We start from the raw sequence: 56395 nt of genomic DNA on the forward strand, positions 1-56395 counted from the left end.
CGCCCGCCAGCCACGGCAGTACCGCGACCAGGCCCGCCGCGGTTCCGGCCAGCGCTCCCGCGCCGCGCGCCGCCCAGTCCGGCCCGTACTCCCGCGCGGCGACGACCTCCAGCTCGGCGCCGAAGACCGCCGCGTCACGCGGCCGCTCCTGCGGCCGCTTGGCCATGCCGTGCCGCACCAGCGGGCGCAGCGCCTCCGGGACCAGCTCCTCGGGGACGGGCGCGGTCCGGTGCCCGGCCTCCAGCGCGGCGAGGGTCTCGCCGCCGAACGGCCGCCGTCCGGCGACGCACTCCACGAACACGCAGGTCGCCGCGTACACGTCGGTGGCGGGCGAGGCGGCGCCGCCCGCCCACTGCTCGGGCGCCATGTAGGCCGGGGTGCCCGACCGGCCGCCGCCGCCGGCGAAGACCGCGATCCCGAAGTCGACCAGCTTGCTCTCGCCCTCGGCGGTGACCATCACGTTGGACGGCTTGTAGTCGCGGTGCACCACGCCGATGTCGTGCGCGGCGCAGAGTCCCAGCAGCGATCCCCTGAGCACGCTCAGCGCGGCCTCCGGCGGCAGCGCGCCGTGCCGGTCCAGCAGCTCCGACAGCGGGGCGCCCGGCACCGCCTCCATGATGATCGCCGCGCCGTCCGGCCGCTCCTCGAAGCCGAGGATCTCCACGACGTTCGGATGCCGCAGCCTGGCCATCATCCGGGCCTCCTCGCGGAAGGCGTCCGTGACCTCGCCGTAGGAGTACTTGACGGCCACCGTCCGGCCCTCGGCGTCGCGGGCGAGGGCGACCCTCCCCTGCGCGCCGGAGCCGAGCGTGCCGATCTCGATCAGCCCGTCCAGGTCCATGCCGCCTACCCGACGTCGCGGATCTCGAAGTCGTCGAACTCGGCGTAGGTCTTGCCGTCGTTGGAGTTCTGGACGAGCACCCCGCCGACGCCGGGTCCGACGAACGGCTGCTCGCGGTCGGACTGCTCCAGCGCGAGGGAGCCGTTCAGCCACGCCTTCAGCACGATCTTCCCCGGCTCGCGGCTGCACAGGATCGACAGCGTGTTGTCGCCGCTCTTCGTGAATCCGGCCGCCTGCTTCTTCGACGCGATGGTCTTGGAGATCTCCTTGCCGACGGTCTTGCGCAGGGTGATGCCCTCGCCGTCGCTGCGGACCGCGAACCGGTAGGCGTCGGTCTCCGACTTCGGCCCGAAGCAGAACATCCCGAACTCACCGTAGGCGGGGCCCTTGATGTTGCGGACCTTCACCGACAGCAGCGCGCGGTAGGGCAGATAGCCGTCGGGGCCGGTGTAGGCGCCGGAGTAGCCGGTGCTGTCGGTCTGCATCCGGCGGACGCCTCCGGTGTCGGCCTTGGTGCTGAAGTCGTACCAGGTGTCGGTGCCCTTCTGGAAGTCGGTGGTGTACACCAGGCGTCCCTTGGGCGGGCCGTCGTCGCCGCTCAGGAAGAACAGCCCGGCGCCCGCGACCAGCGCGAGCCCCGCGACGATCGCGCCCGCCAGCAGGTAGCGCCGGTTGCCCGGCATGCCCGGGCGCGGGCGCGGCGAGCCGGTCACGGTCGGCGGCGCGACGGGCGGGGAGGCGAACGCGGCGGGCTGCGGCGGCCCGTACCCCTGCTGCTGGGGCGGTGCGTACTGCGGCTGCCGGGGCGCGTACTGCGGCTGCGGTGCGGCCGGGGGCGGGGTCCAGTTCGCCGAGACGTTCTGCGCCAGGCGCTCGGAGTCCGGCCGGGTCTGCCCGGTCAGCGACTCCAGGAGCTGCTGGGTGGTGGGCCGGGCGGCCGGGTCGCGGGACAGGGCGGCCCGGACGAGCTTGCCGACCCCCTCGTCGAGGCCCTCGAGGTTGGGCTCGCCCTGCATGACCTGGTAGAGGATCGCCGGGACGTTCGCCGCGGAGAACGGCACGTTGCCGGTCCCGGCGTAGGCGACGACGCAGCCCCACGCCCAGACGTCGGCCGGCGGCCCCGCCTCCTGGCCCTGGATGACCTCGGGCGCCATGTAGGCGGGGGTGCCGACGAAGGCTCCACTGCGGGTCGCGGCGACCATCGTGTCGAGGGCGCGGGCGATGCCGAAGTCGATGACCCGGGGGCCGACCGGGGAGAGCAGCACGTTGGCCGGCTTCAGGTCGCGGTGCACGATCCCCGCGCCGTGGATCGCGGTCAGCGCGGTCGCGACCCCGACGGCCAGATGCTCCAGCGACGACCCGTGCATCGGGCCGTTCCGGCGGATGTGGACGTCGAGGTCGGGTCCGGCCACGTACTCGGTGACCACGTACAGCGGTTCCGTCTCCAGCTGGGCGTCCAGGACGCTCGCCGTGCAGAACCGCCGGACGCGCTGAGCCGCGGTCACCTCGCGCCGGAAGCGGTCGCGGAACGACTGCTCGTCGGCGAGCTCGGCGTTGATCACCTTCACCGCGACATCACGGCCCTGGGGATCCTTGGCCAGGTAGACCGTGCCCATTCCACCTCGGCCGATCTTGTTGACCAGCTGGTACGGGCCGATGCTCTCATCCATGAACGGGGGCTCCTCAAGTGAAGATCCCGACCATTCTGGCGCAAGTTACGGAATCAGGAGCAACTTACCCGTCGTCCGGCGGCCCTCGAGGTCCTCGTGGGCGGTCCGCGCGTCGGCCAGCGGGTAGGTCCTGCCGATGTGGAGCTTCAGCTCTCCGGAGGCGACCCAGCGCAGCACGTCGCCGGCCCGCTCGGCCAGTTCCTCGCGCGTCACGGTGTAGTGCGCCAGGCTGGGCCGGGTCAGGTAGACGCCGCCCGCGCCCGCGAGGCGCATCGGGTCGACCGGGTCGACCGGGCCGCTGGCCGCTCCGTAGAGGGCGAGCACGCCGCGGCGGCGCAGGGCGGCGAGGCTGCCGTCGAAGGTGGTGCGTCCCACGCCGTCGTAGACGGCGGCCACTCCCTCGCCTCCGGTCAGGTCGCGCACGGCCTCGGCAAAGCCGTCGTAGCCGAGCACCTCGTCGGCGCCGGCCTCGCGGGCGAGCCGCTCCTTCTCCGGCGTCGAGACGGTGCCGATGACCCGGCCGCCGCGCAGCTTCACGAGCTGGGTCAGCAGCAGGCCCATCCCGCCCGCGGCGGCGTGGACGAGCACGGTCTCGCCCGGGAGGACCGGGTGGGTGGAGTGCGTGAGGTAGTGCGCGGTCATGCCCTGGAGCAGCGCCGCGGCCGCCAGGCGCAGGTCGGCTCCCGCGGGGACGGCGATCGCCCGGTCGGCGTTCACCAGCGCCCGCTCGGCGTAGCCGCCGACGGCGTCGGCCGTGGCCACGAGGTCGCCGGCCGCGAAGCCGGTGACGCCGGGGCCGACCGCCACGACGGTGCCCGCGACCTCGACGCCCGGGGTGAACGGCGGCTTCGTCGGGTAACGCCCCGTCCGGTGGTAGGTGTCGATGTAGTTGACGCCCGCGGCCGCCACCTCGACGGCGAGCTGACCGGCGCCGGGCTCGGGAGCGGGCACCTCGGACGGGTGCAGGACCTCGGGTCCGCCGTGTTCGGTGACGACGATCGCGCGCATGTCGGGAAACCTCCGTGAAAGCCGAGAGAAGGGACGTCCCTGATCAACCGCGGGACGTCGCCCAGTCTTCCCTGAGCGCCCCCATCGCGAGGCTCACCGACTCCTCGACGCGGCTGACGACCTTGTAGGGATCGAACTCCTGCCGCGAGGCGCACTGCTCGAACCCGACCCGCGTGGCCCCCTGGAAGATCGCCACCAGCAGCGCCGGGCGCATGTCGGCCTCGGGGTCGACGCCCATCCGGCGGGCGATCTCATCGGTCAGGACGGCCAGCGAGGTGTTCTGCCGGGCCAGGTGGGCGGCGATCAGGGTGGGCGTGGTCTCGATGACCTCGCGGATCCTGCGCTGCCGCTCGTGCTCGACGGCGTCGCCGTCGCGGATGACGTCCAGGACGCCCCGCATGGCCTCGACCAGGGTCCTGGTCGGCGGCAGGGAGTCGGGGAGCTCGCGCAGCAGCTCGACCATCGACTGGTCGAAGGCGTCCATGACGCCGAGGACGACGTCCTCCTTGGTGGCGAAGTAGCGGAAGAAGGTCCGCTGGGAGACCTCGACCGCGGCGACGATCTCGTCGATCGTCGTCTGCTCGTAGCCGCGGCGCAGGAACAGGTCCAGGGCCGCGTCGATGAGCGCGAGCCGGGTGCGCTGCTTCTTCAGCTCACGCAGGCCGCTCGTGGTCATCGCCCACCTCCGCCTCTCACGATACCTCCCACGACAGGCAGTGACACATCACACAACATGCCAAGTGTCAGCCGCTGACATAATGATGCTTCAACTATCCGTATCCGAATGGGGGCAACTATGACGCAGGCGGCGACCGCCGTACAGGCGTCCGGGAAAGCCAAGGAGGCGAAACCGGGCGGCAGTCCCGCGCTGACGCTGCTCGCGGTCGCGCTAGGGGTCATCATGGTCACGCTCGACGGCACCGTCGTCGCCGTGGCCAACCCGTCGATCGGGGCGGATCTCAACGCCTCGCTCGCCGACCTCCAGTGGGTGACCAACGGCTACCTGCTGGCGCTGGCCGTGTTCCTGATCACCGCGGGCAAGCTCGGTGACCGGTTCGGCCATAAGACGATCTTCCTCACCGGCATCGCGGGGTTCGCGGTGACGTCGCTGGCGATCGGGCTGTCGAGCGGCATCACCATGCTGATCGCGATGCGCGTCCTCCAGGGCGTGTTCGGCGCGATGCTCCAGCCGACCGCGCTGGGGCTGCTGCGCTCGGCGTTCCCGGCCGAGAAGCTGAACATGGCGCTGGGCATCTGGGGCGCGGCCATCGCCTCCTCGACCGCGGCCGGGCCGATCGTCGGCGGCCTGCTGGTCGAGCACTACAGCTGGCAGTCGGTGTTCTACATCAACGTGCCCGTCGGCATCATCGCCTTCGCCATCGGGCTGAAGGTCCTGCGCAACCAGCGGGGCGAGAAGTCCGGGTTCGACGTGCCCGGCATCCTCCTGCTGTCCGGCGCGATGTTCGCCGTCGTCTACGGGATCATCAAGGCGCCGAGCTGGGGCTGGGGCGACACCCGGACCATCGGCCTGTTCGCCGCCGCCGTCGCGCTGTTCGCCGCGTTCGTCTGGTGGGAGAACCGGGCGGCCGAGCCGCTGCTGCCGCTGGGGCTGTTCCGCTCGGTCAGCATCTCGGTCGGCACGATCATGATGCTGCTGGTGGCGTTCGGCATGTTCGGGGCGCTGTTCTTCCTCACCTTCTACATGCAGAGCGTCCACGGGCTCTCGCCGGTCGACTCCGGCCTGCGGCTGCTGCCGATGATGCTGGCGATGATGGTCGGCTCGCCGATCGCGGGCATCATGATCACCAAGCTCGGGCCGAGGATCCCACTGATCGCGGGCCCGCTGCTGGCCGCCGGCGCGTTCCTCGGGCTGACCACGCTCGGCCTGACCGGCGGGTTCACCGACACGCTCCCCTGGTTCGTCATGCTGGGCCTGGGCCTGAGCCCGGTGTTCGTCGGCGCCACCGACATCATCGTCGGGAACGCTCCAGTTTCGATGGCGGGCGTCGCCTCCGGGCTCCAGAACTCCGCCATGCAGGTCGGTGGCGCCCTGGGCACCGCCGTGCTGGGCGCGCTGATGACCGCCCGGGTCGGTTCCAGCCTGTCCGGCCACTTCACCGAGGTCGGGCTGCCCGCGCCGGGGGACGCGGCGGTCGACCAGATGAAGGAGATCGTGGCGGCCGGGATCGCCCCGGTCCCGCCGGGCACCGAGCCCGCCGTGGCCGAGCTGATCTCCAAGGCCTCCCACCTCGCCTTCATCGACGGCATGCACCTGGCGTTCTACGTCGCCGCCGTGGTGTCGCTGGTCGCGGCCGGTCTCGGCCTGTTCGTCAAGGCCGGGCGCAAGGTCGAGGGCGCCGTCGTCCACGTCTAGCGGCTTGCTCCACCGGAGGCTCGTTCGATAATGTTTTCGAACGGGCCTCCGTTCGTTCTTCCCCCCGGACGGGCGTCTTCGACGTTCCACAGGAAGGGGGAGGCAGGTGAACCGCGTCTACGGGGATCCGGTGGAGGTGTGGCCGGGGCCGGACGGGCAGCCCGCGAGATTCGTCTGGCGCGACCGGCTGTTCGTGGTGCGGCGGGTGATGCGGCACTGGGTCTCGACCCGCGACTGGCGCGGCGACGAGCTCTCCGACGGGGTGGAGCGGGAGTTCTGGCAGGTCGAGGCGAGCCCGGGCCGCGAGATCGGGGTGTACGAGCTGCGCCTGGCCCCCGAGTCGGGAACCTGGCAGCTCTCCCGCTCCTGGAGCTGAGCGCGGCGGCCCGCCTTCAGGAGCGCAGCTGGAGGCGGGTGATCTGGAAGACGACCGCCATGCACAGGGTGGCGGCCAGGGCGAGCAGGCCGTTGGCGGCGACGCCGATCTGGACGGCCAGCAGGGCGTCGGCGCGGGTGCCCGTCCCGGCCGCGGGGAACAGGGCCATCAGCACGATCGAGCCGAGCAGGCTCCCCCACCAGGCGAGGACGACCAGGCCCACCGCGTGCCGCTCGGCCATCCGGTACCGGCCGCTGGAGGTCCACACGTCGTGCATGAGCCGGGGCGGGATCCACAGGTTGCCGAAGGGCAGGAACCAGGCGCCGACCGTCCAGGCGCGGCGGTGGCGCAGCGGCCCCTCGGCCTGCTCGTGCGCCCGCCACAGCCAGGCCAGGAACAGCGCGCCGGTCAGCGTGGACATCGCCCCGGCGATGATGAAGACGTCGTTGTAGGTGCCCAGCGTGGTGCCGGTGGCGGCCGCGTCGTAGGAGGTGTTGGTCCCGTGCCGCAGGCCGGGCAGCATCCGCATCAGGCTGACGGCCGAGCCCATCGACAGGAACGCGTTGAAGCCGAGGAGCATGAACAGCCCGACGGCCAGGGCGCGGAAGTCGCGGCGGCGCGACCAGGCGCCGCAGGCCGGACAGCGCGTGACCTCGGTGGGGATGATGTCCCCGCACAGTCCGCACGGCATGTCGCGCCTCCCCGGGGTCCTCGGCCACTCGACGATTTCCCCGAAGTGTACGTATTCCTGACCAGTACTTTAAGAACCGGGAGGAGCCGGTATACGCCTCAGGTCTGATCCGGAACCCGTCCTGCGCCCGATGCGTTCTGTCACCGCCGGAGCGCATGGTGGAGTCATGATGATTGTTCAGGTGGCGATCGCGGTGGTCTTCGTGGTCTTCCTGGTCGGCGGCGGCCTCGTGCTCCCGCTGCTGGGCATGGTCGAGGACGCCCGCGATCACAGGCCCGCGCTCACCCCGAAGCCGGACGACGGACGGCGGCTCGAAGCGGTCAGGGAGACCGGCGGCCCCGAACGGGAGAGGATCGCGGCGTGACGAAGATTCAAGGCAGCGGATCACCTTCCCAATGGCTCCGCCGGGGGCCGGTGTCGGGCGTGTCCGGGACGGCCGGTGCGGGCGATCCTGGGCCGCATGCCCCGCAACCAGACCGGTTACCTCCCTGAGCCGATGCCCGACACCCGGCGCACGCTCATCCTCGACGCCGCCCGCCGCTGCTTCATCCGCAACGGCTACCACGGCACGTCCATCCGGGACGTCACGACCGAGGCGAAGGTGCCCTTCACCGGCGTCAACCGCTACTTCCCGACCATGGAAGACGTGATCAGCGCCTTCGCCGACGACGCCGCGGAGGAGGTGGCGCGGGTCTTCGCCGCCGCGTTCGGCAGGATGCCCGAGCCCGCCGACGCCTTTCCGCACGTCGAGCAGGGCTTCCCGCTGCTGGCGGTGCGGGTGTGGAGCGCGGCGCTGCGCGCGACCGTGCTGGACGAGCAGGTCAACGAGACCTACGCCGAGTTCACCACGGCCCTGCTCTGGTACGTCGAGCTGTACCAGCGCACCGGGCTGATCACCCGCGAGGTGCCCTCGATCAGCATCGTCCGCACCCTCGTCGCGCTGATCCACGGGTTCATGGTCCAGCGCACGCTGTTCGGCGACGTCGACACCCGCGCCTTCCGCGACGGGCTGCGGCAGCTCCAGTGATAAGTCCGGGGGCGTCTCGGCCAGGCACTGCCTGAGCACCGATCTGCGGATCTTCCCGCTCGGGGCCCGGGGCAGGCCCGGCACCAGCACGATCTTCTCCACCAGGCCCTGGGCCCGGCCCAGGAGCTGGCCGGTGAGACCCGCCCCGGGATCGAGGCCTGCCAGCGGCACGACATAGGCGCACAGCCGGCGGCCGTCCCCCACCACGGCGACCTCGGCGACCGAGGGATGGCCGCCGAGATGGCGTTCCAGCGCCAGCGGGGTGACCGGGCGCCCGCCGACGGTCTCGACGTCCTCGGCCCTGCCGTGGTGGTGGACGAAGCCGTCGGCGTCGCGGTGGACGAGGTCGCCGGTGGCCAGCCAGCCGTCCCGGTCCAGGGCCCGAGCGGTGCGCTCGGGCAGGTTGAGATAGCCGGTCATGATCGACGGACCCCGGACATGGAGGCCGCCGGTCTCACCGGTGGCGGCCTCGCGTCCGCCGGGGGTGCGGATCGAGATCTCGTAGGGGTCGAGGACCACGCCGAGGGTGTCGGCGCGGCGCCGCCGGACGGTGTTGGCGATGAAGGTGTGACCGGCCTCGGTGGTGCCCAGGCCGTCCAGGAGCGGGCAGCCGAGGGCCCGCTCGACCCGCTCGCGCAGCGCGGGGAGCAGCGGTTCGCCCGCGGTGCAGGCCGCCCGCAGCGACCCGCCGAACGATCCGCCGGGGCCGCCGAGCATGCCGCCGCTGGAGGTGAGCGCCGCGTACATCGGCGGCGTGGTGAACAGCACGGTCGGCCGGTGCAGGCGCAGCTGGGCGGCGAGCCCAGGGCCTGTGGCGCGGTCCTCCCACAGCACCGCGGAGGCGCCGAAGTGGAGCGCGAAGACGATCGTGATGCCGAAGCCCCACGGATAGCAGGCCTTGGACGCCGAGAGCAGCACGTCGTCCCGGCCGATCTCCAGCACCCGCCCGGACGCCGCGCAGAAGGCCCGCGGATCACCGTGCCGGTGCACCACCCCCTTGGGCGGCCCCGTCGTGCCCGACGTGTACTGCACGTAGGCCGGGGTCTGCGCGCCGACCCGGGCGGGCGGGGGCGTCCCCGCGCCGGTGCCGGTGAGCAGATCCCTGGCGAGCAGGACGGGGCCGAAGCGGTCGGCCAGCCCCGGCTCGCAGACCACGAGCCAGGGGTCGGCGTCGCGCAGCACGTGCGCGTGCTCCTCCACCGGGGCGTGCGGGCTGACCGTGACGGCCAGCGCCCCCAGATGGAAGGCGCCCAGAACGGCCGCGACCAGGCCCGGCGAGTCGGGAAGCACGATGAGCACCCGGGTCCCGGCCCGCACGCCCCGCTCGTGGAGGACCGCGGCGGCCCGGCCCACGGCGTCGTGGACCTGGCCGTGCGTCAGCGTCCCCTCCCGCCACCGGAAGGCGGTCCGCTCCCGCCAGCCGTAGGTGATCGCCCGCTCGGCCAGCAGCACGGCGAGGTTCGCCGGAGGTTCCAGGGCGAGATCCTGCGGATCGGGCATCAACCGCGTCATCGACGGAGCTCCTCGTGCCGGGGGGTCACCAGGAGGTTACGACGGGTAACGGTTCCGCCACATCATGTTCACCGAGGAGAACATGGCGGCCCAGTGAAATACCGGGCGGTGTCCGTCTAGGGGTGCGGGAGCCAGGCTCCGTCGCGGCGGACCAGGAGCTCGCGGATCAGCAGGTGGTCGCCGCGGGCCCAGACGCGGTCGGCGACCCAGCGGAGCTTGGCCAGTCCCTGCTCGTCGTCGGAGCCGGTCGCGGTGAAGACGTCGCGGGCGGGGACGCCGACCACGAGCTCGCCGTCGACCTCCTGGGCGAGCTTGTCGAGGAACGGCTCGTCGAGCAGGAGCCCGGCCTCGAGGTCGCCGCCGACCGTCACGGTGACGGCGCGGACGTCGGGGAACCAGTTGAGGGCCAGGTCCGGGCGGCGGACCCGGAGGTTGCCCGCCGCCCTGGGGCGCAGGGCGTCCTGCCGGAGCCCCAGCTCGGCCAGGCGGCGCGGCGTGACGGGCTCGAACCTGGGCCTGCCGTCGTCGCCGGGCGTCTGGTCGATCCCGTAGGACAGGTGCAGATCCCCGGCGAACGGCTCCCTGATCGGGACGTCCTGGGCGGACAGCGGGAAGTCCAGCCGGACCTCGACCGGGACCCGTGCCCCGAGGATCGGGACGATCAGGTCGTACGGTTCGGTCACGGCATCCTCCACAGGCACATCCGCCCCGCGGCTCTCGGGCGGGTCACTCCGGGCGCTCACGATAGCGGCTGGTGGGGGCCGCCGCCCCGGTTAGGCCCCCGGAGGCAGGAGCGGGAGGCCCGCGGGGGCTCCCTCGTCGATGAGGCGGCGGAGGGCGTCGAGGTCCAGATGGGCGGTGACCAGGTCGGCGAGCAGGTCGAGCTGGGCCTCGCGGAGGGCGGCGAATCCCGTGCCGGGCGCCGGGACGAACCGCCGGGACGTGCGGGCGGCGATCTCGGTCAGGAAGGCCCGGCGGAAGGCGTCGTTCTCGAAGGCCCCGTGCCAGGTGGTGCCGTAGACGCCGGCCTGCTCGCAGCCGTCGAGGAAGGGTTCGCCGCCCTCGGCCAGGGCCTGCCCGTGATGGATCTCATAGGCGTGGACGGGATGGCCGTAGTGGGCGCCGGAGGGGCGGCGGAGGGTCTTCTCCCGGGCGAAGGTCACCGACACCGGCAGCAGCCCGAGGCCCTCGACCGTTCCGGCCTTCGACTCGACCTGGTCGGTGATCGTCCGGGCGAGCATCTGGTAGCCGCCGCAGATGCCGAGGACGGGTGTCCTGCGCTCGGCGAGGAGACGGTCGAAGCCGCGCTCGCGCAGCCAGCCGAGGTCGTCGACGGTGGCCCGGGAGCCGGGCAGGACGACCAGATCGACGTCGGCGAGCTCTCCCGGCGCGGTGACGAAGCGAACGGAGACGCCGGGCTCGCAGCTCAGGGCGTCGAGGTCGGTGAAGTTGGAGATGCGGGGGAAGCGCAGCACGCCGATCCGCAGGGTCTCCTCCCCCGCGGGCGGTCCGGTGTCGGGACGGGCGGCGTCCAGGCCGAGGGAGTCCTCGACGTCGAGCCAGATGCCCGGCGCCCACGGCAGGACGCCGAGAACGGGCCGTCCGGTGAGGCGCTCGATCTGGTCGAGGCCCGGTTGCAGCAGCTCGACCGCCCCCCGGAACTTGTTGATCACGAATCCGGAGACGAGCCGCTGGTCGTCGGCGTCGAGCAGGCCGACCGTCCCGTAGAGGGCGGCGAAGACCCCGCCCCTGTCGATGTCCCCGACCACGATCACCGGCAGCCCGGCGGCGCGGGCCAGGCCCATGTTCGCGATGTCGCCGCGGCGCAGGTTGATCTCGGCGGGGCTGCCCGCGCCTTCGCAGACCACGACGTCGTACTCGGCGCGCAGGGCCCGGTAGCTGTCGAGGGCGACCTCGCGGAGCCGGTCCTTCAGCTCGCGGTACTCCAGGGCGTCGACGTCGGCGATCGGGCGTCCGCGGACCACGACCTGGCTGCGGCGGTCGCTGCCGGGCTTCAGCAGGATCGGGTTCATGTGCGCGGTCGGCTCGATCCCGGCCGCCTGCGCCTGCATGACCTGCGCCCGGCCGATCTCCGCGCCGTCGGCCGTCACCATCGAGTTCAGGGACATGTTCTGCGCCTTGAACGGCGCGACCCGCACCCCCTCGCGCGCCAGCCACCGGCAGATCCCCGCCGTGACCACGCTCTTCCCCGCGTCGGACGTCGTCCCGGCTACGAGCAGCCCACCCCGCACATGTCCTCCCTCACTCCCCCACAGCATCGCGCACGATCAGCGCGGCCCCCGCGGCGGCCACCGCCGCCAGCGCCGTGACCGTCGCGCTGAGGCGGGCGGCGCGGCGAAGGTCGGGGACGCCCGGCGCGGGACCGTCGCCGAGAGCGGGACGGTGCTCGGTGGCCCCGTGGTAGGTGTTCGCGCCGCCCAGCCGCACGCCCAGGGCCCCGGCCGCGGCGGCCTCGCAGTGCCCGGCGTTGGGGCTGGGATGACGGGCGGCGTCGCGGCGCATCACCCGGTAGGCGGCCGCGGCCGTGGAGCCGAGCGTGCCGGGGGCGGCCACGGAGAAGGCGGCCGCGACGGTGAGATGGCCGGTCAGCCGGGCGGGCAGGAGGTTCACGGCGTCGTCGAGGCGGGCGCTCGCCCAGCCGAACCGCAGGTGGCGCGGGGACCGGTAGCCGACCATCGCGTCGAGGGTGTTGATCGCGCGGTAGCCGAGCAGTCCCGGCACCCCGGCGACCGCGCCCCAGAACAGCGGGGCGACGGCGGCGTCGCTGGTGTTCTCCGCGACGGACTCGACCGTGGCGCGGGCCAGGCCTGCGGCGTCGAGGCCCGCGGGGTCACGGGCGCACAGGTGCGACAGGCGGGCGCGGGCCTCGCGCAGGTCGCCCGACTCCAGATGGCCGGCCATCCGGGCGGCCTCGCGGAGCAGGGACGTGCCGCCGAGGACCGTCCAGGTGGCCGCGGCGGTGGCGAGGGTGTGGGCCACCGGGTGGCGGCGGGACAGGCGCTCGATCCCGATCCCGGTGGCCACGGCCGTGCCCACCGCGATCCCGGTGAACAGGGCTCCCCTGCCGCGGCCGTCGGCGTACAGGCGCCGCTCCAGGGCCGAGGCGGCGCGGCCGAAGCCCGCCACGGGATGGAAGCGCCGGGGGTCGGCGAAGACCGCGTCGGCGGCGGCGCCGAGGGCGAGCCCGGCCGACCTGGTCCTTGAGGTGGGGATCCGCACCGCACGACCGTAACGCAGGGGAGGATGGGGGCGTGCTCGAGGAACGCTTGGCGAAGGTGACCAGGGTCGTGTCCGACCCGTCGGTGGTGGCGTCCTACACGCGGGACTACACCGGACGGTGGGAGGGGCGGGCCCGGCTGGTCGTGCGTCCCCGGGACACCGGCGAGGTCGCCGAGGCCGTGCGGATCTGCGCCGAGGAGGGCGCGCGGATCGTCAGCCAGGGCGGCAACACGGGCCTGGGCGGCGGCGGGATCCCCATGGACGGCGAGGTGGTCCTCTCGCTGCGCGGGCTCGACCGGATCGGGCCGGTGGACGTCGCGGCGGGCCAGGTGAGCACCGGCGCGGGGGTGGTCCTGTCCGATCTCCAGCGGGAGGCGCGGCGGACCGGCCTGGACTTCGGGGTGGACCTGGCCTCGCGCGGCTCCGCGACGATCGGCGGGATGATCGCCACCAACGCGGGCGGCGAACGGGTCCTGCGGTACGGGATGACGCGGGCGAACGTCGTCGGGGTGGAGGCGGTGCTGGCCGACGGGAGCCTGTGGTCGCGTCTCGGCGGGCTGCCCAAGGACAACGCCGGCTTCGAGCCGCCCTTCGCGGGCAGCGAGGGGATCCTCGGGATCATCACGGCCGCCCGGCTGCGGCTGGTGCCGCTGCTGGACGACCGCGCGACCGCGATGATCGGGTTCGCCTCGGCCGCGGACGCCGTCGCCGCCCTGGTGCGGCTGCGGGGGCTCGGCTCGCTGGAGATGGCCGAGTTCCTGCTCCCCGACGGGCTGCGCCTGGTCTGCGGGCACACCGGCCTGCCGCATCCGATGCGCGGCCACCACGCCTTCTACGTGATCGTCGAGTGCGCGGACCGGCGGGACCCGTCCGAGGAGCTGTACGCGGTGCTGGAGGAGCTCGACCCGCCGGAGGTCGTCGTCGCGGCCGACGCCGCCGACCAGCACCGGCTGTGGACCTACCGGGAGTCCCACGCCGAGGCGATCAACACCCAGGGGGTGCCGCTGAAGCTCGACGTGGCCGTCCCGCTGGGCGACCTGCCCGCCTTCCTCGACGACCTGCCCGCGCTCGCCGGGAAGGCGACCCCTTACCTGTTCGGCCATCTCGCCGAGGCCAACGTGCACGTCAACCTCATCGGCGCCGACGACGTCGCGGCGGTCACCGAGGCCGTCCTGGAGCGGGTGGCCGCGGCGGGCGGCAGCATCAGCGCGGAGCACGGCGTCGGCCGGGCCAAGACCGGGCATCTGCGCCTCAGCCGGTCCGCGGCCGAGATCGCCGTGCTCCGCGCCGTGAAGGACGCCCTCGATCCCGGCGGCCTGTTCAATCCGGGAGTGCTGCTCCCCTGATCACCGGCATCCCTCGAGGGTGAGCAGGAGCTCCTTGGCGGGCAGGCCCGCGGCGAAGCCCGTCAGGGAGCCGTCGGCGCCGACCACCCGGTGGCAGGGGCGGACGATCAGCAGCGGGTTCGCGCCGATCGCGGCGCCGATCGCGCGGGCCCTGGCGGGCGAGCCGCCGAGGGAGGCGTTGAGCTCGCCGTAGGTGGTGGTCGCGCCGTAGGGCAGCGCGTCGAGGGCGGCCCAGACCTCCCGCTGGAACGCCGTGCCCGCGGTGGCGGAGAAGGCCAGGTCGAACTCCTTCAGGTCACCGGCGAAGTAGGCGTCGAGCTGGGCGGTGACGGACGCGAAGGCCTCGTCGTCGCGGGTCCAGGAGTCCTGGGGCTCACGGGCGCCGCGCTGGCCGGGGGCCGTCACCGAGGCCAGCAGGAGGCCGTCCGCGGAACGCTCGCCGGTCAGCAGGAGGTCGCCGAGCGGGCTCGGGTGGATGGTGTAGATCATGATCGGCTCCTCAGAGTGAGTTCCACAGATGATGGGTGGCATAGGAGCCCCACGGGCTCCAGCCGTCCGGCCGCGCGCCGGGATGGCGGGCGAGCGCCTGGTTCAGCGCGACGTCGCCCGAGAGCAGGACGTCGGGGTCGCCGAGGGAGCGCATCCGGATGTAGCCGGCCGTCCAGGGGCCGATGCCGCGCAGGGCGAGCAGGTCGCGTTCGGCCTTCTCGCGGTCGGCGCCGGGGTCGAGGACCACCGCGCCGGAGTCCAGCGCGGCGGCCAGGGTGATGATCGTCGCGCGGCGGCTGCGCGGCATCCCCAGTTCCTCCAGGTCCGCCCCGGCCAGCACGGAGGTGGCGGGGAAGAGCGTGGTGAGGGAGCCGCACGAGGACGGCAGCCTCTCGCCGTAGGCCTCGACGAGCGTCCCGCCGAGCCGCCGGGCCGCCTCGACCGTGATCTGCTGGCCGAGCACGGCCTTGACCGCGGCCTCGTGCGGGTCGGCCGCGCCGGGCGCGCGCAGCCCCGGACGGGCCGCGGCGAGCGGTCCGAGCACCGGGTCGTCCGCGAAGTGGGCGGCCACGGCGGCCGGGTCGGCGTCCAGGTCGAACAGCCGCCGGATCCGCTGGGTCGCGGCCGTGAGGTCGCGCAGCTCCGAGAGCTGCAGGACGCAGTCCAGCCAGCCCCGGTCGCCGTGCTCCTCGTGGACGGCCGCGAATCCGGGCCCGTGCGGCAGCCGCAGCGTCCGCCGGTAGATCCGCGCCCCGCGCTCACCGGTGATCTCCTCGACGCCCGGCAGCGCCCTGCGGCCCAGGAAGTCGAAGATCTCCCCGGCCGCGTAGGGCCGCCGGTAGGGCAGCCGCAGCGGCACCCCCGCCGCGGCCGTCACGGCAGGCCCGGGCCCCGTGCCGCGGACCTCGCGCGGTGTCAGCGCGTAGATCTCCTTGATCGTGTCGTTGAACTGGCGGACGCTCGCGAATCCCGAGGCGAAGGCGATCTCGGTGACCGGCAGCTCCGTCGTCTGGAGCAGCACCCGCGCGCTCTGGGCGCGCTGGGCCCTGGCCAGGGCGACGGGACCGGCCCCGACCTCGGCGGTGAGCTGCCGCCGCACCTGCCGGGAGCTGTAGCCCAGCCGGTCCGCGAGCCCGCCGACCCCCTCCCTGTCGATCACCCCGTCGCCGATCAGCCGCATCGCCCGGGCGACCACGTCGCCCCGGAAGTGCCAGTCGGCCGAACCGGGCGCCGAGTCCGGACGGCACCGCTTGCAGGCGCGGAAGCCCTCCCCCTGCGCCGCCGCCGCGCTCGGATAGAACGCGACGTTCTCCCGCTTGGGCGTCGTCGCCGGGCAGGACGGCCTGCAGTAGATCCCGGTCGTCCGCACCCCGACGAAGAAGGCACCGTCGAACCGCCCGTCGCGGCTCTTCACGGCCTGGTAGCAGCTCTCGTCGTCTCTCACGCCTTCAGTCTGCGCGACCCCGCCACCCGCTACTAGCGGTTTTCGGACACGAAGAACCCCCATGACGTTAACGCTGTCACAGGGGCCTCAAAGCGGCGCGCCCAGAGGGATTCGAACCCCCGGCCGTCGGATTAGAAGTCCGATGCTCTATCCAGCTGAGCTATGGGCGCATCATTCGCGCCCCGAGTGTAGGGCACAACCCGCGCCGCGCACAGCAGGAAATACGCCCGGTTCATGCCCGACACGCAGCGGTCGCGCCGCTCCGGGGGCTCCGCATGGGAGGGTGGGTGCCGCTGGGCTTCCCCAGGGCTGGGCAACCGGTATTTTGGGGACGATTTCACTCCCGTCTTAGGGGTGGGGTGGAAGAGTGTCAGTCCATCCCCTTGCCTGATGATGCCGTCGAGCCGGAAATATGAGGACCATGTCGGAGAATGACAAGACCCCCAGCGTGAAGCTGCCGAGCGCACGGGACATCAGCCGGACGGACTTCACTCCGCATGGCATCAACCGGGGCAAGGGCTCGCTCAAGCGCCCGGCCAACAAGGCCGACCAGCGCAAGAAGCGGCTCATCAACACGGGCATCACGGTGATCGTCGTCGCCGTGCTCGGCGGTGTCGCCGGCGGCGCGTACGCGCTGACCCGCCCGGAGAAGGACTTCAAGGTCTCCGGCGCGTTCAACGCCGCCCCCAAGGTCAAGTTCCCCGAGATCGCGCCGTTCAAGAAGTCGACCACCAAGGTCGTCATCCCCGGCTCCGGCGACGTCCTGAAGAAGGGCGACACCGCCTTCCTGGCGTTCGCGTCCTACAAGTGGACCGGCGCCAAGAAGTCCGAGCCGCAGGGCACCTACAAGGACTCCTCGCAGGGCTCCCCCATCACCGGGATCAAGGTCGGCGACTCGACCGGCCTCAAGCCGCTGGACAACGCGCTGAACACCGTCAAGGTCGGCGAGCGGCTTCTGGTCACGATGACGGCCAAGGACCTCGGCGAGCAGGCCACCAACGTCGGCCTCAAGGCCACGGACAGCCTCGTCTTCGTCCTCGACGTCCTCAGCAGCCCGAAGGCGCTGACCGGCGCGCAGACCGACGTCGGCGACGCCAAGCTGCCGAAGATCACCGCGCCGAAGACCCCGGACGCCGCTCCCGGCTTCGAGATCCCCAAGGGCGACGCGCCCAAGGAACTCGTGGTCAAGACCCTGATCCAGGGCACCGGCAAGCCGGTCGCCAAGGGCCAGGCGCTGATCGGCAACTACGAGGGCCACATCTGGCGCGACAACAAGAAGTTCGACTCGAGCTGGGACCGCAAGGCCCCGACCGCCTTCGAGATCGGCACCGGCAAGGTCGTCAAGGGCTGGGACGAGGCGCTCGTGGGCGTCAAGGCCGGCTCGCGCGTCATGATCGTCATCCCGCCGGACCTCGGTTACGGCAAGGAAGGCAACTCCCAGGCCGGGATCAAGGGCACCGACACGCTCGTCTTCGTCGTGGACGTCCTCGACTCGATCTGATTCACCCAAGGCGCTCCGCCGCCGGCGGCCGATCTCTAGTGTGAGGTCGGCCGCTTTCGGCTTACGGGGCAACTTTCACGCGTTCTCGAACGTCTTTCAAGGGTGCACTCTTGCGCGCTCCAAAGCCCCGCCAAGCCTGGCCGGAGAGCGTCGGCCCTCAGGTAGGGTCAAGTGTCACGGAAAGGTAACGGGGGCACTTTGAGCGAGAATAAAGAGGCGGAGGCCAAACCGGTGGGCGGGAAGAAGAACCGCATCCTCCGCCGAGCGGCCTACACGGTCCTCGGACTGCTCGGGGTCGGCGTGATCGGCTTCGCCATCGCCTACGTGCTCACACCGGTGCCGGACGGCGCCCAGCTCGACGCGCGCAAGCAGCTGAACACCTACTACTACGCCGACGAGAAGACCGTCATCGCCGAGGTCGGCACCAACCGCACCGCCGTGCCCATCTCCAAGGTCTCCAAGGCGATGCAGCAGGCCGTGATCTCGGCCGAGAACCGCAGTTTCTACTCCGACCCCGGTGTCTCCTTCTCCGGCACCGCCCGCGCCTTCTGGTCGACCGTCTCCGGCGGCCAGGTGCAGGGCGGCTCCACGATCACCCAGCAGATGGTCCGGAACTACTACCGCGGCCTCAGCCAGGAACGCTCCGTGACGCGCAAGCTCAAGGAGGTCATGGTCTCGCTGAAGGTGGGCCAGTCCAAGGACAAGGACTGGATCATGGAGCAGTACCTCAACACCATCTTCTTCGGCCGCGACTCCTACGGCGTGCAGGCGGCCGCCCAGGCGTACTTCACCAAGGACGCCAAGGACCTGACCCCCGCCGAGAGCGCCTACCTCGCCGCCGCGATCCAGCAGCCGACCGTGTACTCGAACGTGACCAAGGCCAACAGGGCCGCCGCCGAGCAGCGCTGGAGGTACGTCCTGGACGGCATGGTCGCCGCCGGGAACGTCACCGCCGACGACGTGGCGAAGATGAAGTTCCCCAAGCTCGCGAAGCAGAACCTCACGAACATCTACGCCGGCCAGAACGGCTACATGATCGTCGCCGCGAACAACGAGCTCCGCAGGCGCGGGTACAGCGACGAGCAGATCGCGCTCGGCGGGATGAAGGTCGTCACGACCTACCAGAAGGACAAGATGGACGCCGCCCAGGCGGCGGTGAAGCGCGTCACCGGCGGCATGGCCAAGGAGCAGGAGGTCGGTCTCGTCTCGGTCGACACCTCCAACGGCGAGGTCGTCGGCTTCTACGGCGGCCGCAACTACCTCGACAAGCAGCTCAGCAACTCCTTCAGCTCCTACCGCCAGGCCGGCTCCGGCTTCAAGCCGTACGTGCTCGCCGCGGCGCTCGACCAGGGCATGAAGCTGACCGACACCGTCAGCGGCAACCAGCCCTTCCGCTGCAACCCCGGCGAAGCGGGCATCAACAACGACGGCAACGAGGGCTCGCTCGGCGAGATCAACCTGGTGCGCGCGACGGCCAAGTCGTCGAACACCGCGTTCGCGCGGCTCAACCAGGACATCGGGGCCGACAAGGTCACGGCCATGGCCGAGAAGTTCGGCATCCCCGACGATCAGCTCACCGCCAAGACCGACAAGGTGGGCACCAGGCTCAACCAGACGTGCTCGTTCGCGATCGGCACCGCCTCGCTCAGCCCGGTGCAGCAGGCCGCCGGATACGCCACCTTCGCCAACGGCGGCACCTACTACAAGCCGCACGTCGTCAAGGCGGTCACCCCGGCCGGCGGCAAGACCAAGAAGATCGTCGAGAAGGGCGTGCGCGCGGTCAGCACCGAGGTCGCCGGCGACGCCACCTACGCGATGAGCAAGGTCGTCGAGAGCGGCACCGGCGCGGGCGCCCAGCTCGACGACCGCGAGGCCGCGGGCAAGACCGGCACCACCGACGACGGCGCCAGCGTCTGGTTCAACGGCTACGTCCCGCAGATCTCCACCTCGGTGATGATCTTCCACGGGTCGACGAAGAAGCAGTTCAAGCCGCTGGTCATTCCCGGCTACTCCGCCTACGGCGGCGCGGCCCCCGCCGCGATCTGGCGGGACTACATGACCGAGGCCACCAGGAACCTCGAGGTCAAGGACTTCCCCGAGCCGTCGACCTACGCCTCGAACGGCTACGACCGCGACGACGACGAACAGGACACCCGGCCGACGCAGGAGCCGAGCGACCGCCCGTCGGAGGAGCCCTCCGACGACCCGTCGACGGAGCCCACCGAGCCGACGAAGCCGACCGACCCGCCCTCGACCGACCCCAAGCCCAGCCAGTCGGCCGACCCCGACCCCGAGCCCGACCCGGGTGACGGAGCGGAGCCGGATCCGGGCGTCGACGAGGAACAGAACAAGCCGGCGCGCGGCCAGCAGACCCCGCTCCGGGCCACCCCGGCCCGGCACGGGTTGCTCGGCGGCTGATCAGCCGCAGGCGGTCCCGAGCTTGCCGGGCTGCTCCCGCAGGAGGGCCGTCATCTGGGTGACGTCGCCCTTCTCGGCGATCTGGGGCCCGGCGGTCCGCCAGGACGCCGCCAGCGCCGTGATGGCCTTCTTGAGGTCGCCGTCATCGGCCTTGGCGGCGAGGGCGTCGAGCTGGGCGGAGAAGTCCGTGGTGGCCTTGCCCCAGGCGGCGTTGTCGGTCGGCGGGAGGGTCTCGAGCCGCTTGCCGAAGTCGGTGAAGGCGTCCCTGGTCTGGTCGCACACCTCGGCCTTGTTGCCGGTCATGCCCGCGATGGCGCCGCATCCGGACACCGACGCCGCCAGAATCACGATCAAGACCCGCGCCGTCCAACCCGCGTGCATGCGACCCTCCTGGGAAGTAACTTCCAGAAGGATCCCATGCTTCACGCCCTCAGATGGACGCATGTAACTGACACTTCCGACATGTAGCGTAGACAGGTCCGTAGCTCGTCCTAGGAGTGCTGAACGTGGCCGAGGAATGGCAGCCCGTGACCGATCTCGAGCGACGGTTGACCGACGCGCTGAGAGCAGGTGACCCCGAAGGGTACTTCCGCGCGCTCGCCGCGGCCGAGCTGGTCGTGCCGCTCGCGCCGGAGACCGCGGAGCAGGTCCTGGCCAACACCACGCAGCCGAGCTGGCCCACCCGCGAGATCGACCAGCGCACCCACGTGCTCGTCTACACCTCGCCGGACACCATGCGGGCGTGCCTCGGCCCCGCCTACCGGCACTCGCTGCGGCTGAAGTTCTCCGATCTGGCCGCCGCCTGGCCGGAGGAGAACTGGTGGCTCGCGATCGACTTCGACCACCCCCTCCAGGCGCTGCTGCCCTCCTGGTTCCTGCACCAGCTGCGCGGCGGCGGCGATCCCCGGCCCGTCCTGCTCGGGCTGCCGGCCCGGGTGCCCGCGCCGCGGCCCCTCGAGACGGCCGTCCCCGCGCCGTCCGCGCTGGAGACCCAGCCCTTCGCCTCACCCGCTCACGGTGATCTGGGCGGCCCCGCGCCCGTCCAGGAGGCTCCGGACCCGGCTCCGGCCGTCTCAGGGCCCGGGACGCCCTTCCCGCCCGTCCCGGAGGCGCCCGCCGCGGCCCCGCATCCCGCCCTCGGCGCGGACGCGGAGGAGCCCGGCCCCGTCGTGCCGCCGCACCCCGCGCTCGCCGAGCAGGAACCGGCGCCGTCCCTCCATCCGGCGCTCAGCGACGGAATCCTCCCGCCCGAGAAGCCCGGGACCGGGACTCCCCCGGCGTCCGGTGCTCCCGGGACCGGTCTCGGCACTCCGGTGCCGCCGGGCGCGGGCCACGTCCCCGACGCCCCGCAGGCCGAGGAGCCCGCCGCCGCGCAGGAGCAGGCCGCCCCCGCCGCCGAGACCCAGCCGGTCCGGGCGATGCCGCCACAGGTTCCCGCGCCACCCGCCGAGACGCAGCCCGTCCAGGCCCGGCCCGCCGAGACACCGATCGCAGAAACCCCGATCGCCGAGACGCAGCCCGTCCAGGCGGCCGGGACCGGCCACGGCGAGGCCGAGCCGCCCGTCCTGCCGCCGTACGCGGAGGTCGAGCCGGTGGTGCCCGTCGCGCCGCCGGTCGAGGAGTCGCTCGGGGTCGAGGTCGCGCGGGCCCGGCCGGTCGAGGAGCCGTCGCTCGCCGAGCAGACCCTCGTGGACTTCGCGCCGGTCGAGCGGTCCAGGTTCGTGCCCGCGAACCCGGTCGAGACCGATCTGATCAGGGCCGCCGACGAGGAGGCGCTGGTCGGCGCTCTCGCCTCGGCCGAGCTGCTGCTCCCGGTGCCCGCGGGGACCGATCCCACGGCGCGTCCGAGCCGGGCCGGGTTCCCCTGGCAGCCGGGCGAGATCGACGGCACCCCCGCCGTCCCCGCCTTCACCTCGCCCGAACGCCTCCAGGACGTCATCGGGCAGGTCGACTACGTGCGGGTGCCGTTCCCGCTCGTCGTCCGGCACTGGCCGGACACCGCGTGGACCCTGGCGATCAACCCGGGCACCCCCGCCTCCGCGACCCTGACCGGCGAGCAGCTCCCCCTGGTGGCCGCGTGGACCGACCAGGTCAACGGCCGCCGCCCCGAGGCCTTCATCCCGCAGAACGAGCTCGAGCAGAAGCTCCACGACGCCGTCCAGCGCCGCGACACCGAGGGGTTCTCCGCGGTCCTGGCCGCCGCCCAGGTGATGATCCCCGCCGATCCCGACACGCCGTGGGGGGCGCGTCCGGCCGACGCCGACTTCCCGTGGCGGCCCGTGCACGTGCGGGGGGAGGCCGCGATCCTGGCGTTCACCTCGCCGCGCTGGATGCACGAGTCGGTCGGGCAGTCCCGGTTCGTCATGCCGGACTTCCGCGAGCTGGCCGCGGCCTGGCCGGAGGAGGGCTGGAAGCTCGTCCTCGACCCCGGCACCCCGATCGAGACGACGATCCCCGGACCGCAGCTCAGGGCCGCGACGGACGGCCGTCCGACGGGCGACTTCGAGGCGGGCAACCGGGTCGACCAGGATCTCGACGAGGCCGTCCGGGCGGGTGACACCGACGACTTCCTGCGGATCGCGCTGACCTCCTCGGTGCTGGTGCCCGTCCCCGAGGCCGCGGACGAGGCCCTCGGCCCCGACCAGCCGGGCTTCGACTGGTCGGCGGCGCTGGCCGAGCGCACCGACGTCCGGGTCTACACCTCGCTGGTGCGGCTGCTGGAGTCGGTCGGCGAGGTCAGGTACGCCACGCTCGGCTTCACCGACCTCATCGCGAACTGGCCGCGCGAGGAGTGGTCGCTGCACCTGAATCCGGGCAGCCGGATCGGAGCGTCCCTCACCGGGCCGCAGGTCGCGGAGCTGAGCGCGTGGGCCGAGCGGGTCGGGCTGCCGCAGCGGCAGGGGCAGCGCGAGAGCGCCCAGCCCTACGCGGCGCCGGTCGCCGCGCCCGAACGCGAGCCGGAACCGGAGACCGCCGAGGCCGAGACCGACGGTCCGCAGCTCACGCTGATGCAGAAGGTGCTGCCGCACGGGCATGTCGGCTGGTATCTGGAGCAGGGCTACGACCGGGTCGGCGGGTTCGTGCATCCGCTGGGCGACGTCGCGGAGCTGCGGACACCCGTCCAGCTGTATGAGTCGCTCGGGCTGCTCTACCCCGACTCGCCCTTCTCGGCCGACGACGCCGCGGTGCACGTCCTGCGCTGGCCGGCCTACTGCGAGGACCTCTACCGGGTGCCGTTCGGCGGCCGCACCGAGGAGGAGCTGCAGGGCTGGGGCGACGCGGGCTGGGTGGTCGAGCACGCGCCGTTCGAGGGCACCGGGTTCGCGCCGGGCTCCGCCGGGACGATCCGCGAGTACAAGACCGACAGCACCCGGCTGCCGTCCGGGGCCGAGCTGTACCTCGTCGGCAGGGACCGGAGCGAGACCTTCGTCGCGGTGTACGACGCCGACACGCTCTCGTGGTCGACGACCGCGCGCACGCCCGCCGAGAAGGAGGTCACCCAGTGATCAGGGACGGCTACGTCGCGATGTGGCGCGGTGCCGAGTACGAGGCCAGCCCGCACGCCGACGGCGAGATCAGGCTCTACACCACCCAGCCCGCCGACGGCTTCGTCGAGATCAGGCAGGGGCGGCACCGCAGGGTCGTGCCCCCGGCCGAGCTGGAGCAGCTCCGGTACGTGCGGACGGCCTGCCGCTGGCGCGGGGAGCGCTTCGTCGTGGTCGGCGAGCACGAGACCTGGCTGCGCGTGGAGTACACCGGGGGCCGCGGGCCCGTCGCGGAGCGTCTCGGGCTCGACCGGATCGACCACGGAGTGTGGCAGACCTGGGCGCCCCGAGCGGAGGTGGAGGATCTCCACGAGGAGTTCATCTGACGACCAGCCGACCTTAACCACCGCATCCGGTTGATTCGATCCCCTGTTCCGTGTTGGCATGGGATCTGTCACAAAGGGCAGGGAAGCCTGCACTACTTTGTACGGAATCGATGGAGAGGTACGGGGGCGTGCTTGTGAGAGTCGGCTCGGCACTGGCGGCGGCCACACTCGTGACGGGAATCGCGGCTTCGGCGCCGGCACACGCCGATCCCACCCCGACGGACGGCACGACGACCCCGGCGGCGGATCCGACGTCCAAGGCGCCGACGGAGACCCCTACCGCGGTCGACACGCCGAGCCCGTCCCCGGCCGCGACGCCGACCCCGACGGACACCCCCACCACTCCCCCGCCCAGCACCACCCCGGCGCCGACGGACACCCCGGCGCCCACTCCGACGAAGACCACGCCCGCTCCGGTGCCGCCCGACCTCTACGTGGTGCTCAGCGTGCCGCAGCCGGGCGTCAAGGCGGGGGAGACGGTGAACGCGACCGTCCACGTGTACGCGACCAAGGCCAGTGCCAGGAACGCGAAGCTGACGGTCTCCGCCGACCAGAGCGTGACGACCTCGCCGACCTGCACCCGCGCGGGTGCGGCGTGCAGCCTGGGCGACGTCTCGGCGAAGGGCGACTTCGTCCCGGTGAAGCTGAAGATCCCGGCGAACGCCTCCTCGGGTTCCATCCGCATCACGACGACCGTCACGGCGACCGCGGCGACGACCAAGTCGGTCGTTCATCTGCTGACGGTCGCGGCGGCGGGCACTCCGACGCCCACGACCAGCACCACCCCGACGACGGTGCCGACCGTCCCGTCCGTGCCGAACGCGGTGACCCCCCAGTCGGTCACCCCGACGGTCCCCGGCACCGTCCCGACGCCCGGCAGCGTGCTCCCGTCGATCGACGTGAACTCCCAGGTCCCGGTGACGGCCGACCAGCAGTCACAGACCCCCCTGGCCCTCCAGAACGTCGCCGCGATCCGCCCCGCCGACGCCACCGGCCCCGGCTTCTCCAACCTGGCCCGCATCCAGGCCGCGTGGCTCGCCGCCCTCTTCGCCCTCTTCGGCTTCCTCTTCCACCAGGCCCGCAAGCCCGCCGCTCACCGAGGCGGCCACCGCCGCACCGGCAAGGGCCGCTTCGAGGCCTGACCGCTCTCCCTCACCCGGCCCGGCATGCCACCCGAGCCACCGGACCCGTCAGATCTCGCCCCCGAGGCGGCGCCTGCGCCGGTAGGAGCGGAGCCGGGGTGGATCGGTGCGCATGCGCTCGGCGTAGGCGGCCTGCTGGAGAGCCGAGATCTTCACGACGAGCACCGCGCCGAGCAGCGCCGCCACCCCCCGCAACAGCCCGGCACCGGCGACCAGGAGGGGTTCGAGGGAGAAGGCCACGCCCAGCGCCGCGTTCCCGAGGACGAAGGACACCCACCAGCTCCAGATCAGCGTGGTGTCGCTGTGCTCACTGGGAGTGCTGGCCTCCCAGAGATCATCGACGATCTCCGCCGGTATCCACAGATTCGCGATCGGGATGTACCACCCGTAAAGGTTGTGATCGGCCCCGTGCCGGTACGCGTAGCGCGTGATGGTCTCACCGTTCCACCGCATCCGGTACATCCACGCGACGAACGCGATCCCGCACGGAACCGTCGCCCCCAGCTCGGCGAGCGTCACGACCGCCAGCACGTCCTCGGCCCTGTCGCGGCCGAAGGCCCCACCCGCCGCGAGCAGCCCCGCGACCACCATCCCCAGGGCCCCCAGCCCCGCCACCCCGAACCCCGCCAGCCCCGCGTTCCGGTGCCCGGCCACCGCCCTGATCTCCCCGTGCGCCATCCGTCCTTCCTAGAGCAACCGCCCCTTTCCCCCAAGACCCAAAATTCACGGACATGTGCGACGACCGGCTCGCCCGAGCGGGGCTCGCCCGGCTCAGCGGCTGACGAGGCTGTGACAGGCGATCGCGGCCGCGGCGACCACGTTGAGGGAATCCACGCCCGCCTCCATCGCACCGGGGCTCATCGGGATCATCACCGCCTGGTCCGACTCGTCGATCCACTGAGACGAGAGGCCGTCTCCCTCAGAACCCAGGAGAAGCGCCACCCTCTCCCCCATCGTCGCCTCGTCGAGGGAGACCGCGTCCTGGGCGGGCGTCAGCGCCAGCAGCCGGAACCCGGCATCGCGGAGCACCTTGAGCCCGGTGTGCCAGTCGTCCATACGGGCGTACGGGACCGCGAACACCGCGCCCATCGAAACTTTCACCGACCTTCTATAGAGGGGGTCGGCGCAGCCAGGCGACAGCACGATCGCCTCGATGCCCAGAGCCGCGGCGCATCTGAAAATCGCACCGACGTTCGTGACGTTCGTCAGGTCTTCGAGGACGAGGAGGCGGTGGGGGGCGGGGGTCAGGAGAGCGGGGAGGGTGGGGAGGGGTTTGCGGGTCATGGAGGCGAGGGCGCCTCGGTGGACGGCGAAGCCGGTGAGGTGTTCGGCGAGGGTGTCGGTGACCAGGTAGACGGGGGCGTCCAGGGACGGGAGGAGGTCGGAGAGGGAGGGGAGCCATTTGGGGGTCATCATCAGGGAGCGGGTGGGGTGGCCCGTTTCCACGGCACGGCGGATGACCTTGGCGCCCTCGGCGATGAAGAGGCCCTCTTCGGCTTCGAGGCTGCGGCGGAGCTGGCCGTCGGTGAGGCTGGTGTAGTCGGCCAGGCGGGGGTCGGCCGGGTCGGTGATCTCGATGAGGTGCGCCATGGCGTCCAAGGTAGCGGGAGGTCAGGGCAGGGTGAGGGCGGTGATGACCGGGCGGTGGTCGGTGCCCTCCAGGGGGGTGACGCGGTAGGAGCGGACGGCGACGTTCTCCGGGACGAGGATGTGGTCGAGGGTCAGCGGAGGGCCGAACATCGTGACGCCCCAGCTCGGGGTGAGGCCCTTGCCTCGGGTGTCGGCGGCGTCGCGGTAGCCGGAGTGCAGGAGGGAGCGGAGGCGGGCGTGGTCGAGGGTGGCGTTGAAGTCGCCCGCGAGGATGCTCGTGACGCCCTTGGACGGTCTCGGCAGCGTCCTCAGGACGTGGTCCCAGTCGGCGCGCTGGGGACCGTTGATCGGCGGCAGCGGATGGACCGCGGTGATCTCCACGGTGCGGCCGTCGAGGGTGAGGGAGGCCCGGGGCAGGGCCATGACGGTGCCCGGGAGGGGCGGGAGGGCCGTCAGGGGGTGGCGGGAGTAGACGCCGGAGCCCTCGGCTCCCCAGCGGGCGTCGACGACCTCGTAGGGCAGCAGGGCGTGCAGCCCGGCCTCGGCCAGTCCATTACGGGCGTCCGGTGTGAACTCCTGGACGCTCAGCACGTCGACCCGCTCGGCGCGGACCAGCTCGACGACCTCCGGGTAGGACGCCCGCCCGAACATCAGGTTCGCCGACATCACCTTGAGCGCGGGGCCATGCGCCGGGGGCTGGTCGTCGGCGATGGCCCGGGGCAGGACCGCGAACCCGAAGGCGATCACGACGGCGCCGGCGGTGAGGGCGGCGCGGCGGTTGCGGGAGACCAGCGCGGCGGCCACCGGGACGGGCGAGAACGCCGCCATGTAGGGCGTCAGGGAGACCAGGGGGATGGTCAGGGCGTCGAGGAAGGGGATACGGTCGGCGCCCGTCAGCCGGCCGAGCGCCCAGGCGCCCCAGAGGGCCGTCGCCCCCCACACCAGACCCCGGACGAGCCGTCGCTCACGCAACGGTTCGGTTACGGCTTCGATGCTCACGCAAGTGAGGACGATCGGGGGCCCTCCGGAGTTGCGACCGTTGCGCCAACGGTACTTCCGGGCCATAAGTTACCCACCGGTAATGCAAATAAATCAGGACACAGCACCTTCTGGGGATAGATCACCGGTTTGAACGTCTTTGTAACACCGAGGTGATGCGGCTAAAGTGCCTCCGACCACCGCCCGGCGCCCCGACGTCCGTGCACGGCCCTCAGAGCAGAAACCCGGAGAGCACCATGACTCGTCCCCCCGGCGACCATCCGGGCGAGGGTGGATTCGGCTCCTCCTCGGACTTCCCGACCGCGGACAGCACCGACTGGTTCAGCCCGCGATCCGCCGCTTCCTCGAGCTCGCACGAAGTTCCGCAGGCCGAGCCGGCCCAGCCCGAGTGGCTGAACCGCGCGTCCGGCCAGCCGTACGGCTCGGGCGGCTTCACCGGAGCGTCCGACCCGGGCGGCCACTCCTACGGAGGCAACGGCCTCGCCTCGTCCCCGCCGAGCGACTCCCAGCCCTACCTCAGCGCGCCGGTCCCCGGCGGCGGTGGCGGTTCGTCGGCCGGATTCGACCGTCCCTTCCCGACCGGCCCCGGCGAGAGCGTCGGCGGCGGCCACGGCCCGGGCGGCGGCAGCGACGAGTACGTCTACGGCTCCGGCGGCTACGGCTCCCGCAAGAAGCGCAAGCGCGGCGCCCTGATCGGCCCCATGGCGGGCGCGGTCGGCCTGGCCCTGCTGCTCGGCGTCGCGGTGTACGCCTTCACCGAGAAGAGCGGCGGCTGCTCCGGCGACGCGGTGACGCTGAACCTCGCCGTCGCCAAGGAGATCGCCCCCGCGGTCAAGAACATCGCCGACGGCTTCTCCGACGACGACAAGAACTGCGCCAAGGCGATCGTGACGGCCACCGAGCCGAGCGCCGTCCGCACCCTGCTGACCGGCGAGGGCGTGACGTCCACGACGGCCACCAAGCCGGACGTGTGGATCCCCGACAGCTCCCTGTGGACCGGCATGGTCGAGATGCGGGCCAAGGGCGCCGCCACCCCGACCAAGACGAAGCTGGCGACCTCCCCGGTCGTCGTCATCGTGCCGAAGACCCTCTACAGCGTCCTCAAGTCCAAGGGCTTCCTCGACCAGCCGTCGTGGGACAACCTGCTGAAGGCCGCCGGCGGCCTCGAGGGCGGCGCGGTCACCAAGAACGACCTGATCAACCCCAAGCTGCTCGACATGCGCGTGCTCGACCCGAACTCCACGGGCTCCGGCATGGCGTCGATCTCCATGCTCAAGACGCTCCTCGCCGGTGACGCCGCCGCCGCGCCGATCTTCGCGGGCATCACGCAGAAGATCCGCAAGACGACCCGGCCGACCATCGAGAAGATGTACGCCCGCTTCGGCCAGGACACCCGCGGACGCTTCCCGCTGCTCATCGCGCCGGAGCAGAGCGTCATGCGGTTCAACAACACCAAGCCCAAGGAGCCGGCCGCCGCGATCTACCCGACCGAGGGCGAGGTCAGCATGGACTACCCCGTGGTCCTGACGACCTCCGACAAGAAGAAGGTCGAGGCGACGCACAAGCTCGAGGCCGCGCTCACCACCCCGGACGCGGTGAAGAAGTACCAGGCCCTGGGCTTCCGCACCAACGACTTCAAGGCGCCCGCGACCTTCACCGAGGCCAACGGCCTGTCGGCCAAGCGCATCTCGCCGCTGCCCGTCGTGTCCGCCGAGGAGATCTACAAGATCACCCAGGACTGGGCGAAGCTCTCCCTCGGCATCCGGATGCTGGCGGTCCTCGACATCTCCGGCACGATGGCGCAGCCGATCGTCCCGGGCGGCAAGAGCCGGATGCAGACGATCCTCGACATCGCCGGCAAGGGCCTCGCGAACTTCTCGCCGGACAGCGAGATCGGCGTGTGGGCGTTCTCCACCAACCTCGTCGGCAAGCAGGACTGGAAGGAAGCCGTCCCGGTCGCCCAGCTCGACAAGAAGTTCGGCTCGATCAGCCAGGTCGACCGGATCAAGCAGGCGCTGGTGAGCGTCCAGGCGCTGCCGACCGGCGACACCGGCCTGTACGACACGATCCTCGGGTCCTACGCCTACATGCGGAAGACCTACGCGCAGGACCGCATCAACTCGATCGTGCTGTTCACCGACGGCATCGGCAACGATGACAAGAACGGCATCAGCCACGGCCAGCTGCTGCAGAAGATGCAGAAGCTGATCTCGAAGGACCAGCCGGTCCAGCTGATCGTCATCAGCATCGGATCGGACAAGAAGGTCCTGAAGCTGCTGACCTCGATCACCGGCCCGACCGGTGGCGCCGCCTACATCCCGACCAAGCCGGAAGAGATCTCCAAGATCTTCCTCGAGGCCCTGTCGAAGCGGATGTGCGACCCGCAGAAGGCCGCCAACGCGCAGAAGTGCTGATCCGGCCATCTGAGCCGACGAAGTGGGGTGTGGCCGTTCCGGGCCACACCCCACTCGTTCGTAGGAACTACGACAAGATCCTCGTACGTCCAGATACTCAGACGTACTAGTGTCAACCGCAACGATGCGCGCGGCGTCTAGCTAAGACGGATCACGTTTGGAATCACCGATACAGGGGGAGGCCGGGGTGGCCGGTTGGCCGAGTCTGGAGGACTCACGCACGCACGAGGATGAGGCGCTCGTCCGTGCCCTTCGGGCGCACTCGACCGACGCCCTCACCCTCGTCTACGACCGTTACGGTCCCCAGCTGTTCGACTACTGCCACGCCCTGCTGCGCGACGAGGGCACCGCGGTCAACGTCTTCCACGACGTGATGCTCTCCGCCGAGGCCCACGCCGACCGGCTGCGCGAGCCCGAGCTCCTGCGCGGCTGGCTGTACGCGCTGGCGCGCCGCGAGTGCCGCCGCCGGATGCGCGAACGGCCGGCGCAGCGCGTCCCGGCTCCCGAGGCCCCGGACGAGTTCTCCACCGAGGAGGAGCGCCGCAAGCACCAGGACGCCCGCGCGCTCGCCCACGCGGCCCTGAGCAAGCTGAACGGCCGCCAGCGCGAGGTCATCGACCTGACCGTCCGGCACGGGCTCTCGGACATCGAGCTGGCCGGGGTGCTCGGGCTCGCCCCCGACGACGCCGCCGCCCTGTCCCGGGGCGCCCGCGCCGAGCTCTCGGCCTCCATCGAGGAGAAGGTCGGGCACAACCGGATCCAGATCAGCCGGCTGCTGAGCGTCCTGCCGATCGCGATGGCCCCCGCCGACCTCGAGGGGATGGTGCTGGCCAGCGCCTTCGACCCGGCCTTCGACCAGGAGCGGGCCGCGATCGGCCGCCGCGCCGAACCGTTCCACCCGAGCGGCTGGCCGGCCGACGGCGACCCCAGGGCCGCCGCTCGTCCCGACACCCTCGTCTCCAACGGCATGCCCCTGCCCGGCGACCCCAGGACGACCGGCGGCCGCCGGGCGCCCAAGGTGCCCGTGCCGGGGCCCGCCGCGACCGTCACGATGACCGACGAGGAGTTCTTCCGGTCCGGCGGGCGCAGCAAGGCCCGGCGGGCGGCGTCGATCCCCGACACCGAGGAGCCGAAGCGGCTGCCCGCGTTCGTTATCCCGGTCGTCGCGATCTTCTGTGTCGTGCTGCTGGTGTTCGCCCTGTTCAAGCTGCTTCCCGGCGGGGGCAGCGACAAGCCCACCAGCCAGGAGACGGTCTCACCCGTCCAGACCTCCGAGGACGAGTCCGCCGACGGCTCCAAGCCCGTCGCCGGGACCAAGACCAAGGACACGAAGAAAAAGAAGAAGGAGTCCCAGCTCCCGACTCCCACCACCGAGCCCACGGCGAGCACGGCGACGACCCCGACCAAGACGCCCTCGACCACGCCGACCACCAAGCCGACGACCACGAAGCCCAAGCCGGGCACGCTGACCGTCGCGGGGTGCGACACCCTGATCGAGGCCGCCGAGACCACCTGCGCGGTGACCATCACGGCCAAGGGCGGCGACGTCACCTGGACGGCCTCCCCGGGCGTCCACCTGGCCGTCAGCAAGCGCACGGGCAAGCTGAAGGCCGGCCAGAGCGCCGCGGTGACGATCACCGTCACCCGTGTGGCCTGCGAGGAGGAGGCGACCTCCGCGGTGGTCTTCACCCCGGGCGCCGCCATCACCGTCCGGTGGGAGTGCGCCGTGCCCGACCCGGGCGACGGCGATGGGGACGGCGGAGCCTGACCCGCCCCCGGCCGGGGATCGCTCCCCGGCCGGATCCGGTGCTCAGCCCAGGACGGTGTGGGCCCGGTCGACCAGCACGGGGACCGCGGCACCGATGCCGTCGAAGCCCTCCCCGACCGTGGCGTTCTGCAGGAAGCGGGCGTGGATGCCCTCCAGGATGATGGCGAGCTTGAAGCAGCCGAAAGCCACGTAGTAGTCGAGATCCGACACGTCGAAGCCTGTCAGGTTCGCGTAGTGCTCGGTGAATCCGGCGCGCGTGGGGAAGCCCGGGGCGGCCGTGACGGTCGATCCGACCGGCAGGGGCTCGTCTTCCGGCTCGGTCCAATAGACCAGGGTGAGGCCGAGATCGGCCAGCGGGTCGCCGAGCGTCGACATCTCCCAGTCGACGACAGCGGCGATCTCCGGCGCGGGCTCCAGCCGGACCAGCGCGTTGTCCAGACGGAAATCTCCGTGGACGAGGGTGGTGCGGGAACTTTCCGGCAGGCCGTCGGCGAGGCGCTTGACGAGTTGGTCGTAGGCGGGCAGCTCGCGGGTCTTCGAGCGCTCCCACTGCTGACCCCAGCGCTTGAGCTGGCGGGCCATGTAGCCGTCGGGACGGCCGAAGTCTGTGAGCCCGGCCGCGTCGACGTCCAGGAGGTGGATGGCGGCGAGGGCCTCGGCGAGCCGCTCGGACAGGCCCGCAGCCTGTTCCGGGGCGATGTCCGAGGCGTCCTCGAGGGTGCGGACGATCCGGCCGTCGACCCAGTCCATGACGTAGAACGTGGCGCCCAGCACCTGGTCGTCGGTGCAGAGGGCCAGCGGCGCGGGCACCGGGACGTTGCCGTGCCGGGCGAGCGCGGACAGCACGCGGTGCTCGCGGACCATGTCGTGGGCGGTCGGCAGGACGTGCCCGAGCGGCGGCCTGCGCAGGGCGACCGAGCCGCCCTCCAGGTCGATCCGGTAGGTCAGGTTGGAGCGGCCGCCCGCCACAAGCGTCGCACCTGTCACAGCGCCCAGGGACGGGAGTGACGTGGCGAACCAGCGGGACAGTCGTGGGTGGTCGAGGCCGGGGACGGGTTCGAGGCTCATGGGCCAACATTAGAACGTCACTCGGTTTGTGACCGCCACCCAACCCCCGTGTAAGGAAGTTTCATCTCGGGTAGGCATAGCTGGACTAATCCCGACAAGTGGGTTACGAACTAAGGACTAGACCAATCCAGGGCGATCATTCGCCCGATTGGGGGGAACCGACCGTGGCCGATGCCTGGCTCCCGGGGGCAGGACGACTACTGGCGAACAGCGATGGAGGGAGCATGAAGGGCGGCGCCCCGCGCGCCGTCTGGTGCACCAGCGAGAACGACCCGCACGTGGTCTCCGCGAGATCGGTGGCCCAGACGCTGGACGGCCAGGGGAAGCCCGTCCACGTGGTCTGGAACCCCGTCCGCGGGGAGCTCGTGCAGCTCCTGCCGGTCACCCGGGCCGGGTCGCTGATAGGTCCCGAGATCGGGCGTGAGGGGCGGGTCTGCGTCCAGATCATGGTGGTGGGGGCGGCGCGGCTCCCGTTCACGCACGGGCATCTGAAGGACCTCGAGACGGTGATGGCCTGGCTGGACTCCTGGGGCGTGGCGCATCGCTGGCCGTCGGGGCCGCCGCTGGACGTCCCGCAGGCCTACCAGGCCTCGCAGGACCGCAAGCAGTGGTCCCGCGGAGGGCATTTCGGACAGTCCCAGGTGCCGGGGTCGACCACCCCGGGGCCCGGCGGCATTGACATCCGCAAGCTCACGGGGCCGGAAACCCCGCTGGCGGAGATCCCCCGGCCCAGGGCGAGCTCGGAGTCCAACGGAGTGGCCTCGAGGATATTGACTCATTTGTAATTGTTGTCCCTTAGGGTTTCGGGTCATGACAGGGCAGACTCCCCCCGGCTGGTATCCCGATCCTCATGGGACGCCAGGACTGCAGCGTTGGTGGGACGGCGGGCAGTGGACGTCCAGCACACAGCCCGCCGCCGGCGGCGCGCGGACCCCGGAACCATGGCAGCCCCCCTCCTCGACGCCCCAGCCCTGGGCGCCGCAGCAGGGCGGGCCCGTCGGCTTCGGCGGGAACCCCCTGCCGCCCCAGCGCAGGAACCAGAACCTGGTGTTCGGGCTGATCGGCGGCGTGCTCGTCGTCGTGGTGCTGGCGGCCGTCGCGATCATCTTCGTCGTGCGCGGCGGGGATGATCCCGATCCGATCGTCAAGCCGACGACCCCGATCACCGGCAGCTCGTCGCTGGACACCTCCGGCCGCTCCCCCGTCGTCGGCACCCAGACCGACGACAAGAGCGGGCTCAACTGGGCCCAGCTCGGCGGCGGATGGACCGTCCAGGCGACCGTCACCGGCAGCTACGCCAAGCTCGGGCTGATCAAGGGCGAGCAGGCCGTCGTCCAGAAGGACTACAAGGGGCCCGGCAGCGACTACGTCGCGACGGTCTTCGCCGCGGTGCTGCCCGACGGGGTCTTCTACTCCAACGGCGACCTCGAAGGCGCCGCCAAGAGCTGGTTCGGCTCGGTCCGTCCGGGGTTCTACCCCGAGCACACGGTCGAGGACGTCTCCTCGCGCGCCTACAGCGTCAGCGGGAAGAAGGCCTGGTACTACGAGGTCAAGGTCAGCTTCCCGCAGGCCGAGTCGCAGGGCTGGAACTTCCGGACCGAGCGGGCGATCATCGTGCTCGTCGACCGTCCGGGCGAGCAGCCGGCCGGGCTCTACCTCTCGATCCCCGACAGCCACAAGAACCAGGGCGACGTCCAGGTCGTCCTCGACTCGTTGAAGGCACCGTAGCCGCCTGTTCCCATAAGGTGATGAACATGAACGACAGGCTGGTATGGGTCGACTGCGAGATGACCGGGCTGTCCCTCGAGAGGGACGCCCTGATCGAGATCGCGGTCCTGATCACCGATCCGGAGCTGAACATCCTCGACGAGGGGCTCGATGTGGTGATCAAGCCTCCGGAGGAGGCGCTCGCCCAGATGAACAAGGTGGTGCGCACCATGCACACCACCTCCGGCCTGCTCAAGGAGCTCCCCGACGGCGTCGCCCTCGCCGACGCGGAGACGATGGTCCTGGACTACATCAAGACGCACGTCCCGGACGCCAACAAGGCCCCCCTGTGCGGCAACAGCATCGCCACCGACCGGGGCTTCATCGCCAGGGACATGCCGGCCCTCGACGGCCACCTGCACTACCGCATGGTCGACGTCAGCTCCATCAAGGAGCTCTCCCGCCGCTGGTACCCCCGCGTCTACTTCGCCAGCCCCGACAAGAACGGCGGCCACCGCGCCCTCGCGGACATCACCGAGTCCATCCGCGAACTCCGCTACTACCGCGCCGCCGTCTTCGTCCCCCAGCCCGGCCCCGACACCGAGACCTCCCGAGCCCTCGCCGCCAAGATCGTCGCAGAGGCCGAAACCGAGTAACAACCACCCCCCAACACCCGCTACACTAATTCTCGCCGCCAGGAACAAATCCCAGGCGACATGGTGGGTGTAGCTCAGTTGGCAGAGCACCAGGTTGTGATCCTGGGTGTCGCCGGTTCAAGCCCGGTCACTCACCCCAAGCAGAAGCCCTGCTCATCGGACTGATGGGCAGGGCTTCTGGCGTTACCGGTCACTTTAGATCGGTGAATATGTCCGCCTCTGGGAGGGGGCCCGCTCCCAGAGGTAGGGACTCAGGGTCGTCAGCCAGCACGACAGCCGGATAGTCGTCGAACTCCCAGTCGTGCGGGCCCTCATGACCGACGAACAGCACGCACGCGTCGTCAGGGTCATCCAGTGCCTCGGCATGGCAGGAAGCGAGGATCGCTAGTTCGGAGGAAGCATCAGTCCATCGGACCCAATGGTGCCCGTCAGCCGCCGACTGAGCGAGGCTGTGATGAGCTCCCGAATGCCCGGCAATCAGCGTCTCAGAGGACGCAGGCGATCTCATGTCTTCACAAAGTCAGAGTTCTGCATTAGTTCAGATATAGTGGGGTCATGGCTACGACGACCGTGAACTACAGCGACTTTCTCAGGAAGCCCACCTCGGTGCTGCCTGCGCTCGGAGACGGTGACGTCATCCTTGAGCGTCGGGGCGACGAGGAGGACCTCTCGCTGACCCGCCGCGCTTCCCGGCAGGCCGAGCTCGACGCGCTCCGGTTCGCCGCTCGCTCGCTGCGTCTCCTCGCGCGGGCCAACCGCGCACTCGCGGAGGAAGCCTTCGCCGAAGAACTGCCCTGGCTCACCTGGCTGCCTGCCGAGGAACGCCCGCAGGCCATCACCGAACTCCTCGATGACCTGCTCGCCGGAGCCGACACCGGACGGTTCACCCCCTTCGCGGCCAACCTCGTCGCCTGGAAGCACACCGCCGAGGTCCACACCGATCCGTCCCTCGCCAAGCACCTGGCAGGACCCTTCGAAGAGGACGAGTTCACCGAGATCGGACGGCCTGGCGCATGAAGCTGCGTCGAGGAGACGAAGCCCCGCGTCCGGATCCATGGCGGGTCGTCCTCCACAATTCCGACGCCGCGCGAGGATGGCCCGATCTCCTTCGTCACGCGCGCACCGGGCTCGACCGCGCCTGGTGCGATATCACCGCCGACCCGCGATCCATGGCCAACCCCAGCCGCCGGCACCGTCTCAAAGGCGGACTCTCCTCTGTCAAGATCGGCGCGGCCGACCTCGAACAATGGCAGTACGAGATCACCGCCGGCGGGCGGCTCTGGTACGCCATTGACGACGAAGAACGCACCCTCTACATCACGAAAGCCTCCATCGGCCACCCCGGCGTCACCGACAAGTCCGGCGGCCGCCGAAAACGTTGACCGCGCCGACCGCTCTCCCACGTGGTGCTCCGCCAGCCCGCTTCGATTCGGGCGAAGTAGGTTTCCGGCCCCAGAGCCCCGGCTCATCGATCTGGACTAGACCGCGTTCGAAAGCGAGGGGGACGTCCGCCCGGATGAAGAAAGATCCGCCGAACGAAGGGCCGTCTTCCGGCAATCGCCGGTCGAGCGGGGGAGACTAGTGCGTCATGAGCCGCCGACACCGCGGTATCCGGGGGCGTCGGGCGGCAGGCCCATCGATCTTTTGATACGGGACCGACCCTGGAGCTCGGGGCGGCCGAACAACGTGTCGGCGTCCAGGGCATCGAGCACTTGGTCCCGACAGGCGATGCTGAACCAGGCCAGGGCATCGTCCAGACGATCGTGGTGTTCGAAGAACTCCGCCACCATCGCGGCGGGTCCAGGCAACGGGCGGCGCACGGGCAGAGCCTCCGCATCCACTTCGACCTCGTCCCAGTGGCCCAGCCCTGCCATGACATCGATGCGACCGGCCAACGCTCACTTTGCGTCTTCCGAAGATCCCGATCCGAGGAGATCGCCGTGGATCGCCAGAGCACGCTCAGACTCGCCCGCCGGTGCCCACTGCCCCGCGGCCTCCAGCAGAATCTCGCCCCGCTCCTCAGGGAACTCCAGAGCGCTCTTCTCCAGCCGCTCGGCTTGCCTTCCCGCGCCCGCCACCGTCCGCTCACGCGCCCGACCCTAAAGTGGAAGGCGTTCAGAGGGGCATCGAACAACCACGACGACCGGCTCTCCGGCCAGATCCCGAGGACGCGTCAGAGCCGCGGTTCCAGAGGACCCGGCCTGCCCGTTCCCGCCCGAGCCCTTCCGTCGGCCGGTGCTTGTATTCTTCTGGTGCCCAGTCACAGCGTGTGGAGGCCACGATGACCGAAGCGCCCTGGTACGAGAACATGCCCACCCAGATCACCTCCGCCGACTACGAGGCCCTGCCTGAGGACTTCTGTAGAACGATCGAGGTCATCGACGGGCACATCGTCAAGTGCGAGAGTCCGTCGCGACTCCACAATCGAGTCGCACGGCGGCTGGCCACTGCTCTCGAGCAAGCACGCAAACCCGAACCCTGCCTGATGGTCGAGACCGACATCGACGTCCGATTCAGCGACGTCCCACTGAGTCTGCGCAAGCCCGATGTGGTCGTCTACCGCTGCCTGTCTCCCGGAGAACGGCTCTATGCCGCCGGTGCCGTCATGGTCATCGAAGTCGTCTCCCCGAACTCCTCCCTGCGGACCGACACCGTGGAAAAGAAGGCCGCCTACGCTGCAGCAGGCATCCCCGTTTACCTCATCGTCTTCCTCGGCGAGAGCCAGGATGCCGTCGAGAAGATCGAGGAGTACTGGCTTGAGCCGAACGGGTCCTACCGCCTCGTCCAGCTCCACACCCGCCGACTGGAACTGAAGACGCCGCTCCAGGTAGATGTCCACTTCGACGAGCTCGCCGCTCCATGATCCGCCGGCAACACCACTCGCCGAAGAAGCGATCCTGGGAGCGGGCTGGGAGCGATCTCGCTCCCGCGGACTTCGGTGAGAAGCGGCCGGTCACCGACGTAGCGACAATCCAGCTGGGGTTCAGCGCCTGACTGCAGCTCGGCGAACAGCGACGTTCTCAGAAGCGGTGTCACGGGTCATGTGGTGGCGGGGGAACCGCAGAACTTCTTGTGCTTGCGGGTGGAGCCCCACCAGCAGGGCTGGTTGAGGTCGGGTGGCCAAGAGATGGTCAGGGCTCCTTCTGCGAGCCTGTTCCGGAGGTGGTCGAGTCACGTCTGCTCCGCCGACGGGACGGCATCGTGAGTCTCGGCGGAGCCCAGAAGATCCGCGACGGTGATCGGAATACCTTGATGGCCGTGACGCCGGTCCGAGGACCGGCCAATTCCGGCGGGACGGGTTCTCCGTGGCCGGGGTCTCCCGGCCACGGCTGAACCGGGACTGCCAGGCCGTCGAGCCGAGGCGTCGACCGGCACCGGGTGGGGCGGCCTTTCTTCTCGCGCCGATCGGCCTCAGGAGATTCGCGAGGGTTCGGGGTGGCGAAGTCGCCGTGGGGGGGTACAGCACCCCGCCACCCCTTGCGGACCGCTGCTGAAGCGCTTCGTGCGGTCCGCCGGGTACCGGCCGTGAAGCGCATCGGCTGCGCGCATTGGTACCCGCCCTCGTTTCTCACCCGCCGGCCCGCACCAGGGCATCGCCGGGCGGAGTCGTGGGCACCGCCGTCTCGGTCAGGCACAGTGCCGCCGAGACGCGGATCCAGGACACACCGTCCCGCGCGGGCGCGGGGGCCGGGTCGGCTGCGCTGAGGTCCAGGCGCGCTCGCCACAGCACGATGGTCAGCGCGAAGTCGTGCATGCCGACGCCGCTCAGGGCGGCGGCCGCCGCGATCAGCTCGTGCTCATCGGCGGTCAGCCCCACCGCGAACACGACGTGCTCCGGCCCGGCCGGTGGTGCGGCGAGCGGGCGGGACAGCATCGTAGGCGGCGCCGTCACCGCCTCAGCCCCGCTTCTCATGTTCGCCGTGCTGGACGGCCCGGCCGTCCAGACGGGCGGAGCAGGCGAGGGGACTCGCTGTGACGTGGGTGCGTCTGATCACGGGGTACCGGCCTCTCGTTGCCCGAAGACGGGTCGAGGAGTCGCCGGGGTCCGGAGCGACCGAATGCCGTCATGTCCCCGCCCGGGCGGACGGGTGCGGCGATTCGTAACTTTCATTCTAGCCCGGTACGGACCGTAGCGATGTGGCTGCAAGTGGCCAGGCCCGGCGACGTCGGGGCCGATCCCGGTGATGCCGGCCCGGGCCGGTGGCCCGCGATGTGAAAGGCTGGGGGCTTGGGGCGGACGATCGGTGCCCTGGCGGAGGCGAGTGATGACAGGTCGGTCGTCCACGGCAAGCGGGCGCGGTGACTGAGGCCCGGATGCAGCGGGCCTGGGCACGGATCGGTGAGTACGCCCGACGCGAGGGCCGAGCGGTGTCGGTCGAGCACGCGTGCCTCGCATGCGCTCAGGCGGTGGACGCCGCGGGTGCCGGGTTGTCGATGCGTCACGGGGCCGGGCTTCGGGAGCCGGTGTACGCCACCGACGCGCGCAGTGCGGAGGTGGCCGACCTGCAGTTCACGCTGGGCGAGGGGCCGTGCATGGACGCCTTGGCCGGTGACGGGCCTGTTCTGGTCCAGGACCTGGAGTCGGCGGACAGCCGGCGGCGCTGGCCGGCGTTCGCTCCCGCCGCGGTGGTCCTGGGGGTGCGGGGGGTGTTCTCGATCCCGGTGCGCGCGGGCGCCGTCCGGTTCGGCGTGATCGACCTTTACCGTGATCTGGCCGGCCCGCTGTCGGGTGAGCAGCTGCTGGACGTGCTGGCCTATGCGGACGCGCTCATGGTGCTGGTGCTCGATCACCGTGGCGGTATCAGCTCCAGGCTGGACAGATTCCTGGACGACGAGTTCGTCGAACGCCGGGCCGGCGTTCACCAGGCGGCGGGGATGGTGAGTGTGCAACTCGATATCGACGTGGCGGACGCGCTGGCCCGGTTGCGGGCCTACGCCTACGCTCATGATCGGCGTCTGGACGAGGTGTCGGCGTCGGTCGTCGCCCGGCGGATGTGGTTCGACCCCATCAGCGGAGAAGCCCACCAGGCGATGCCACCGCGGGAGATCCCCCGAGAGGGTTTGGGGGGCGGACCGAACGTGCACGAGGGTGAGACCACGCAGGAGGACGGGCCCTTGCCTAGGACAGACGGTACGGGCATGGAGGAAGCGGAATGAATGCGGTTCAGAATCGGCGAGCCCGGCAGACGTTCGTGGAGCTGGCCGACACGCTGGTCGACGACTACGACGTGTTCGACTTCCTCGACCTGCTCACCCAGCGGATCGTGGAACTGCTCGACGTCACCGCCTGTGGAGTCATGGTCGCCGACCATCACGGTACCTTGAGCCTGCTGGCCGCCTCGAGTGAGCAGACCCGGCTGCTCGAGCTGTTCCAGCTCCAGAACTCCCAAGGACCCTGCCTGGAGACCTACCGGACCGGGAGAAGCGTCCGATGCGACGACCTCACCGAGGCCGGGACGCGGTGGCCGCTGTTCGCACCGGCGGCGATCGGCCTCGGCTACACGGCCGTGCACGCCCTGCCCATGCGGCTGCGCGATACGGCGATCGGAGCACTCAACCTGTTCAGCGCCGCACCGGGCCACCTGGACCCCGAGGACGTCGAGCTCGGCCAGGCCCTGGCCGACATCGCCACCATCGGCATCCTCCACGAGCGCATGATCCGGCGCAGCGCGGAGGTGAACTCCCAGCTCCAGAACGCACTGAACAGCCGCATCACCATCGAACAGGCCAAGGGCGCCATCGCCCAGCGCCTCGGCATCACCGTCGACGAGGCCTTCACCCTGCTGCGCGGCCACGCCCGGAGCCACAACATCAAGATCACCGAAGCTGCCCGGAAGGTCATGGACAAACAGCTTCATATCGGCCGGGCGCCGGTCACACCCGAACCGCCTGGCCGTCCATGATCACGGGTGACGATCCAGGGTGTCCTCCGGCGCTCGCCCTGACCCGGCTAGGCTGAGCGCCCTATGAGGGGATGAGCCGATGCGGCTTGCCATGCTCGCTCCGATCGCGTGGCGCACTCCGCCGCTGCACTACGGTCCCTGGGAATCGGTGACCAGCCTCCTCACCGAGGGCCTGGTGGCGCGCGGCGTCGAGGTGACCCTGTTCGCCACCCTCGACTCGGTGACCACCGCGACCCTCGACGGCGTCAGCCCGCACGGCTACGCCGAGGACCCGAGCATGGACGGCCGGGTGTGGGAGGCACTGCACGTCGCGCACGCCCTGGAGCGCTCGGGCGGCTTCGACCTCGTGCACAACCAGCTCGACTGGCTTCCCCTGGCGTTCGACCGGTTCGCCGGGTGCCCCATGGTCACCACGGTCCACGGCTTCTCGGGCGCGGGCATCCTGCCGGCCTACGGAAGGTCGCGCTCGGCGTTCGTGGCGATCTCCGAGTCCGACCGCAGCACCGAACTCGACTACGCGGCGACCATCCACCACGGCGTGGACCCGGCCGCGCTCGCGTTCCGCGCCACGCCGGGCGAGTATCTCGTGTCGTTCGGACGGATCCACCCGGACAAGGGCACCGCCGACGCCATCGCGATCGCCCGTGCCTGCCGGCGCCGCCTGGTGATCTGCGGGATCATCCAGGACGAGCGGTACTTCGCCGAGCGGGTGCGGCCGCACGTCGACGGCGACCGGGTGGTCTATCTCGGCTCGGTGGGCCGTGACCGGGCGGCCGAGGTGCTCGGCGGCGCCGCGGCGCTGCTGCATCCCATCCATTTCGACGAGCCGTTCGGCCTGTCGGTCGTCGAGTCGATGATGTGCGGGACCCCGGTGGTGGCCTATCGGCGCGGCTCGATGCCGGAGGTGGTCGACGAGGGTGTCACCGGGTTCCTCGTGGACGGCCCCGAGGCCGCGGTGCTCGCCGTCGGGGCCGCCGCGGGCCTGGACCGGCGTGCCGTGGCCGACCGGTCCCGGGCCCGTTTCGGCGCCGGCCGGATGGTCGACGCCTACCTGCGGCTGTACGAGAAGCTGCTCTCCTGATCAGGGGACCATCGCGTCCAGGGTCTCGTCGATCGACAGCCAGGCGACGCCGATGCGGGTGTCCGCGATCCCGAACGGCAGCCAGAGACGGCCCTCATAAGGGAACGCTCCACAGGAGTACACGACATTGGGCACGTACCCGTTCCGGTCGGCGGGGACGGGAGCGAGCAGCGGCCGTTCGAGCCGGGCCAGCAGCCGGGTCGGATCGTCCAGATCGAGCAGGATCGCCCCCATCCGGTAGACGCGCATCGGCCCGACCCCGTGGGTGAGCACGAGCCAGCCCCGCTCGGTCTCGATCGGCGGCCCGCAGTTCCCGATCTGCATCAGCTCCCAGGACTCCCGGGGACCCTGCACGATGACCGGTTCGTTCCACACCATGCCGTCCGCCGAACTGGACACGCCGGTGTTCTCGCCATCCGAGCGGCAGAGCGCCAGATGGCGCCCGCCGACGAGGCGGGGGAACAGCGCCATGCCCTTGTTGCGGGCGGCGTCCCCGGCCAGCCGGTGGGTGCGGAAGGTCCGGAGATCGGCGCTGATCAGCAGCCGGGGCGCGATCCGGCGCCCGTCGTAGGCCGTGTAGGTCGCCCGGTACTCGATCCTTCCGGCCGCGTCGGTGAACCGGGTGAACCGCGCGTCCTCCATCCCGTGCGCCTCCTCGGTCGCGGACGGCATGAGCACCCGCTGGGTCAGGCCCGTCTCGTCCCCGAACTCGACCATGTAGGCCGACGACACCAGCAGGCGCAGCAGGACGACGGTCGGCGCGGACCGGTCGAGGACGGACGGCCCGATCTCCGCCAGGGCACGTTCCAGATCGGCGCCGCCGAACAGGTCCGGCAGGCCTCCCAGGATCGTCTCGCCCAGCTCGTCGATGATCCCCTGGTCGTCCAGGAGCGAGCGCAGATGCTCCCGCCGCCACCGGGCCGGCGCCGCGACCCCGGCCGACAGCGGCAGGCCGCGCGGTTCGAAGGACCAGGACGGGCCCGGGCCGATCACCGCGGAGACGAACCCGATCGAGGAGATGTGCCCCTCGCCGATGCCGCGCACGCTGACGGCCACCCGTACCTGGCCGGGCGCGAGACCGCTCTGGTCCGGGTGCGTCATCGCGCTCGGATTGCACAGGGCGGCCGCCTCGGTCGCGTACTCGGCGGTGAAGGCCGCCCCCAGGACCAGGCGGCGGGCGGGCGTCAGGCCGGCGCGCGCGCCGATCTGGGCCAGGACCGCTTCCGCGTGACGGCCGAGGAGCCGCTCGTAGTCCGGATGCCGGTTCCCGAACTCGGCCGTCAGCTCCGTCGCCAGCCGCTCCACCTCGGCTTCGGCGAGGCCGAGGACGCGGTCGAGGATCTGCGCGACCCGTGACTCGCCGGCGGGCAGGAACAGGCGCGCGATCACCCGTGCCGGATCGGGGTCGAGCCGGTCCGGCAGCAGCCGGGTCGGTCCGGCCGTCAGGGCAGCCGGCGGACCTGCTGGGCCGTCGACAGCAGGGCCAGGGTGGACTCCGCCCCCTGGTTGAGATTGCATCCGTAGCGCTCCAGGCCGTCATATCCGCCGCCGGTGTCCGGATCGAACATCGGGGTCGAGCTGTCGTTCTCGCCGGTGAACCAGCGCCACGCGAGGTGGACTCCGTCCAGCCAGGCGGGGTCGTCGGTCGCCTCGTAGGCGGTGGCGCACGCGTCGGCGAGGGCCGCCGCCTCGATCGGCTGCTGGTCGAAGCCCGGGCCGCTCTCGTCCCGCCCGCGCCCGCCGACCGGTGTCAGCGACAGATGGCCGGGACGCGATTCGAGCCGCAGCAGGAAATCGAGGAGTTCCAGGCCCCGATCGAGCGCGTGCGCGTCGGGCAGGGCGATTCCGGCGAGGATCAGGGCCTCGGCGATGCTCGCGTTGCCGTAGGTGAGGCGCTCCTCCGGCCACGGCCAGGACCGGACCGGGCCGGCCGGTCCGACCATGCGCACCGTGTCGCGCAGCAGCGACCGCGCGCACGGCTCGTCGGGGCGTACCTCCAGCACCTCGGCCGCGCCGAGCGAGGCGTACACCATCGAGCGCAGATGCGGTGACCGCTGCCCGGCGGCGGTGCGGAAACCGATGATCGCGCGTGCCCGCATGCCGGGAGAGGGCGCGTACGCGGTCGCGGTGCCCAGCGCCCAGAGCGCACGGCCCCACCAGTCGCCGAGCCCCGGCTCGTCGCGCCAGCCGCCCGCGACGTCCATCCGGTTGCGGCAGGTCCCCTCGGGGGCGATCGCGGACAGGACGAACTCCAGATACCGGGGGATCAGCCCGGTGACGGCCGCGGGCCGGTCCGGCTCACGGCAGGCGACGACGAGCCCGCGGGCGACGTCGTCCACGCAGTAGCCGTGCTCCGGGCGGGGCGTGCTCAGCAGGGCGTGCTCGAAGATCCCGAGGCCGTCGCTGAGCCGCAGCAGATGGTCGAAGACGGGTGCGGCCATCATCCGCGCGCTCAAGCCGTGACCTCCGCGTTCATCAGCCTGCCCGCGAGCCTGCGGTACTGCTCGGCGACGACCGGCCAGGCCAGCATCGCCGAGGAGGCGGCGGCGACGTCGGCCATGCGCGCGGCGAGGCCGGGCCGGGTGATGACGGTGCGCAGGGCCTCGGCGAGCGCCACGGGATCGCGGTGCCCGACGAGCAGACCGGCCCCGTCGGCGAGCGCCTCCGCCGCGTGGGGGAAGCGGGTCGCCACGACGGGCTTGCCCGCCGCCAGAGCCTCGATCAGCACTCCCGAGGTGATCTGGTCGGTCGAGTCATAAGGGAGCAGCACGATGTCGGCGGAGTCCACCAGCGCGGAAAGCTCCGCCGGATCACGGTAACGGCTGTCGAAGGTGACGGTGTCGGCCACGCCGAGCCGGCGCGCCCGGTCACGGAGGCCGGACAGATAGGACTCGCCCTGGTGGAGCAGGACCTTGGGATGGGTCCGCCCGGCCACGAGGTAGAGCGGCATCGGGCGGAGATCGCGCAGCAGCGCCATCGCCTCGACGGCCCATTCGATCCCCTTGCCGGGACCGAACAGGCCCCAGGTGAGGATCGTCGCCTGCTCGCTGCGGAACGTGGGCGGCGACCCGGTCGGCGACCCCGGCCGCTCCGGTGCGCCGTGCGGGATGACGGTGACCTTCCGCGGGTCGACGGAGTAGCCGTCGACCAGCCGCCGGTGCGCGGTCGCGGTCATGACCACGATGGCGGTGGCCCGGACGGCGACCGCCTCCAGCACCTCGCGCTGGCGGGCCGTCGGCGCCGAGAGCACGGTGTGCAGGACCACCACGGCGGGGACCTTGAGGCCGTCCAGCAGATGCAGCACCTCGTCGCCGTCGCGCCCTCCGAACACTCCGTACTCGTGCTGGACGATGACGAGATCGCACTCGTGGAGCCGGTCGAGCGCCGCCCCCAGCCCCGCCCGGTCGCCCGCGATCCACTGGCTGACGACATGCGGTGAGTCCTGCGGTTCCCATCGTTCGAGGAGCCGGACCACACCGGCCTCGTCCGCGCCCGACCGGGTGAGCGCGCCGCGCAGCGAGTCGGTGAAGGTCGCCAGCCCACACTGGGTGGGCGGGAACGTGCTGACGAAACCGAACCGTGTACTCACGGCGGTGCCTTCCGATGGAAGCGGGTGAAGCCCGACAGTCACGGGGGCACCGGCGTCCAGCCAGAACCAGAACAGACGTCGTAACCGACGAGATACCGAGACGCACGCCGCCGGTGGGCGGACGCGGTACCTCCGAGGGTACGCCCTTCCCGGTCCGGTCGGCTCAGAGGAGACGGCGGACGGCCTGGAGGAGGCGGCGGGCCAGCGAGGGGGCGGGCGGGGTGGAGGGTTCGGGGACATGAAGGGGCGGGGACGCGGGTGGGGTGGCGGGCTTGGGGAGGGTGGGGGCGGGGGTGAAGGAGACCGGGAGGGAGGTGAGGGCTCGGTGGAAGGGGCCCGGGTGCCAGGTGAGGGAGGCCGGGGGGACGGAGAGGTGGAGGTCGGGGAGGCGGTCGAGGAGTTTCTCGATGGCGCTGGAGGCCATGACGCGGGCGTGGTTGCGGGCGGGGCAGGTGTGGGGGCCCGCGCCGAAGGCCAGGTGGGAGCGGTTGCCCACGCGGTGGTCGGTCTGTTTGGCGGGGTCGGTGTTGGCGGCCGCGAAGGAGATGACGACGGGCTGGTCGGGTGGGATCAGGTGGCCTTCGCGTTCGACCTCGTGGTCGGTGTAGGTCACGCCCATGTTGGGGATCGGGGGGTCGGTCCAGAGGACCTCGTCCAGGGCGTCCTCGACGGGGAGGCTGCCGTTGGACAGGTCGTCGGCGAAGCGGGCGTCCGAGAGCAGGAGGCGGAGGGCGTTGCCGATCAGGTAGCAGACCGGGGACGCGCCCTTGCCGATCAGCAGGCCGATCTGCTCGGTCAGCTCCTCGTCGGTGAGGCCGGCCGGGTGCGCGATCAGCCAGGAGGTGATGTCCGCGCCGGGCTGGGAGCGCTTGAGGGCGATCAGGTCGCGGCTGGCGCCGGTGAACATCGAGGCGGCCTGCTCGGCGTCGGAGAGGTCGCCCATGAGGATCATGGAGCGGAGGAAGCGGTCGCCGATCTCGGGCGGGCAGCCGAAGAGCTGGGTGAACACCATGAGGGGAAGCCGGGCGCCGTACTGGGCGGACAGGTCGGCCTCGCCGTCGGCGCAGAAGCGGTCGATGAGCTCGTCGGCGCTGCGCTCGACCCGGTCGCGCAGGGCGAAGACGTCGACCCGGTCGAAGCTGTCGGTGATGGTCTTGCGCAGGCGTGAGTGCACCGGGCCGTCGCTGAACAGGGCGCTGGCACGGTAGCCGAGGGCGGGCAGCATCGGGCAGCCGGGGGCGGCGGTCTTCTGCCAGCCGCGGGGGTCCTTGCGGAAGGTGAGGGGGTCCTTCAGCACGTCCAGGGCGGCGTCGTAGCCGAGCACGACGGTCGCGGGGACCCCCGGCGCCAGCTCGGCCGGGGCGTAACCGCCGTGGCGGGCGCGCAATTCCTCGTACACCGCCCGCGGGTCTGCGGCGAACCGGGCGTCGTACAGCTTGACGGGCGTGTCGTCGGTCATTCCGGGTCCTGTTCCAGGGAGATCAAGTGGTCGACCAGCGCGATCAGCGCCAGCACGGACGATTCGTGGTCACGCGCGTCGCACGCGACGAGCGGGGTCCGCGGCAGGAGGGCGAGCGCTTCGCGGACCTCGTCGAGCGGATAGGCGGGGGCGTCGTCGAACTGGTTGACCGCCACCGCGTAGGGCAGGCCGCGCTGTTCGAGCAGGTTCACCACGTCGAACGCCAGCTCCAGCCGCTCGGTGTCGACCAGCACGAGGGCGCCGAGCGCGCCGAGGGACAGGTCGTGCCAGAGCTGGGTGAACCGCCGCTGGCCGGGGGCGCCGAACAGGTAGAGGACGAGCTGGTCGCTGAGGGTCAGACGGCCGAAGTCCATCGCCACGGTCGTCGTGGTCTTGTCCTTGATGCCGGCGAGGTCGTCGATGAGCTCGCCGGCCTTCGTCATGTGCTCCTCGGTGCTCAGCGGCCGGATCTCCGAGAGCGTCCCGACGAGCGTCGTCTTGCCGACCGCGAAGTGCCCGACGATGAGGATCTTGACGGCGGTCTGCACCGACGCGTTGAGATAGAGCCCGTCAGAGGCGAGCGCGGAGCCCATTGAGCACCTCCTGGAGAAGAGCGGACGAGGGCCGCTGGGACGACGGGGCGCCGGAACGGGCGGCCAGATGCCCGCTGTCGATGAGGTCGGACAGGAGCACCTTGGTGACGCTGACCGGCAGCGCGAGATGGCCCGCGACCTCGGCGACCGACAGAGCGCCGCCCCGGCACAGCTCCATCACCCGCCGCTGCTCCGGTGTGAGCCCTGCCAGGGAGTGGCGGACGGCGCTGAGCAGGGTGACGAGACCGAGCACGTTGCGGCTCGGGTGGGCGCGTCCGCCGGTGACCACGTGCAGGCGCACGAGGGGGCGCTTGGGAGGGTTCATGGGGAGGCGTCGGTGGCCTGGCGCACCGGGCTCATCAGCTCCTTGCCCAGCCGCTGCACGACCTCCTGCAGCCGGTAGGAGACGTCCTCCATGTCGACCTGCGGGCTGGCCGACATCGCCAGGTAGGCGTTGGCGCCCGCGGCGACGAGGAAGACGTAACCGTCCTCGAACTCGGTGATGGTCTGGTGCCAGACCGTCTCGGGGTTCCCGCAGAACTCGGCCGTGCTCCGGGCGAGGGACTGCAGCCCCGACATCCCCGCGGCCTGACGTTCGGCGTCGTCGCGCGAGATGCCGTCGGAGTGCGCGATGAGGAGCCCGTCGGCCGACAGGAGGATCGCGTACCGGGTGTCCGGCATGCGCAGCGCGTCGTCCAGCATCCAGCCGAGCTTGTTGTTCGTGACCTCTGTCAACGCTGGTCCTTCTCTTCGGTTTCCGTCGGGGTGAGGGTCCGGCCCGATCGGGTGCCGCGCTGCCAGGCGCCCAGCCCCGCGGCCTTCCGCCGGGAGGGCGCCGCCGGCGCCGCGGACGAGGCGGGCTGCTCCCGGACGGCCTCGTCCGGGTCCTGCCGCTGCCGTCTGGGCAGGCCGCCCGTGGTCTGCGCCGGGGTCCGGACGGCCGGTTCCGCCCGCGGCGGACGCTCCTGCCGGACGACCGTGGTGAGCAGTTCCGACGGCAGGAACACCACCGCGCGGACGCCCCCGTAGGGCGAACGGCTGTCCACCGAGACGCGGAAGCCGTAGCGGGTGGCGAGCACCCCGACGGCGGCGAAGCCGACCTGGGGCGGGTCGCCGAGCCGGTGGATGTCGACGGACTGGCGGCCCTCCAGCAAGGCCTCCGCCCGCTGGAGTTCCTCGGCGTCCATCGAGACGCCCGCGTCGTCGATCATGATCGCCATGCCGTTGTGGGTGGGCTGGAAGTTCACCTCGACGGTCGTGCTGGGCTGGGAGTGACGCGCGGCGTTGTCGAGGAGTTCGGCGACGGCCAGGACCACCGGCTCCACCGCCCGGCTGACGATCGCCACGTTCGGCTCCGCGTAGATCTTGATGCGCAGGTAGTCGCGGATCCGGGAGGTCGCGCCGCGGACGACGTCGCTCAGCGAGGACGCCTGCCGCTGGGTGCCCGGCCACGATCCGCACAGCACCGCGGTGGCCTGGACCCGGCGGCCGAGCTGGGCGTTCATGTGGTCGATCCGCAGCAGGTCCTCCAGCGCGTCCGGATCGTCGTGCCGTTCCTGCATCGCGGTGATGGCCACCTGCTGCTCGTTGGCCAGGCTCTGCACGGTGCGCATCATCGCGCGGAGGGTGGCCTTGGCCGACCGGTCGGCGTGGGCCCTGGCCCCCTCGGCTGAGCTGGCGAACAGCTCGGTGACGGCGTCGAGGTCGCGGGCGAAACCGGTGCCGCCGAGCGGTCCGCCGCGCCAGAGGGCGTCCACCGGTTCCCCGGAACCGCGCGCCTGGGGCAGCGTGACCGTGACGAGATGCCGCAGCCACTCGTCACGGGCCGAGCCCTCGCCCTCCAGCCGCGCGGCGTACCTGCGCTGGCGGACCAGCAGCAGGGAGACGGCGAAGAAGGCGATGCTCACGCAGACGAACGCGACGAGCGTCAGGGAGTACTCCATCAGACGGATCCCGAACGTGAGGAGGGAGGGGACTCAGGCCCTGCCATACGGCCTGTGAACTGGGACACACCAGGAATTAGAGACGGTAGGTCCGGGCCGTCGAACCCACTTGCGCCCACGCGCAGAGAACTTCACTCCGGGCGCATTGACCGATCCGCCGTTTCGTTCGCCTCGCTTGTATTAATATGCCGGGATTATTGCGAGGAGCCCGTTCGAAAGAATGATCATTCATCGGAGTAGTGCCGACTACCAGCTCACCGAATTGCGGTCGGCCGCGATCGCCGTTCTGAACACGTCCGATGGCATCCGGCCCCTCCCCGGCGGCTACGGGTTCCTCGTCCCGCTCGAGGGCGAGATGACCGCGCGGAAGACCGCGCTGCGGCCCGGAAGCGGCACCCTGGTCACTCTCGCCGAGCCGCTGGAGCTCAGCCGCGCCCGCGGCCTCCTCCTGGCCATCCCCGGCCGCCAGATGGACGGCCCCTCCGGACGGCGCCGGCCCTTGGGCGTCCGGCTCGACCTGCGCACCGGGCTCGGCAGGATCGTCGCCGACCTGCTGAAGAGCCTGGCCCGCGAGGGCGACGCCCTGACGATCCCCCAGTTCGACGCCTCCTGCGACCACCTGACCGAGCTGCTGCGGATGCTCACCGCGGGAACCGCCCGCCCCGCCGCGCCCGCTCCCCTGGCCGAGGTGGCGGGACTCGTCCGCCGCTACGTCCGTGCCCACGCCGCCGACCCCGACCTGACCGGCGCCTCGATCGCCCAGGATCTCGGCTGGTCGCTCCGCCAGATCCAGCTCGCCCTCCAGCAGGACGGCGCCACTCCCCGGGGGCTCATCCGCGAGGAGCATCTCCGGCTCGCCCGCCGCCTCCTCCAGGATCCCGCCTACGCCCATCTCCCCATCACCGAGCTGGCCTACGCCTCGGGCTTCTCCTCCCCCAGCGCCTTCAGCACGGCCTTCCGCCATCGCTACAACACCACTCCCCGCGAGATCCGCCGCCTCGCCACCGGGAAATGAAAGAGGGAGTAATAAGGGCGAACCGGATATGCGAACTTTCTAGGCACTTTCGGCGTCACAGGGGCGAGTTGACGACGATCAGGAGGTTCTGAATGAAGCGTGCGACCCTTTACGGGGCGGCCGCCGTTCTGGCGGCCGTTCCGTTCGCGGCGGTTCCGGCCCATGCCGAGCAGGCTCCGCCCTCGGTGGTGGTCACCGAGGGCGGGATCCTGCACGTGGGAGAGAAGGTCCATGTTCACGGGGCGGACTTCGCGGCCAACGCCCGGGTCCGGTTCACGGTCTGCGGCGGGCTCGGGTGCACCGCCTCCACCAGGACGTCCGTGCGCCGTGCCGGGAGCGACGGAAGCTTCGACGGGACCGTCGTGCTCCAGGGGGTGCCCGACGGCCTCGGCGCGACCACCGCGGTCGTCGTCCAGACCTACGACCCCGCCACCGGAACCTGGATCGACGGGCCCGCCGGGGAGAAGTTCATCCTCCGCTACCTCGCCGAGCCCGCCGGGGTCGTCCCGCCGCCGCGCCTGGTGCCGCCGGACGGCACGGTCGTGATCAAGGGGGCCTTCAAGTACCTCGACGCGAACCTCAGGAAGGTCCCCTACCGGGGCCCCGTGGTCATGTACAACCCGCTCTACGAGGACACCGTCGACTCTGGCGTCACCGACCGGCGCGGACGGTTCGAACTCTCGGCCCCCGTCACCGGAACGCCGCAGGTGCCCCCCACCGGCCTTCAGACATGGTGGGTGGAGACCGACGAGCAGACCATCGACGGCACGACCGCGAAGTACGTGACCGAGACCGAGTCCTAGGGGCCGGATCTCAGAGGGGAAGAACGCGCAGCCGCCGGTCGGCGGGGCCGCCGCCTCCGGCGATGACGACGGGGCCGCCGCCGACCTCGGCCATCGCCAGGGCGGTGGGCGCGAGGGGCCCGATCGGGACGGTCCTCAGCTCGCCGCCGGTGGCCAGATCGCGGACGACCAGCGCACCCCCGATCGGGCCGGTCACCACCACCGGGCGGCCCTCCAGGGCGCCGACGGCCAGGGCCGGGCCCCCGGTGGCCGACTGCGGCACGGGGACGTCGACGATGCGCCGGCCGCGCGTCAGATCCCAGAACAGGACGCCCCTGTCATGGCTGACGACCGCGATCGTCCGGCCGCCGGCCCTGCCCACGCGCAGCTCGCGGGAGTAGGCGGGGGCCTTGATCGTCCTCAGGACGTCGAGCGAACCCGCGTCCAGGACGCGGACGCGGTTCCCCCCGTCCCTCTCCTCCAGCGAGACGACGACGGCCCGGCCGTCCACCGTCGTGGTCTGGAGGCCCTCGACGTAGTGGGTGGGAACGTCCAGGCCGGGCAGCGCACGGCCCTCCTTGAGGTCGGCGCGTTCGATGCCGCGGGGATCAGAGGAGATCGTGCCGCGGACGCCGCTGTGGTAGATGGCGCGGGAGTCCATCGCCACCGCCCGGGTAGCGCGGCCGAACAGCCTCTTCAGGACCTCTTCGCCGGTCGCCAGGTCGAAGGCGCAGAGAGCGGTGCCGAGGCTGCCCAGGCCGAACCGGCCCCGGTCGCCCGCGGTGACGCCCGCCACCGCGATCGGCCGGCCGCGCAGGGAACCGGTCGTGATCACGCGGATGTCGTCGGCGTACCGCACGTGCTGCACCTGCGTCCTCGTGGTCAGGTCCCAGACGCGCAGGGCGTCGTCATAGCCGCCCGACACCGCGACGGGGCGGCCCTTCAGGGTGGTCACCGCGACGGCCAGCACCGCCTCATCGTGGCCCAGCAGCGGCAGGCCCGGGAGCGGCGTCTTCTTCTCCGGCGCGTCGCCTCCGGTGACCCCGCGCAGCGCCCCCGACAGCCACGACGCGGCCAGGAGCATCGGCACCAGAACCGCGGCCGCGACCACGGATGTCCTGGCCAGGGGGCGGGGTCCGCCCTTGGGCCGCAGGTCGGAGGCGACCCTGACCCGGCGTTCGGGGGCGATGGCCGCCTGCCGCACGACCTTCCCCGCGGGGACGCTGTCGCGGGTGAGGGCGTCGACCAGTTCGGCCGCGGTCGGGCGGTCGGCGGGGTCCTTGGAGAAGGCCCTCCGCACCAGGCCGGGCAGGACGCCGGGCAGGGCGGGCAGCACCGGGTCCTCGCCCAGGATCCGCTCGCGCATCCCGGCACCGGACCCGAACGGCGGCAGGCCGGTCGCCGCGTACACGACCACGCCCGCCCAGGCGAACACGTCCGCGGCCTTGGTCAGCTCCGGGCCTGCGAGGAACTGCTCGGGGGCCATGTAGGCGGGGGTGCCGATGAGCCCGCCGACCTTGGTCAACCGGGTCTCGGCGTCGTCGATCCGGGCGATCCCGAAGTCGATGACGCGGGGGCCGGCGGGCGACAGGATGATGTTCGGCGGCTTCAGGTCCCGGTGCAGCACCCCGCAGCCGTGCACGGCCCGCAGGGCGACGGCCACTCCGGTGGCCAGGGAGACGAGCGCGTCCCCGCGCACCGGCCCCTCCTCCAGGACGCGCACGTCCAGGGTCGGGCCGCTGATGAGCTCGGTGGCGATGTAGGGCGGGTCGCCGTCGAGGTCGGCGCCGAGCACCGCCGCGGTGCACGAGCGCGGAACCCGTCCGGCGGCGGCGGCCTCGCGGCGCAGCCTGGCCCGCAGCGCCGGTTCGGCCGCCCACTCGGGACGGATCACCTTGACCGCGGCCAGGCGGCCCGTCCCCGGCTCGACCGCCGCGTAGACCACTCCCATTCCGCCGGACCCGAGCAGCCGCTCGACCCGGTACGGACCGATCATCCGCGGCCGCTCGCCCACATGTCCCCCTCCGCCACCCCGATCGTGCCCCACTTCACGATCATCGGCACAGGCCCAATGAGCTCGCCGCGTCCTCGAGGCGCGTGTCCGGCCGGGGTCGTGAAGTGGCAGGTCAGCGAGGCTGACAAATGTAAGGGCGGGTGCCTGACAGGCTGACAACAGCGGTCTTCTTGTGGATTCTCAGGCGTTCCGTGACGGTTTGGGCATCGCCGGCACCCGCCGGCACAGGAGGAGAACGATGAAGTTGCCCTACCGTGCCGCCGGCCTCGTCACGGCCGTCCTGCTCGCTTCGCTGACCGGGATCCAGGGGGTCGCGGCGGCGCCGAAGGCCGCCGCGGCCCTGCCGGGCGTCGACATGGAGGCCACGCTCAAGGCGGCACAGATCGACCCGCGGCGGGCCGACAGCACCCTGACCCCGGGCGCCAAGGCCAGCGTGCTGCTCGTCGAGGAGGCGCTGCGCGACCTGGCGCTGCTCGACCCGAAGTGGGTGGACGGCTACTTCGGCACCACGACGATCGCCGCCTACGCCAAGTACCAGCAGTCGCTCGGCTACACCGGCATCGACGCCAGCGGCCTGCCGGGCAGGACCTCCCTCACCAAGCTCGGCACCGGCCGCTTCACCGTCACCCGCGTCGTGGTGGCGGGCGCCCGGGTGAGCGTCGGCGACGCCGTCGTCAACACCCGCACCCGCGCCATGCTCGACGAGGCCGAGCGGCTGCTCGGCCGCGACCTCGTCCTGGACCAGGGCTCCTACAACCCCGGGGGCGACCCGACGTCCGCCGGCACCCACGACGGCGGCGGGGTCGTCGACGTCAACGTCGACGGCATGAGCGCCGCGACCCGCACCTCGGTCGCGCGGGCGCTGCGCCGGGTCGGCTTCGCCGCCTGGGTCCGCAGCCCCGAGCAGGCCGACTGGCCGTGGCACATCCACGCCGCCGCGATCAGCGACCCCGATCTCGCGGCCCAGGCCCAGCACCAGACCGGCGACTACTACCTCGGTCTCAACGGCCTCGCCGGCCGCGGCCCCGACGACGGGCCGAAGGTGACCATCCGCACCTGGGAGGAGTACCAGCGCATTTGATCGTCCGCATCACGAGCACCGCTGACCGTTTAGGGAGAACAGCATGAAAACGCTCACCACGATCCTCACCGCCAGCACCGCCGTCTTCGCGCTCGGCGGGGCCCTCCTCGCCACCGGAACCCCCGCCTCCGCCGCCGCCAGGGACGGCGTCTGCGACAGCGGCGAGTTCTGCTACTACTACAACAGCGACAACGCCGGATCCCTGTCCGACTTCACCGGATCACTCAGCGACTACGGCACCGAGCAGCCCTCCTGCTACGACTTCAAGGGCACGGGCGCCGGCAAGGGCCTGTGCATCAAGAACGAGGCGGCCTCGGTCTGGAACCGCAGCTCCAAGACCGTCCGGGTCTACTACAACAGCGGCTACGCCGGCAGCTACCAGGACTTCGCCGCCGGAGCCAAGGGCAACCTGAACGCCACCCTCAAGAACCAGAACGCCTCGCACCAGTTCCTGAGCTCGCCGTCCACGAACCTGTCGTACGCGCTCTACGACGCCGGCGGCGGCTCGATCACCTGCGGGTTCGACGGCTACACCACCACCTCCGGACGTCACGAGGGCATCGACATCGCCCGCAGCGTCGGCTCGGACGTCCATGCCCTGGTCAGCGGCGAGGTCACCCGGGTGGCACGCGGCTCCACCGGCAGCGGCGGGCTCTCCACCATCGCCATCTACAACGCCACGGCGAACAAGACCGTCATCTACCTGCACACCGCTCCGCGCTCCACCCTGGCCGCGGGCCAGACGGTCAGCCGCGGGCAGATCATCGCCGACGAGTCCTGGCACGGAGTGTCGTCGAGCGGATCCGCGCACACCCACGTCGAGATGCGTCCTGGACGGCAGACGTACGCGTCCGTGAGCGTCGGCGACCCCGTCCTCGACAACCCGAACCCGGCCTCGTTCTGGGTCGGCCAGGGTTACACCGTCCGCTAGCGCCCGGCCGAGGGAAAGGACGACTGTGTCACGACGAATCGCACGGCCGATCTCCCGGTTCCTCGCGGCGGCCGCCGCGACGGTGCTCGGCGGGACGATCCTGGCCACCGCGTCTCCCGCCTCCGCCGCCGCCAGGGACGGCGTCTGCGACAGCGGCGAGTTCTGCTACTACTACAACAGCGACAACGCCGGATCGCTCTCCGACTTCACCGGATCACTCAGCGACTACGGCACCGAGCAGCCCTCCTGCTACGACTTCAAGGGCGCAGGCGCCGGCAAGGGCCTCTGCGTCAAGAACGAGGCCGCGTCCGTCTGGAACCGCAGCGGCCAGACCGTCCGGGTCTACTACAACAGCGGCTACGCCGGCAGCTACCAGGACTTCGCCGCCGGAGCCAAGGGCAACCTGAACTCCACCCTCAAGAACCAGAACGCCTCGCACCAGTTCATCACCGGATCCACCGGGTGCAAGACCGACGGATCCGACACCAGGCTGCCGACCTCGATCCTCGTCTACCGGGTGTCCCTCAACCGGGTGGACCGGGTGGCGTTCAAGACCTACGTCCAGAACGTCCTGCCCAACGAGTGGGTGCCGAGCTGGCCCGCCGAGTCCCTGAAGGCCGGGGCGATGGCGGTCAAGAGCTTCGGCTGGTACTGGGCGCTCACCTCGACCCGCAAGACGTCGGGCGGCCAGTGCTACGACGTCACCGACACCACGTCGAGCCAGGTCTACCGGCCCGGCACCGCGACGACCGCGACCAACTCCGCGATCGACGCCACCTGGAACACCCGGATGACCCGCGGCGGATCCATCCTCGAGGCCCACTACTGCTCCACGACGACCGCCTGCGGCGG

52 protein-coding genes, 2 tRNA genes and 1 pseudogene (1 of these 55 cut by a window edge) are annotated in these 56395 nt (G+C 71.4%); 27 read left to right on the forward strand and 28 right to left on the reverse strand.

Going from position 1 to position 56395, the window contains the following annotated elements; genetic code table 11:
• The 4 genes from ABD785_RS37550 to ABD785_RS37565 all read right to left on the reverse strand — a co-directional run.
• Positions 1 to 841 (reverse strand): serine/threonine-protein kinase (locus ABD785_RS37550; RefSeq protein ID WP_344838541.1); only part of this gene is annotated, 841 nt, incomplete at its 3' end.
• A 5-nt stretch (positions 842 to 846) separates the two neighbouring features.
• Positions 847 to 2511 (reverse strand): serine/threonine-protein kinase, encoded by a 1665-nt coding sequence (locus tag ABD785_RS37555; RefSeq protein ID WP_344838544.1) that lies wholly within the window; start codon positions 2509 to 2511, stop codon positions 847 to 849.
• Between the two features lie 45 nt (positions 2512 to 2556).
• A complete protein-coding gene (locus ABD785_RS37560) occupies positions 2557 to 3519 on the reverse strand; it encodes a quinone oxidoreductase family protein (RefSeq protein ID WP_344838546.1) in 963 nt (320 codons plus the stop codon).
• Positions 3520 to 3562: 43 nt separating this feature from the next.
• Positions 3563 to 4195 carry a TetR family transcriptional regulator gene (locus ABD785_RS37565; RefSeq protein ID WP_344838548.1) on the reverse strand — a complete coding sequence of 211 codons (633 nt, stop codon included), beginning with the start codon at positions 4193 to 4195 and terminating at the stop codon, positions 3563 to 3565.
• A 120-nt stretch (positions 4196 to 4315) separates the two neighbouring features.
• Between ABD785_RS37565 and ABD785_RS37570 the strand changes: the two genes are divergently transcribed.
• Both ABD785_RS37570 and ABD785_RS37575 read left to right on the forward strand, forming a co-directional pair.
• Positions 4316 to 5893 carry an MFS transporter gene (locus ABD785_RS37570; RefSeq protein ID WP_344838551.1) on the forward strand — a complete coding sequence of 526 codons (1578 nt, stop codon included), beginning with the start codon at positions 4316 to 4318 and terminating at the stop codon, positions 5891 to 5893.
• A gap of 106 nt (positions 5894 to 5999) precedes the next feature.
• The gene (locus tag ABD785_RS37575; RefSeq protein ID WP_344838553.1) at positions 6000 to 6269 is read left to right on the forward strand and encodes a DUF6504 family protein; all 270 of its coding nucleotides are present in this window, start codon (positions 6000 to 6002) and stop codon (positions 6267 to 6269) included.
• A gap of 16 nt (positions 6270 to 6285) precedes the next feature.
• On the opposite strand, the gene ABD785_RS37580 is transcribed toward ABD785_RS37575, so the two are convergent.
• On the reverse strand, positions 6286 to 6960 hold the full coding sequence (locus tag ABD785_RS37580) for a DUF4328 domain-containing protein (RefSeq protein WP_344838556.1): 675 nt from the start codon (positions 6958 to 6960) through the stop codon (positions 6286 to 6288).
• A 166-nt stretch (positions 6961 to 7126) separates the two neighbouring features.
• On the opposite strand from ABD785_RS37580, the gene ABD785_RS37585 reads away from it, so the two are divergent.
• A complete protein-coding gene (locus ABD785_RS37585) occupies positions 7127 to 7324 on the forward strand; it encodes a hypothetical protein (RefSeq protein WP_344838558.1) in 198 nt (65 codons plus the stop codon).
• Between the two features lie 96 nt (positions 7325 to 7420).
• Complete coding sequence (locus tag ABD785_RS37590; RefSeq protein ID WP_344838561.1) at positions 7421 to 7987, forward strand: TetR/AcrR family transcriptional regulator; 567 nt, start codon at positions 7421 to 7423, stop codon at positions 7985 to 7987.
• A 465-nt stretch (positions 7988 to 8452) separates the two neighbouring features.
• Here ABD785_RS37590 and ABD785_RS37595 read toward each other — a convergent pair.
• The 4 genes and pseudogenes from ABD785_RS37595 to ABD785_RS37610 all read right to left on the reverse strand — a co-directional run.
• A pseudogene (locus ABD785_RS37595) lies at positions 8453 to 9499 on the reverse strand (AMP-binding protein); the annotation flags it as partial.
• A gap of 116 nt (positions 9500 to 9615) precedes the next feature.
• The gene (locus tag ABD785_RS37600; RefSeq protein WP_344838565.1) at positions 9616 to 10182 is read right to left on the reverse strand and encodes a DUF1444 domain-containing protein; all 567 of its coding nucleotides are present in this window, start codon (positions 10180 to 10182) and stop codon (positions 9616 to 9618) included.
• 90 nt (positions 10183 to 10272) lie between these two features.
• Positions 10273 to 11778, reverse strand: a complete 1506-nt coding sequence (locus ABD785_RS37605) for a cobyric acid synthase (protein ID WP_344838567.1) — start codon at positions 11776 to 11778, stop codon at positions 10273 to 10275.
• On the reverse strand, positions 11762 to 12739 hold the full coding sequence (locus ABD785_RS37610; protein ID WP_344838569.1) for a cobalamin biosynthesis protein: 978 nt from the start codon (positions 12737 to 12739) through the stop codon (positions 11762 to 11764). The genes ABD785_RS37605 and ABD785_RS37610 overlap by 17 nt, the downstream gene beginning before the upstream one ends.
• 32 nt (positions 12740 to 12771) lie before the next feature.
• Here ABD785_RS37610 and ABD785_RS37615 point away from each other — a divergent pair, with 32 nt between their 5' ends.
• Positions 12772 to 14085 (forward strand): FAD-binding oxidoreductase, encoded by a 1314-nt coding sequence (locus ABD785_RS37615; protein WP_344838571.1) that lies wholly within the window; start codon positions 12772 to 12774, stop codon positions 14083 to 14085.
• On the opposite strand, the gene ABD785_RS37620 is transcribed toward ABD785_RS37615, so the two are convergent.
• The 3 genes from ABD785_RS37620 to ABD785_RS37630 all read right to left on the reverse strand — a co-directional run bounded on the left by ABD785_RS37620 (position 14086) and on the right by ABD785_RS37630 (position 16188).
• Complete coding sequence (locus tag ABD785_RS37620) at positions 14086 to 14574, reverse strand: methylated-DNA--[protein]-cysteine S-methyltransferase (RefSeq protein ID WP_344838574.1); 489 nt, start codon at positions 14572 to 14574, stop codon at positions 14086 to 14088.
• Positions 14575 to 14584: 10 nt separating this feature from the next.
• On the reverse strand, positions 14585 to 16018 hold the full coding sequence (locus ABD785_RS37625; RefSeq protein ID WP_344838576.1) for an AlkA N-terminal domain-containing protein: 1434 nt from the start codon (positions 16016 to 16018) through the stop codon (positions 14585 to 14587).
• Positions 16019 to 16114: 96 nt separating this feature from the next.
• Positions 16115 to 16188 (reverse strand) — tRNA-Arg (locus ABD785_RS37630).
• Positions 16189 to 16439: 251 nt separating this feature from the next.
• On the opposite strand from ABD785_RS37630, the gene ABD785_RS37635 reads away from it, so the two are divergent.
• Complete coding sequence (locus ABD785_RS37635; protein ID WP_344838579.1) at positions 16440 to 17519, forward strand: FKBP-type peptidyl-prolyl cis-trans isomerase; 1080 nt, start codon at positions 16440 to 16442, stop codon at positions 17517 to 17519.
• Positions 17520 to 17717: 198 nt separating this feature from the next.
• Positions 17718 to 19937 carry a transglycosylase domain-containing protein gene (locus ABD785_RS37640; RefSeq protein WP_344838581.1) on the forward strand — a complete coding sequence of 740 codons (2220 nt, stop codon included), beginning with the start codon at positions 17718 to 17720 and terminating at the stop codon, positions 19935 to 19937.
• Here the strand turns inward: ABD785_RS37640 and ABD785_RS37645 are convergent, their stop codons facing one another.
• Entirely contained in the window at positions 19938 to 20291 is a 354-nt protein-coding gene (locus ABD785_RS37645) for a hypothetical protein (protein ID WP_344838584.1), read from the reverse strand.
• Between the two features lie 152 nt (positions 20292 to 20443).
• Here ABD785_RS37645 and ABD785_RS37650 point away from each other — a divergent pair, with 152 nt between their 5' ends.
• From ABD785_RS37650 to ABD785_RS37660, 3 genes are all read left to right on the forward strand, one after another.
• Positions 20444 to 23443 (forward strand): SseB family protein, encoded by a 3000-nt coding sequence (locus ABD785_RS37650; protein WP_344838588.1) that lies wholly within the window; start codon positions 20444 to 20446, stop codon positions 23441 to 23443.
• Entirely contained in the window at positions 23440 to 23808 is a 369-nt protein-coding gene (locus ABD785_RS37655; protein ID WP_344838590.1) for a hypothetical protein, read from the forward strand. Before ABD785_RS37650 ends, ABD785_RS37655 begins: the two co-directional genes overlap by 4 nt.
• 128 nt (positions 23809 to 23936) lie before the next feature.
• Positions 23937 to 24950: a hypothetical protein gene (locus tag ABD785_RS37660; protein ID WP_344838592.1), complete on the forward strand. Its 1014-nt coding sequence runs from the start codon at positions 23937 to 23939 to the stop codon at positions 24948 to 24950.
• 48 nt (positions 24951 to 24998) lie between these two features.
• On the opposite strand, the gene ABD785_RS37665 is transcribed toward ABD785_RS37660, so the two are convergent.
• The 3 genes from ABD785_RS37665 to ABD785_RS37675 form a co-directional block, all read right to left on the reverse strand.
• A complete protein-coding gene (locus tag ABD785_RS37665; RefSeq protein WP_344838594.1) occupies positions 24999 to 25628 on the reverse strand; it encodes a DUF4328 domain-containing protein in 630 nt (209 codons plus the stop codon).
• A 93-nt stretch (positions 25629 to 25721) separates the two neighbouring features.
• On the reverse strand, positions 25722 to 26540 hold the full coding sequence (locus ABD785_RS37670) for a TrmH family RNA methyltransferase (RefSeq protein ID WP_344838596.1): 819 nt from the start codon (positions 26538 to 26540) through the stop codon (positions 25722 to 25724).
• A 21-nt stretch (positions 26541 to 26561) separates the two neighbouring features.
• Positions 26562 to 27539, reverse strand: a complete 978-nt coding sequence (locus tag ABD785_RS37675; protein ID WP_344838597.1) for an endonuclease/exonuclease/phosphatase family protein — start codon at positions 27537 to 27539, stop codon at positions 26562 to 26564.
• Positions 27540 to 27775: 236 nt separating this feature from the next.
• Between ABD785_RS37675 and ABD785_RS37680 the strand changes: the two genes are divergently transcribed.
• Entirely contained in the window at positions 27776 to 29953 is a 2178-nt protein-coding gene (locus ABD785_RS37680; RefSeq protein ID WP_344838599.1) for a substrate-binding and VWA domain-containing protein, read from the forward strand.
• 187 nt (positions 29954 to 30140) lie between these two features.
• Positions 30141 to 31721: an RNA polymerase sigma factor gene (locus tag ABD785_RS37685; RefSeq protein WP_344838601.1), complete on the forward strand. Its 1581-nt coding sequence runs from the start codon at positions 30141 to 30143 to the stop codon at positions 31719 to 31721.
• A gap of 42 nt (positions 31722 to 31763) precedes the next feature.
• On the opposite strand, the gene ABD785_RS37690 is transcribed toward ABD785_RS37685, so the two are convergent.
• Positions 31764 to 32789, reverse strand: coding sequence for a phosphotransferase family protein (locus ABD785_RS37690; RefSeq protein WP_344838604.1), 1026 nt, complete (start codon positions 32787 to 32789; stop codon positions 31764 to 31766).
• A gap of 224 nt (positions 32790 to 33013) precedes the next feature.
• Between ABD785_RS37690 and ABD785_RS37695 the strand changes: the two genes are divergently transcribed.
• From ABD785_RS37695 to ABD785_RS37720, 6 genes are all read left to right on the forward strand, one after another.
• Positions 33014 to 33574 carry a hypothetical protein gene (locus tag ABD785_RS37695; RefSeq protein WP_344838607.1) on the forward strand — a complete coding sequence of 187 codons (561 nt, stop codon included), beginning with the start codon at positions 33014 to 33016 and terminating at the stop codon, positions 33572 to 33574.
• Between the two features lie 25 nt (positions 33575 to 33599).
• The gene (locus ABD785_RS37700; protein ID WP_344838609.1) at positions 33600 to 34517 is read left to right on the forward strand and encodes a DUF2510 domain-containing protein; all 918 of its coding nucleotides are present in this window, start codon (positions 33600 to 33602) and stop codon (positions 34515 to 34517) included.
• Between the two features lie 26 nt (positions 34518 to 34543).
• Positions 34544 to 35152, forward strand: coding sequence for an oligoribonuclease (orn, locus tag ABD785_RS37705; protein WP_344838611.1), 609 nt, complete (start codon positions 34544 to 34546; stop codon positions 35150 to 35152).
• A 63-nt stretch (positions 35153 to 35215) separates the two neighbouring features.
• Positions 35216 to 35291 (forward strand) — tRNA-His (locus ABD785_RS37710).
• 416 nt (positions 35292 to 35707) lie between these two features.
• Complete coding sequence (locus ABD785_RS37715) at positions 35708 to 36169, forward strand: hypothetical protein (protein WP_344838614.1); 462 nt, start codon at positions 35708 to 35710, stop codon at positions 36167 to 36169.
• Positions 36166 to 36534 carry a hypothetical protein gene (locus tag ABD785_RS37720; RefSeq protein ID WP_344838617.1) on the forward strand — a complete coding sequence of 123 codons (369 nt, stop codon included), beginning with the start codon at positions 36166 to 36168 and terminating at the stop codon, positions 36532 to 36534. The genes ABD785_RS37715 and ABD785_RS37720 overlap by 4 nt, the downstream gene beginning before the upstream one ends.
• Positions 36535 to 36738: 204 nt before the next feature.
• Here ABD785_RS37720 and ABD785_RS37725 read toward each other — a convergent pair whose 3' ends face one another.
• On the reverse strand, positions 36739 to 37026 hold the full coding sequence (locus ABD785_RS37725) for a hypothetical protein (RefSeq protein WP_344838619.1): 288 nt from the start codon (positions 37024 to 37026) through the stop codon (positions 36739 to 36741).
• A 407-nt stretch (positions 37027 to 37433) separates the two neighbouring features.
• Between ABD785_RS37725 and ABD785_RS37730 the strand changes: the two genes are divergently transcribed.
• Positions 37434 to 38015, forward strand: coding sequence for a Uma2 family endonuclease (locus tag ABD785_RS37730; protein ID WP_344838620.1), 582 nt, complete (start codon positions 37434 to 37436; stop codon positions 38013 to 38015).
• Between the two features lie 705 nt (positions 38016 to 38720).
• On the opposite strand, the gene ABD785_RS37735 is transcribed toward ABD785_RS37730, so the two are convergent.
• Entirely contained in the window at positions 38721 to 39065 is a 345-nt protein-coding gene (locus ABD785_RS37735; protein WP_344838623.1) for a hypothetical protein, read from the reverse strand.
• A gap of 455 nt (positions 39066 to 39520) precedes the next feature.
• Here ABD785_RS37735 and ABD785_RS37740 point away from each other — a divergent pair, with 455 nt between their 5' ends.
• From ABD785_RS37740 to ABD785_RS37750, 3 genes are all read left to right on the forward strand, one after another.
• The gene (locus ABD785_RS37740; protein WP_344838626.1) at positions 39521 to 40309 is read left to right on the forward strand and encodes a GAF and ANTAR domain-containing protein; all 789 of its coding nucleotides are present in this window, start codon (positions 39521 to 39523) and stop codon (positions 40307 to 40309) included.
• Positions 40306 to 41055 carry an ANTAR domain-containing protein gene (locus ABD785_RS37745; protein ID WP_344838629.1) on the forward strand — a complete coding sequence of 250 codons (750 nt, stop codon included), beginning with the start codon at positions 40306 to 40308 and terminating at the stop codon, positions 41053 to 41055. Before ABD785_RS37740 ends, ABD785_RS37745 begins: the two co-directional genes overlap by 4 nt.
• 79 nt (positions 41056 to 41134) lie before the next feature.
• Positions 41135 to 42136 carry a glycosyltransferase family 4 protein gene (locus tag ABD785_RS37750; protein ID WP_344838633.1) on the forward strand — a complete coding sequence of 334 codons (1002 nt, stop codon included), beginning with the start codon at positions 41135 to 41137 and terminating at the stop codon, positions 42134 to 42136.
• Here the strand turns inward: ABD785_RS37750 and ABD785_RS37755 are convergent, their stop codons facing one another.
• The 8 genes from ABD785_RS37755 to ABD785_RS37790 all read right to left on the reverse strand — a co-directional run bounded on the left by ABD785_RS37755 (position 42137) and on the right by ABD785_RS37790 (position 49720).
• Positions 42137 to 43525, reverse strand: a complete 1389-nt coding sequence (locus tag ABD785_RS37755) for a glycoside hydrolase family 130 protein (protein WP_344838636.1) — start codon at positions 43523 to 43525, stop codon at positions 42137 to 42139.
• Positions 43526 to 43578: 53 nt separating this feature from the next.
• Positions 43579 to 44592, reverse strand: coding sequence for a glycosyltransferase (locus tag ABD785_RS37760; protein WP_344838638.1), 1014 nt, complete (start codon positions 44590 to 44592; stop codon positions 43579 to 43581).
• Complete coding sequence (locus ABD785_RS37765; protein ID WP_344838641.1) at positions 44589 to 45725, reverse strand: glycosyltransferase; 1137 nt, start codon at positions 45723 to 45725, stop codon at positions 44589 to 44591. Before ABD785_RS37765 ends, ABD785_RS37760 begins: the two co-directional genes overlap by 4 nt.
• A gap of 163 nt (positions 45726 to 45888) precedes the next feature.
• Entirely contained in the window at positions 45889 to 47184 is a 1296-nt protein-coding gene (locus tag ABD785_RS37770; protein ID WP_344838644.1) for a cytochrome P450 family protein, read from the reverse strand.
• Positions 47181 to 47777, reverse strand: a complete 597-nt coding sequence (locus ABD785_RS37775; protein ID WP_344838647.1) for a GTP-binding protein — start codon at positions 47775 to 47777, stop codon at positions 47181 to 47183. The genes ABD785_RS37770 and ABD785_RS37775 overlap by 4 nt, the downstream gene beginning before the upstream one ends.
• On the reverse strand, positions 47755 to 48102 hold the full coding sequence (locus ABD785_RS37780) for a DUF742 domain-containing protein (protein WP_344838651.1): 348 nt from the start codon (positions 48100 to 48102) through the stop codon (positions 47755 to 47757). Before ABD785_RS37780 ends, ABD785_RS37775 begins: the two co-directional genes overlap by 23 nt.
• Positions 48099 to 48512 (reverse strand): roadblock/LC7 domain-containing protein, encoded by a 414-nt coding sequence (locus tag ABD785_RS37785; RefSeq protein ID WP_344838652.1) that lies wholly within the window; start codon positions 48510 to 48512, stop codon positions 48099 to 48101. Before ABD785_RS37785 ends, ABD785_RS37780 begins: the two co-directional genes overlap by 4 nt.
• Complete coding sequence (locus ABD785_RS37790; protein WP_344838655.1) at positions 48509 to 49720, reverse strand: ATP-binding protein; 1212 nt, start codon at positions 49718 to 49720, stop codon at positions 48509 to 48511. The genes ABD785_RS37785 and ABD785_RS37790 overlap by 4 nt, the downstream gene beginning before the upstream one ends.
• A 220-nt stretch (positions 49721 to 49940) precedes the next feature.
• Between ABD785_RS37790 and ABD785_RS37795 the strand changes: the two genes are divergently transcribed.
• Together ABD785_RS37795 and ABD785_RS37800 are read left to right on the forward strand one after the other, a co-directional pair.
• On the forward strand, positions 49941 to 50735 hold the full coding sequence (locus ABD785_RS37795) for an AraC family transcriptional regulator (protein ID WP_344838658.1): 795 nt from the start codon (positions 49941 to 49943) through the stop codon (positions 50733 to 50735).
• A gap of 92 nt (positions 50736 to 50827) precedes the next feature.
• On the forward strand, positions 50828 to 51538 hold the full coding sequence (locus ABD785_RS37800; RefSeq protein ID WP_344838661.1) for a hypothetical protein: 711 nt from the start codon (positions 50828 to 50830) through the stop codon (positions 51536 to 51538).
• 10 nt (positions 51539 to 51548) lie between these two features.
• Here the strand turns inward: ABD785_RS37800 and ABD785_RS37805 are convergent, their stop codons facing one another.
• Positions 51549 to 53531, reverse strand: coding sequence for a WD40 repeat domain-containing serine/threonine protein kinase (locus ABD785_RS37805; RefSeq protein ID WP_344838664.1), 1983 nt, complete (start codon positions 53529 to 53531; stop codon positions 51549 to 51551).
• 238 nt (positions 53532 to 53769) lie between these two features.
• On the opposite strand from ABD785_RS37805, the gene ABD785_RS37810 reads away from it, so the two are divergent.
• The 3 genes in view from ABD785_RS37810 to ABD785_RS37820 are tightly spaced (at most 43 nt apart) and all read left to right on the forward strand, a layout consistent with a single transcriptional unit that may run on beyond the window.
• On the forward strand, positions 53770 to 54612 hold the full coding sequence (locus ABD785_RS37810) for a peptidoglycan-binding domain-containing protein (RefSeq protein ID WP_344838665.1): 843 nt from the start codon (positions 53770 to 53772) through the stop codon (positions 54610 to 54612).
• A gap of 43 nt (positions 54613 to 54655) precedes the next feature.
• Positions 54656 to 55543: a peptidase inhibitor family I36 protein gene (locus ABD785_RS37815; protein ID WP_344838668.1), complete on the forward strand. Its 888-nt coding sequence runs from the start codon at positions 54656 to 54658 to the stop codon at positions 55541 to 55543.
• A gap of 25 nt (positions 55544 to 55568) precedes the next feature.
• A protein-coding gene (locus ABD785_RS37820) for a SpoIID/LytB domain-containing protein (protein ID WP_344838671.1) crosses the window boundary here: on the forward strand, positions 55569 to 56395 show its 5' portion. 118 nt of this gene lie beyond the right edge of the window; 827 of the gene's 945 nt are visible here — the first part of the coding sequence; it begins with the start codon at positions 55569 to 55571; its stop codon lies off the right edge, out of view.

This window comes from Actinocorallia longicatena, from assembly GCF_039534125.1.
Lineage (GTDB): Bacteria > Actinomycetota > Actinomycetes > Streptosporangiales > Streptosporangiaceae > Actinocorallia > Actinocorallia longicatena.

Excerpts from the sequence above, each read along its gene's own strand:
- ABD785_RS37745 (WP_344838629.1), top strand. The coding sequence starts at position 40,306 with ATGAATGCGGTTCAGAATCGGCGAGCCCGGCAGACGTTCGTGGAGCTG.
- ABD785_RS37770 (WP_344838644.1), bottom strand. The coding sequence starts at position 47,184 with ATGACCGACGACACGCCCGTCAAGCTGTACGACGCCCGGTTCGCCGCA.
- ABD785_RS37780 (WP_344838651.1), bottom strand. The coding sequence starts at position 48,102 with ATGAACCCTCCCAAGCGCCCCCTCGTGCGCCTGCACGTGGTCACCGGC.
- ABD785_RS37590 (WP_344838561.1), top strand. The coding sequence starts at position 7,421 with ATGCCCCGCAACCAGACCGGTTACCTCCCTGAGCCGATGCCCGACACC.
- orn (WP_344838611.1), top strand. The coding sequence starts at position 34,544 with ATGAACGACAGGCTGGTATGGGTCGACTGCGAGATGACCGGGCTGTCC.
- ABD785_RS37735 (WP_344838623.1), bottom strand. The coding sequence starts at position 39,065 with ATGAGAAGCGGGGCTGAGGCGGTGACGGCGCCGCCTACGATGCTGTCC.
- ABD785_RS37580 (WP_344838556.1), bottom strand. The coding sequence starts at position 6,960 with ATGCCGTGCGGACTGTGCGGGGACATCATCCCCACCGAGGTCACGCGC.
- ABD785_RS37795 (WP_344838658.1), top strand. The coding sequence starts at position 49,941 with ATGATCATTCATCGGAGTAGTGCCGACTACCAGCTCACCGAATTGCGG.
- ABD785_RS37635 (WP_344838579.1), top strand. The coding sequence starts at position 16,440 with ATGTCGGAGAATGACAAGACCCCCAGCGTGAAGCTGCCGAGCGCACGG.
- ABD785_RS37775 (WP_344838647.1), bottom strand. The coding sequence starts at position 47,777 with ATGGGCTCCGCGCTCGCCTCTGACGGGCTCTATCTCAACGCGTCGGTG.
- ABD785_RS37665 (WP_344838594.1), bottom strand. The coding sequence starts at position 25,628 with ATGGCGCACGGGGAGATCAGGGCGGTGGCCGGGCACCGGAACGCGGGG.
- ABD785_RS37700 (WP_344838609.1), top strand. The coding sequence starts at position 33,600 with ATGACAGGGCAGACTCCCCCCGGCTGGTATCCCGATCCTCATGGGACG.
- ABD785_RS37620 (WP_344838574.1), bottom strand. The coding sequence starts at position 14,574 with ATGATCTACACCATCCACCCGAGCCCGCTCGGCGACCTCCTGCTGACC.
- ABD785_RS37695 (WP_344838607.1), top strand. The coding sequence starts at position 33,014 with ATGAAGGGCGGCGCCCCGCGCGCCGTCTGGTGCACCAGCGAGAACGAC.
- ABD785_RS37810 (WP_344838665.1), top strand. The coding sequence starts at position 53,770 with ATGAAGTTGCCCTACCGTGCCGCCGGCCTCGTCACGGCCGTCCTGCTC.
- ABD785_RS37790 (WP_344838655.1), bottom strand. The coding sequence starts at position 49,720 with ATGGAGTACTCCCTGACGCTCGTCGCGTTCGTCTGCGTGAGCATCGCC.
- ABD785_RS37565 (WP_344838548.1), bottom strand. The coding sequence starts at position 4,195 with ATGACCACGAGCGGCCTGCGTGAGCTGAAGAAGCAGCGCACCCGGCTC.
- ABD785_RS37800 (WP_344838661.1), top strand. The coding sequence starts at position 50,828 with ATGAAGCGTGCGACCCTTTACGGGGCGGCCGCCGTTCTGGCGGCCGTT.
- ABD785_RS37815 (WP_344838668.1), top strand. The coding sequence starts at position 54,656 with ATGAAAACGCTCACCACGATCCTCACCGCCAGCACCGCCGTCTTCGCG.
- ABD785_RS37555 (WP_344838544.1), bottom strand. The coding sequence starts at position 2,511 with ATGGATGAGAGCATCGGCCCGTACCAGCTGGTCAACAAGATCGGCCGA.
- ABD785_RS37605 (WP_344838567.1), bottom strand. The coding sequence starts at position 11,778 with ATGCTGTGGGGGAGTGAGGGAGGACATGTGCGGGGTGGGCTGCTCGTA.
- ABD785_RS37730 (WP_344838620.1), top strand. The coding sequence starts at position 37,434 with ATGACCGAAGCGCCCTGGTACGAGAACATGCCCACCCAGATCACCTCC.
- ABD785_RS37720 (WP_344838617.1), top strand. The coding sequence starts at position 36,166 with ATGAAGCTGCGTCGAGGAGACGAAGCCCCGCGTCCGGATCCATGGCGG.
- ABD785_RS37715 (WP_344838614.1), top strand. The coding sequence starts at position 35,708 with ATGGCTACGACGACCGTGAACTACAGCGACTTTCTCAGGAAGCCCACC.
- ABD785_RS37690 (WP_344838604.1), bottom strand. The coding sequence starts at position 32,789 with ATGAGCCTCGAACCCGTCCCCGGCCTCGACCACCCACGACTGTCCCGC.
- ABD785_RS37680 (WP_344838599.1), top strand. The coding sequence starts at position 27,776 with ATGACTCGTCCCCCCGGCGACCATCCGGGCGAGGGTGGATTCGGCTCC.
- ABD785_RS37670 (WP_344838596.1), bottom strand. The coding sequence starts at position 26,540 with ATGGCGCACCTCATCGAGATCACCGACCCGGCCGACCCCCGCCTGGCC.
- ABD785_RS37585 (WP_344838558.1), top strand. The coding sequence starts at position 7,127 with ATGATGATTGTTCAGGTGGCGATCGCGGTGGTCTTCGTGGTCTTCCTG.
- ABD785_RS37725 (WP_344838619.1), bottom strand. The coding sequence starts at position 37,026 with ATGGCAGGGCTGGGCCACTGGGACGAGGTCGAAGTGGATGCGGAGGCT.
- ABD785_RS37570 (WP_344838551.1), top strand. The coding sequence starts at position 4,316 with ATGACGCAGGCGGCGACCGCCGTACAGGCGTCCGGGAAAGCCAAGGAG.
- ABD785_RS37750 (WP_344838633.1), top strand. The coding sequence starts at position 41,135 with ATGCGGCTTGCCATGCTCGCTCCGATCGCGTGGCGCACTCCGCCGCTG.
- ABD785_RS37560 (WP_344838546.1), bottom strand. The coding sequence starts at position 3,519 with ATGCGCGCGATCGTCGTCACCGAACACGGCGGACCCGAGGTCCTGCAC.